We start from the raw sequence: 57,105 nt of genomic DNA, 5'->3' as shown, positions 1-57,105 counted from the left end.
GCGCGCTGTGCGCTTTTGGTGCACACTTGCGGCAATTAATGCGAAGAGCGCGCATAGAGGCGGACTTTAACGCATGGGTTGACGGTATCAGCCGGCATTTATGCACAAAGTTCTGTTTTAAAGCGCCTTAGATATCAATGGGATATCGCTGGCACCCGGTTTACAGCAGTTCAGTGCTGTGGCGATGGTGCGTTTTTTGCATCGAAACCGCATCATTTGCCCTGAGAAAACCCCATGGATAACATCGCAGAACCCTCCCGCGTCCCGCATTCGCGCATTGAAGATGCGCTGGCGATGGTGCTTGGCACCCTGATGGTCTCGTTCGGCGTCATTATGCTGAAACAGGCGGGGGCGCTGACCGGCAGCACCGCAGGCATCGCCTTTCTGATCAGCTACCTGTCGCCGCTTTCGTTCGGCAGCGCGTTTTTCCTGATCAACATCCCTTTTTACTGGCTGGCGGTAAAACGCATGGGCTGGGAATTTACGCTGAAAACCTTCTGCGCCGTCGGTCTGGTGTCGCTGTTCACCCAGCTGCACCCGCTATTCGTCCACTTTTCTGACCTTAACCCCTTCTATGCGACACTGTTCGGTAACGTCATCATGGGAATCGGGTTTATAGTGTTATTTCGTCATAAGGCGAGCCTGGGCGGCATCAATATTCTGGCGCTGTGGCTACAGGATCGCTTTGGGATCCGCGCGGGGAAGCTGCAAATGGTGGTCGATACCTGCGTCGTGCTGGCGTCACTGTTTGTGGTGAGCGGCCCCATCCTGCTCGCGTCGATTGCGGGTGCGGTGATCCTGAATCTGATTATTGCAATGAACCACCGTCCGGGACGCTATCGGGTTTAATCCGCATCTTCCCTCTGGACCAATCATGGAGACCTACACCGTGTTTCAAAACGTTGATGCCTATGCTGGCGATCCGATTCTGTCGTTGATGGAAGCCTTCAAACAAGATCCACGCGAACACAAAGTTAACCTGAGTATCGGCCTCTATTACGACGAAAAGGGCATCATCCCGCAGCTGAAGGCTGTAGCCGCTGCCGAAGAGCAGATCTATGCTGAGCCGCATCAGGCATCGCTCTATCTGCCAATGGAAGGACTGAACAGCTACCGTAGTGCGATTGCACCGCTGCTGTTTGGTGCCGATCATCCGGTGTTAAACGCGGGCCGTATCGCCTCTATTCAGACGCTGGGCGGTTCTGGCGCGCTGAAAGTGGGCGCCGATTTCCTTAAGCGCTACTTCCCGCAGTCTGCGGTCTGGGTCAGCGATCCGACCTGGGAAAACCACGTCGCGATTTTTAATGGTGCAGGTTTTGAGGTAAATACCTATCCCTGGTATGACGCAGAGACCCACGGCGTGCGGTTTGATGCCTTTATCAGCACCCTGAAAACCCTGCCAGCGCAAAGCGTCGTGCTGCTGCATCCCTGCTGTCATAACCCGACCGGTGCTGACCTGACCGATGCGCAGTGGGATCAGACCGTTGAGGTGCTGAAAGCACAGCAGCTGATTCCTTTCCTGGATATCGCCTATCAGGGCTTTGGTGCCGGCATGCAGCAGGATGCCTATGCGCTGCGTGCAGTCGCGGCGGCGGGCCTGCCAGCCCTGGTGAGCAACTCCTTCTCCAAAATTTTCTCGCTCTATGGCGAGCGCGTGGGCGGTCTCTCTATCGTCTGTGACAGCGCCGAAGAGTCAGCGCGTGTGCTGGGCCAGTTAAAAGCCACGGTTCGCCGCAACTACTCCAGCCCGCCGAATTTCGGTGCGCAGGTTGTCGCGCGCGTACTCAACGATGACGAGTTGAAAGCCAGCTGGCTGGCTGAAGTGGAAGCGATGCGCTTACGCATTCTGGACATGCGTCAGTCGCTGGTGGACGTGCTGAGCACTGCACTGCCAGGTAAAAACTTCGACTACCTGCTGAAGCAGCGTGGCATGTTCAGCTACACCGGCCTGAGTGCGCAGCAGGTCGATCGTCTGCGCAACGAATTTGGCATCTATCTGGTGGGCAGCGGCCGCATGTGTGTGGCCGGTCTGAACAGCAAAAATGTGCATCAGGTGGCTGAAGCGTTTGCCGCCGTGATGTAACTCTGCCGCCAGGCTGTAAAAAAAACCGTCAGGGTGCTCTCTGGCGGTTTTTTTATGGGTCAGGGTTTACCTTTCGGCGACATGCTGCACACTTAAACGGGGTAACCGTTTCAGGAATAAGCTATGTGGCATCAACAAACTATTACGCTGAGCGCGAAGCCGCGCGGGTTTCATCTGGTCACCGATGAGATCGTGAACTCGCTCTCCGGACTGCGTGATATCAAAACCGGTCTGCTACATCTGCTGTTGCAGCACACTTCGGCGTCGTTAACCTTAAATGAGAATTGCGACCCGACGGTGCGCAGCGACATGGAGCAGCATTTCATGCGGCACGTGCCGGAGAATGCGCCTTATCAGCACGACTACGAAGGGCGTGATGATATGCCGGCGCACATCAAATCGTCGATCTTAGGGGTTTCGTTGTTATTACCGGTTCAGCGGGGACGTCTGGTGCTGGGCACCTGGCAGGGTATCTGGCTGGGCGAGCATCGCATTGAGGGCGGTGCCAGGCGGATTGTCGCCACTTTACAAGGGGAATCGTAATGAATAACTCAGACTTACTGACCTATTGCATGAGTAAGCCGGGCGCGGAGCAGAGCGTCCACAGTGACTGGAAAGCCACGCAGATTAAAAGCAACGGCGTGCTGTTTGCGATGGTACATGAGGCGAAAGGGCGGCCAGCGGTCTCGCTGAAATCGACGCCTGCGCTGGCCGAATTACTGCGCGAAGAGCATAGCGATATTATTCCCAGCGAGCATCTGAACAAGTCACACTGGAGCACGCTGTTCCTGGACGGTTCGCTGAAAGATTCGCAGATCTACTATCTGGTCGATGCCTCATTCCAGCAGGTTGCAACGGCCCGCTAAACGGCAATAAAAAACCCTCTTACCTGAGCAAGAGGGTTTCAGAGGCAGCGGGTTACGCGGCAGGCTGTTCGCGCAGGGTATTGATGTCGATAACGAAGCGGTATTTCACATCGCTTTTCAGCATGCGCTCATAGGCTTCATTGATCTGGTCCATCGCGATCAGTTCAATGTCTGACGTAATGCCGTGCTCACCACAGAAATCGAGCATCTCCTGGGTCTCTGCGATGCCGCCAATCAGTGAACCGGCGATGCTGCGACGCTTGAAGATCAGGTTAAATACCTGCGGTGCCGGGTGATCGTGCTCTGGTGCACCCACCAGCGTCATGTTGCCATCCAGCTTCAGCAGGGTAATGAAGGGGTTGAGGTCGTGCTGAGCCGCAACAGTGTTCAGAATGAAGTCAAAGCTGTTGGCGTGCTGCGCCATCTGCTCCGCATCTTTGGAGATCACGACTTCATCGGCACCCAGACGTTTGCCATCTTCAATTTTGGAAGGCGAGGTGGTGAACAGCACCACATGTGCGCCCATGGCATGGGCAATTTTCACGCCCATATGGCCCAGGCCGCCTAAGCCTACGATACCCACTTTCTTGCCCGGGCCGACATTCCAGTGGCGCAGCGGCGAGTAAGTGGTAATACCGGCACACAGCAGCGGTGCCACGCCCGCCAGCTCCAGGTTCTCGGGAATGCGCAGCACAAAGCTCTCATCAACCACCATCGACGTTGAGTAACCGCCGTAGGTAATGGCGCCGGTTTCACGATCTTCACCGTTGTAGGTGCCAACAAAGCCGTTTTCACAATACTGCTCCAGACCCTGCTGACAGCTCGGACAGCTGCGGCACGAATCGACCATGCAGCCTACGCCGACCAGATCGCCGACTTTGTATTTCTGCGTCTGCGGGCCAACGGCCGTGACGCGACCGACAATTTCATGACCCGGAACCACGGGAAAAATGGTGTTTTTCCACTCATTACGGGCCTGATGCAGGTCTGAGTGGCAGACGCCACAGAACAGCACCTCAAGCTGAACGTCATGGGCGCGCAGCTCACGCGGCTTAAAATCGAACGGTGCCAGTTTGGATTTTGCATCCTGAGCAGCATACGCATGCGTAATATTCATGGTGTCTCCAGTTTCGATGTGTCGTGAGTGTTATTCGATGAAGTGCAGCAGCGTTGATGTGCTGCGAAAACAGGGCGACGCCAGGGGCGTGCCAAAGAGGAACCGCTTAAGGATAGTCAGCGTGGGGAAAAGCGTATATGCCTATACATGTCTGAATCTTGCCTGATTCTGCAATTTTCTGGCTGAATCGACAGGGGAGAGTAAAAGGCCCGCACGCGGCGGGCCTGACAGAATTACTTCTGTAACAGTGGCTTCAGGAAGCGCGCGGTATGTGATTTCTCACACTCCGCCACGGTTTCTGGCGTACCAGCCACCAGGATTTCACCGCCGCCGCTGCCGCCTTCCGGACCCAGGTCGACAATCCAGTCTGCAGTTTTAACCACATCCAGGTTGTGCTCAATCACCACGATGGTGTTGCCCTGATCGCGCAGCTTATGCAGCACTTCCAGCAGCTGCTGGATATCGGCAAAGTGCAAGCCGGTGGTCGGCTCATCCAGAATGTAGAGTGTCTGACCGGTGCCACGCTTCGACAGCTCACGCGCCAGCTTCACGCGCTGGGCTTCACCGCCGGAAAGAGTGGTCGCGGACTGACCGAGGCGGATGTAGGTGAGACCCACATCGATCAGCGTCTGCAACTTACGCGCCAGCGCCGGCACCGCATCGAAGAACTCACGTGCCTCTTCGATGGTCATCTCCAGCACTTCGTGAATGCTCTTGCCTTTGTACTTCACTTCCAGCGTTTCACGGTTATAGCGTTTGCCTTTGCACTGATCGCACGGCACATAAATGTCCGGCAGGAAGTGCATTTCGACTTTCAGCACGCCATCGCCCTGACAGGCTTCACAGCGTCCGCCACGCACGTTAAAGCTGAAGCGGCCCGGATTATAGCCGCGCGAACGCGCTTCCGGCACGCCCGCAAACAGTTCACGCACCGGGGTGAAGATGCCGGTGTAGGTGGCCGGGTTGGAGCGCGGTGTACGACCAATCGGGCTCTGGTCGATGTCGATTACTTTGTCGAAGTGCTCCAGTCCCGCCACGTCACGGTAAGGTGCCGGTTCGGCGATGGTCGCGCCGTTCAGCGCCCGCTGGGCAATCGGGAAGAGCGTATCGTTGATCAGGGTCGATTTACCCGAGCCGGAAACACCGGTAATACAGGTGAACAGTCCGACCGGCAGCGTCAGCGTGACATCCTTGAGGTTGTTGCCGCGTGCGCCAGTAATCTTCAGGACTTTGGCCGGGTCGCCTTTGACGCGCTCCTCTGGCACTGCAATGCCACGCTTGCCGCTCAGGAACTGGCCGGTCAGTGACGCTTCCTGCGCCATGATCTGATCAACCGTGCCTTCAGCCACCACCTGGCCGCCATGTACGCCCGCACCCGGACCGATATCGATCACATGGTCAGCGGCACGAATCGCATCTTCATCATGCTCAACCACGATCACCGTGTTACCGAGGTCGCGCAGATGAATCAGGGTGCCGAGCAGGCGTTCGTTGTCGCGCTGGTGCAGGCCGATTGAAGGCTCATCCAGCACATACATCACGCCGACCAGACCGGCACCGATCTGGCTGGCCAGACGGATACGCTGTGCTTCACCACCGGACAGGGTCTCGGCGGAACGCGACATCGAAAGATAGTTCAGGCCGACGTTGACCAGGAAGCTCAGGCGATCGCCAATCTCTTTCAAAATTTTCTCGGCGATCTGCGCACGCTGGCCGCTGAGTTTCATGTTTTCAAAGAAGGACATCGCATGGCCGATGCTCATCTCAGAGATGGTCGGCAGCGTGGTGTTCTCCACGAAGACATGACGCGCTTCACGACGCAGACGGGTTCCTTCACAGCTGGCACAGGCGCGGTTGCTGATAAATTTCGCCAGCTCTTCGCGTACCGCTGAGGACTCGGTCTCTTTGTAGCGGCGCTCCATGTTATTGAGCACCCCTTCAAATGGATGACGGCGCACCGAGGTGTCGCCGCGATCGTTGATGTACTTGAATTCGATGCTCTCTTTGCCTGATCCGTACAGAATCACTTTCTGTACGTTTTCTGGCAGGCTGCCGAACGACGCTTCGATATCAAAATCGAGGTGTTCCGCCAGCGAACGCAGCATCTGGAAGTAGTAGAAATTGCGGCGATCCCAGCCGCGGATTGCACCGCCCGCCAGCGAGAGTTCAGGATTCTGCACCACGCGGTCAGGGTCAAAATATTGCTGTACGCCAAGGCCGTCACAGGTCGGACAGGCGCCCGCCGGGTTGTTAAACGAGAACAGGCGCGGCTCCAGCTCGCTCATGCTGTAACCACAGATCGGGCAGGCGAAGTTAGCCGAGAAGAGCAGCTCTTCTGCGGCGCTGTCATCCATGTCCGCCACGATGGCCGTCCCGCCGGAGAGCTCCAGCGTGGTCTCAAACGATTCCGCCAGGCGGGTTGCGAGATCTTCACGTACTTTAAAGCGGTCAATCACCACTTCAATGGTGTGCTTCTTCTGCAGCTCGAGTTTTGGCGGATCGGAGAGGTCACACACTTCGCCATCAATACGCGCGCGGATATAGCCCTGGGTCGCCAGATTCTCCAGCGTTTTGGTGTGCTCACCCTTACGATCTTTCACCACCGGCGCCAGCAGCATCAGGCGACGGCCTTCCGGCTGGGAGAGCACCTGATCGACCATCTGGCTGACGGTCTGCGCCGCCAGCGGCACATCATGATCCGGGCAGCGCGGTTCGCCAACGCGGGCAAACAGCAGACGCAGGTAATCATGGATCTCGGTGATGGTTCCCACGGTCGAGCGTGGGTTGTGCGAGGTGGATTTCTGTTCAATGGAAATGGCGGGCGACAAACCTTCGATATGATCGACGTCCGGCTTCTCCATTAACGAAAGAAACTGGCGCGCATACGCAGAGAGCGACTCCACATAGCGGCGCTGACCTTCCGCATACAGCGTATCAAACGCCAGTGAGGATTTACCGGAACCTGACAGGCCGGTTACCACAATGAGTTTGTCGCGTGGGATGGTCAGGTTGATGTTTTTCAAATTATGGGTGCGGGCACCACGAACTTCGATCTTATCCATTCACCTTTCCCGGATTAGCAGCACTCACCGCGCCTTGCCGACACGGCCAGAATAAACGTGTCATTATGGCACAAAAAATAGACTGAATAAATATCCAGTACTCTTAGCCTCTGGCGCGCAGAGTATTAAAACTGGAACCCCGCTCGAAAGTGGGAAACAGACCGCAGGACGTGTTAGAATTGATAGATTAGACTGTATGCATTAACTCATCGGGAGACAGCAACATGGCCAGTCGTGGCGTTAACAAAGTGATTCTTGTCGGGAATCTGGGTCAGGATCCGGAAGTACGTTATATGCCAAATGGTGGCGCTGTTGCCAACATTACGCTGGCTACGTCGGAAAGCTGGCGCGACAAGCAGACCGGTGAAAACAAAGAGATCACTGAGTGGCACCGTGTGGTGCTGTTTGGCAAACTGGCTGAAGTCGCGGGTGAATACCTGAAAAAAGGATCGCAGGTCTATATCGAAGGCCAGCTGCGCACCCGTAAATGGCAGGATCAGGGTGGCCAGGAGCGTTACACCACCGAAGTCGTGGTTAACGTTGGTGGTACCATGCAGATGCTGGGTGGCCGTCAGCAGGGCGGTAATGCCGGTGCAGGCGCTCCAGCCGGTGGTGGCGCGCAGGGCGGTGGCAACAACAATGGCTGGGGTCAGCCGCAGCAGCCGCAGGGCAACAATAACCAGTTCAGTGGTGGCGCGCAGTCCCGTCCGCAGCCGCAGCCACAGAGCGCGCCGGCCAGCAACAACAACGAACCACCAATGGATTTCGACGACGATATTCCGTTCTGATTCCGTTGGCCAGAGAGTACAAAAAAAGCCCGCTTTGCGGGCTTTTTTTATGCGCGGCGTCTGGCGGCCAGCTACGACCATTCCGCCAGAATCGCCTCCGTGCTCAGCACACGTGGCACGTTGCCGGGGATCAGCAGTGAGGCCCACACATCATTGTGCTGGTTAATCAGTGCTTCGGCGCTGATCCAGCGGCGATCTGCCGTGGTGTGCGCATCGGCGGCAACGGTAATCGCATAGCCCGCACTGGCACCGACTTTTATCGTGGTATCCAGGCAGTAGTCAGTGGCACAACCGCACACCACAAATTCCTCTACCGCCAGCCTCTTTAACAGCGCGGCCAGGTCGGTGTGCCAGAAGCTGTCGCAGGCAGTTTTAGTCACATAGTGTGCGCCAGCAGGCTGAGCGATTTCCGGCAGCAGCCCGAAAGCCGCATTACCCTCGCACATCTCGCCTTCGCGGTGCTGGATAAATATTGTGATATCGGCGCGTTCGGTCAGCCGGTTAATCTGTGCAATCCTTCCCGCTGTGTCGAAGCGTGGCGTGCTGAAGACGCCATTCTGCATATCAATGACCACGACTACCCGCTGTGCCATGCTTAATCCCATCTGGTTTGAAAAAAGCAGTGTTACCTGAGGCATTGCGGAAAGCAATCTTTTGCATTTTCCCCCCTGTCACAGGCATGCTAAACCGACTGGTTAAATAAGGAGAGAGAAGTGGAAGGTGTTCCGGCGAGTTTTCCCTGTGAGAAAGACCGCGCCCGGTTTCAGCAACTCGCCGAGCTGCCCGGTGTGGAACTCTATCAGGCCCACATCTCCCGCTACGCATTTGAACCCCATACCCATGAAGCCTTTGGTATCGGCACCATTGAAGCGGGCGCGCAACGCTTTCGCTACCGCGGCACCGAATATACTGCGCCGGAGAACTCGCTGGTCATGATGAATCCGGATGAGCTGCATACCGGTGAGTCAGCGTGTGAAGAGGGCTGGCGCTACCAGATGATCTACATTCAGCCGCAGCTGATGGATGAACTGACCGGCGATCGCGGCTGGTGGTTCAACGAGGCGCTGTTGACCGATCCGCGCGTGGCGCGGCCGCTCTCCCGCACGCTGGCGACACTCTGGCAGGCGGAATCACCACTGGCGCGCCAGAGCCTGCTGGCTGAACTGCTGTTGCAGATTCGTCCGCTGGCACGCATGTCCTCACAGGGCAGACCGGATGCACGGCATCGTTTTGATCAGGTAAGAGACTTTCTGCGCGCAAACCTCGCAGAACCGGTGCGGCTGGATGAGCTGGCGGCGCTGGCCTCGCTTTCGCCGTGGCACTTCTTACGCGCCTTTCGTCAGCACTATCACGTTACGCCGCATCAGATGCTGATGGCTTTCCGGCTTTACGACGCCAAGCAAAGGCTGGCACAGGGTGAAGCGGCTGCCAGCGTTGCGGCGGCGGTGGGATTAACCGATCAGGCCCATCTGACCCGCGCCTTTGCAAACCGTTATGGCATCACGCCGGGCCGCTATCAAAAGCAGGTGCGCCAGCCCTGATACCACCGCAATCTGCTACAAGCATTCCCCGCCCGAACCCGCCACACTGAACGAAAAAGCTATATAAGGAAGAAATTATGTTTGCTGGTGTCATGTTTGCCGTCACCGCCGGACTGCTGTGGGGGCTGATCTTTGTCGGGCCGCTGCTGGTGCCTGACTATCCTGGCGCGCTGCAATCGGCGGGACGTTATGTGGCGTTTGGGCTGATTGCGCTGCCGCTGGCCTGGCACGGTCGTCATCGCCTGCGCAAGCTGGCCCGGACTGACTGGCGTGAGGCGGTAAAGCTCTCGCTGGTGGGAAACCTCTTCTACTATGCGTTTCTGGCGAACGCCATTCAGCGCACTGGCGGACCGGTCTCCACCATGATTATCGGCACGCTGCCGGTGGTGATCGCTGTGACGGCCAATCTCTGTTACGGCCATCTTGAAGGACGCCTGCCGTGGCGGCGGCTGTTTCCGGCACTGGTCATGATGGCGGCCGGATTACTCTGCGTGAATGCGGCGGAGCTACAGAGTCAGGGCCACACGCTTGATCTCAGCCGTTATCTGACCGGTATCGCGCTGGCGCTGCTGGCTGTGGTCTGCTGGACCTGGTATCCGCTGCGCAATGCCCGCTGGCTGCGTACACATCCCGAACTGCGGCCCTCGACCTGGGCAACAGCGCAGGGAGTTGTGACGCTGCCGATGGCGCTAATCATGTACGCGCTGGTCAGCGCGCAGCTCGCCTGGCAACAGCCGGCTTTTTCGCTGCCGTTTGGGCCGCGTCCTGCGGTGTTTATCTCCCTGATGCTGGCGATTGGTCTGCTCTGTTCCTGGCTGGGGACCTTATGCTGGAACGCTGCCAGCCAGCGTCTGCCCACCGTACTGATGGGGCCACTGATTGTTTTTGAGATCCTTTTCGGTCTGTTGTGGACTTTTCTCTGGTATCAAAGCTGGCCACCCCTGCTCACCGTGACGGGGATTACTTGTCTGATGGCTGGTGTCCTGTGGGCAATGCGCATTAAACCGCAGCCTCTCGTCGTCGCGGTTAAAGAGTAAACCGCGAAGATTGCCAAAAGACCTCTGCCGCGCGGATAACACGCCGCGCGGCTTTTTAAGATTAAACCCTACCCCGATTTGCTCGCTCTCCGGCAGATTTGTGCCGCGAAATCGATTTCATGCCTCTGCGTAATCGTGCCTTTACCCTCGAAAGCCTCTCTCATCCCCCTTTTGTCAGTGAAAAAACGGGACTGATGGTCTCCTGAACATAGCCATGTTCAGCGCTGGCAGCGGGTAACTGTTCAGATATCGGTCGTTAATCAGGAAAAATCGCGCAGCACTATGGACGTTATGCTTTTATCAGCGGCTTTTTATTGCGGTATGGTCCTGAGAAAGGGAGGCTGAAAACCACTATTAACTTCACTCAGTGATGAATGAGTAAGAAAACTCCGCCGCTGCGTTAATAATTAAAGATTAATCTCTGGCATCAATGATGCGCAATGAAGAGAGCGAAAAGATAGACACATAACGTTAGTGATAAGGAGCAATAAACTATTTATCCTGGATTAATCCTGGAGAAAGTATATGCCATTAACCCTTTCCCCGGAATTAAACGCAGCCGCAAAAATTTGAGTCAGGTCCAGCATTAACTCAAATATACGGTGATTATTTTTTGCGCGATGTTTAAATTGGCTTAATGATATTGAGACGATTTAGTTCCGACGATTAGCTGGGCTTACGTAAGAAAGGGAGGGCCCAATCCCGCGTAAACGAGATTGGGAAGGGAAGAGTAGCCGTAGAATGCGAGACGTTTGCTGTTGTGAATCAATTTTACCGCAAAAAAAGAAGCTTAGCCGTGAAGCCATTCATTAGTTATAAATGGAGCGGAAAAGGGTGCCGCAATTGTCCTGTTAAATGATCTTCATCTCTTCTGGTAAGAACAAATCTCAGCGTTAAGTCTAAAAAGCGCGGTAGCATTGGGTTTAGCGGTTCTCCGTGCCTGACGGATAATGGTATACGCTGCGACTGATATCTAATAAGCGGCAGCTGCGACGGGTGCCGATGTCAAAGGTGGCCTGCAGGAAATCCACAGCCTGACGTTTTTCATTAGTGGTAAAGAAGTGCTTCAGAACGCTCTGCAGCATCTCTTTGTCCGAGTTGAGCGTCTGCAGTTCACGCGTGATGTTCTGCAGTTTTTCTTCCAGCTCTTTGATTTTTCTGCCTTCTTCCGAAGACAACCCAGAAAACTTCTTCTTCCAGCTGTAGAACGTGGCTTCAGAGATGCCTAACTCTTCACAAATCTCTCTGACTTTCACGCCCGATTCAGAAGCTTTAATGGCATTTGTGATTTGATCTTCGCTGTATCGTGACTTTCTCATAAATGCTCTTACCTTTCTTATCGATTAATGGATGAGAATGACTTTAATAATTTCTGGCACTGTAAGATTCTATTAAGGCAGTATTAAAGTGCGCGAATTGAATTGCGAAGCCTAAATTAAGATATTTAGAATAAATATCATCATGGGATAAATCTTATTTTATTCTTATCCGGTGGGCGTGCCTTCCTGGAGGGGGATTTTTGTTATAAATTCATCGCATCCAAAATACGAAAAAATTCTACGTACATTGGATATTTAGCCTGACCGACTTGATTAATATGGCGGGAAGGGCTCTTAAAGGTTGTTTTATTTTCAGCCTGAAATCGTTTCCATCTGAAGTGATTCGCGCCATTTATAATAAGAATTATCCTGAATTAACACTCCGGATCATGATTTACATCTCAATTTTCGGACCAGCTTGGTCTGAAGTCTTACATTTTCGCCAGGCCCACTGAGCGCTTATTAATTCGTTACAGGGATGTTGTACCGAAGCGGTTGTAGTTGAGTAATACTAAGGAAGAGTCGATGAAATTGAGCGTAATGTCTAATGCCGCCTGGATGATGTCTGAGAAGATCATCTCCGTTTTTGGCGTCATTTTTGTGACGTCTTACGTGGCGAAATCCTTTGGCCCAACGGTGTTTGGCCAGATGGCGTTTTCTACTTCACTATTTGCGATGGTGCAAACCGTTGCAATCTTTGGCACCGAAACCATTCTGTTTAAACGCGTCAGCAAAAATGCGTCAAAAGGCCTGCGCCTGATGACCATCGCCCGTACGATGAGAATGGTGCTGTTGCTGGTCACTTCGGTGCCAGTCTTAATCTGGGTCTGGTACAACATGCAGGAAAATTTCCTGGCGTTTGCACTGGCCTCATTTGTTGCCTCGGTTTTTGTCACCCAGGACACCTTCAGCGTTTATAACAACGCGCGTCTTGCCTCGCGTCTTAACACCATCGCCAACGCCGTGGGCATGCTGCTGAGTTTCGGCATCAGCTTCACTGTCGCCTGGCTGCGTCTTAATCCGCTCTGGCTGACGCTGTCGATTGTCGCAGTGACTCTGGTGCCTTATCTGATTAAGCGTCACAACTTCTATCAGGACCATCAGGATCAGATGCCACCGCGCGAAAAGCGCACTGCCTATCTGCGTTATCTGATGTATGCCGGTCTGCCACTGGCGATCTCCAGCATCTTTATCTCTGTGCAGGTAAAAGCGGCGCAGATGTTCCTGGCAGGCACGGCACCCGCGCGCGACCTCGGGCTGTTTGCGGCGGCGAATACCATTTCCGCCTCATGGATTTTTATCCCGGTGGCGCTCATCACCTCCTGCTTCACTGAAATCTTCAGGGAGCGCGGCGAGGTCGCCATTAAGCTGGCTGCGCGGCTCAATGGCTATGTTATGGCTGTTTCATTGCTGATGCTGCTGATCATTTCGCTTTATGGCGAGCGGATCATCATTGCGTTGTACGGCCCGGAATTCACACAGTCAGGAAGTCTCATTACGTTGCTGTCGATAGCGACCAGCTTTTCGGCAATGGGGACCGTAGCGTATCGCTACATGGTCAAAGAGGGAGGATTTAACTACTTGCTGAGGAAAATCATCTGCCTGATGGTCATCAGTTTGCCGCTCTCCTGGTGGTTGATCCAGGGTCACGGCATCATGGGGGCCGCGTGGAGCGTTTTCCTTTCAGAACTTTTGTCCCTGACCGTAATGAATTACTTCTTTAAAAACGGCGTCATTCAAAAGATTCAGGTTTCCTCACTCAACTACAAAACATACAAATGAGGTCAGATATGCTCAAGTTGAAAGAAGAACTCAGAAGAAGTGTGCAGTATTTTATTAAGAAGATGCCCTGGGCTTATCAGGACCGCATCTACTACTTCCATAAGTTCAGAAAGCTGCCCAATCTGCGTCAGCCAAAAGTGTTCAACGAGAAGGTGTTGTATCGTAAGTTTATCTTCGGCGATTACCAGAGCTATGGTCGTCTGTCAGATAAGTACTCGGTGCGCGAATTCATTGCTGAAAAAATCGGTAATGAATACCTGATCCCGCTGGTACACGAAACCACTGACCCGACCACGCTGAACAGCTTACCCTGCTGGAAGGGGACGGTGATCAAGCCGAACCACGCCTCCAACATGGTAGAGATTCTGCTGGAGGAGCCGGACGCACTGCGCAAGCAGCAGATCATTCATGACTGCTATCGCTGGCTGAAGACCGACTTCGCCAACGAAGCGCGTGAGATTCACTATCGCTACATCAAGCCACGTATCCTGGTTGAGAAGTACATTGGTGATGGCAAAAGCGCGCCGATTGATTACAAGTTTCATATGTTCAACAAGCGTGATGGCAAGTTCGAATATGTGCTGCAGGTGATCTACAACCGCTGCCAGCCGCTGCTGTCGATGAATTTCTACGTGAATAACCTCAATGAGGCCTATCACAAGATTCGCGATACCGGTCTGGATGTCTCACCGATTATGCCGTCACTGGAACATGCGCTCGAACTGAGCAAGAAGCTGGCCAGTGATTTCGACTACGTGCGTGTGGACTGGTATATCCATGACGAGCGCATCTACTTTGGCGAACTGACCTTCACCCCAGGTGCAGGACTGGTCACCGGATTAGATCGTGGTTTAAATCAGATGATGGGAGATATGTGGATTCAGGACCGCCGCGGAACGCAGAGCCCGGGCGTTACAGTGCAGGATGTTAATATCCCTGCCATGTTGAAGAAAATTTAAGCACACACAGCAATATAAAAAACCCCGCTAAGCGGGGTTTTTTATGCGCAAAAATCAGGGCATCGGCCAGTCAGCAGGCGCCTGGCTCATCACATCGATAAAGGCATGCTTTGAGATTTCCAGAAAGTTATGCACGTTATCCATGCTTAGGGTAATGCCCATCAGACCGGTAACAAACCAGCAGGTCATGCCTAAACCAATCCCGCCACACATAAATGCCATCACGTGACGGCTATCCTGACGAAGTTTGGTTTTCAGGGTGCTGGCAAAAAACATCATGATTGCGCTCAGCAATTCCCAACGCATAACAAGTAAACTGGCGGTTAACGTAGCCATCGGCCGGACCTCAATATCAGTAAGTATTCCTGACAATCTGCGGACATCACCGGCGGCGGAAAAGTGTGTCAGGGGGTGCTTTTTCGCCGTCAACCCAGGTTCAAAGTGTGACTTGGGTCACATTATATCACCCGATTTTAAATTTTGAACAAAATTTGACTCTGGTATGGTAGCGGCGTGAGGGAATAGTGAGCAGTAGAAGAAGAATGGCGGGGAAATCAGTCAGATGCGCCCGGGCGGGCGCATCTGAGGGGTCAACGAACCGGACAGCACTCGCCGGTCGTGCGCTGGGTGAAGCTACTGATACCGTCATTGCAGCCAAAACTCAGCAGGCGAGGGCGCTGAATCGCCTGGCGGCGCATGGTATGGCGGTAAGCGGTAGGCGTCTGTGAAAACTGACGACGAAACACGCGGGAGAAGGTCTGCTGCGAGTCATAGCCATACTGCATCGCAATATCAAAAACCGGCCGCTGTGTCTGTGACAGCGCTTCCGCTGCCAGCGTCAGACGGCGCTCGCGAATATAGCCACCCAGCGTCTGTTTCGTTACCGAACGGAACATACGCTGCAGATGCCATTTCGAATAGCCCGATTTTGCGGCAACCTCATCGATCGACAGGCTCTTATCCAGGTTCTGGTCAATCCAGTGCGTCAGGGAATGAATGATCTCTTCTTGCATCATGGTCTCATCCTTCTGGTGCTTAATAAGCGGTAATGGGAGTTTAGTGGTTTTGATGGAGAGCGAGTATAATTCCTCAAGTTAACTTGAGGTAAAGAGCCTGATGAAAAAAGAACGCAACTATCCGAAACCGGTCTTAACACCGGGTGAAGTGGCGCGCCGCAGCGGTGTGGCGGTTTCGGCGCTGCACTTTTATGAGACAAAAGGACTTATTTTCAGCACCCGCAACAGCGGCAATCAGCGGCGATATAGCCGTGACGTGCTGCGACGCGTCGCGATTATCAAGATTGCGCAGCGTATCGGCATTCCGCTGGCAACGGTCAGTGACAGCCTGGATCACATTCCGCCTGACAAGCGCATGTCGACACCGGAGTGGGATGCGCTGACGCAGCACTGGCGCGAAGAGCTGGATAAGCGCATTGAAACCCTGACCCGCCTGCGTAATGACCTGGATGGCTGTATCGGCTGCGGCTGTTTGTCGATGCGCGACTGCCCGCTGCGCAATCCCGGCGACCGGCTGGGTCAGCAGGGCTCGGGTGCGGTGCTGCTTGACCCGGAACAGGATGATAAACATCCGGATGTGGAGTGACGTCTATACTTGGTGAAGGTCAAAACACAGGGAATCATGATGATCACCGTTCACCATCTTGAGAAATCGCGCTCGCATCGGGTGCTGTGGCTGCTGGAAGAGCTGGAAGTGCCGTACCAGATTAAACGCTATCAACGCGAACCGACCATGCTGGCCCCGGAGGCGCTGAAAAAAGTGCATCCACTGGGAAAATCACCGGTGATTACCGACGGGAACCAGGTAGTGGCAGAGTCAGGTGCCATTCTCGAATACCTTGAAGAGAAATATGATCACGAGTTCCGGCTCAAAGTGAGTGATGAGGCGTCGCGGCTGCAGTGCCGCTACTGGCTGCACTATGCCGAAGGCTCGCTGATGCCGCTGCTGGTGATGAAGCTGATCTTCGGTCAGATGGGTAAAGCACCGGTGCCGTGGCTGCTGCGCCCGGTCGGGGCGGCATTCGGTAAAGGCGTGCAGAAGGCGTTTCTGGATAAACAGCTTAAGCCACACATGCAGATGATCGAACAGCATCTGGCTGCAAATCCCTGGTTCGCCGGTCAGCGCTTCAGTATCGCTGATATCCAGATGAGCTTTCCGCTGCTGGCGCTTGCGCGACGTGCCGGACTGGAGCAGATGCCCGCCAGCCAGAAATGGCTGCAGACTGTGCAACAGCGTGCCGCCTGGCAGCGCGCGATCGATCAGGGCGGCGAGCTTTCGCTGCCAGGTTAATTCCCCTCTTCCACTGGCGGGTCGTGTCTCATCACGGCTGCGCCGGTGCGCATCCCCCTGAAAATCGCGTTAACTTCAGGGCGTCAGCGTTTGACGTCGGCTTGGGCCACGCGGCTGCTGGCGACTTAAGCCTGATCTTTATGCTGAAGAATCTCCCTCTGACAGTTGAAAATGTGCCGCTAAACGCCGGATAATCGCATGCCTTTTTATCTGGCCGCTTCTGGCGGCCAACTATCTGCGGCAAGGTAAACGTTTGCCTGCCGGGTAAAACCCGACAGTGACGCCGTCTACCCGCTTATTCCAGGGACAGCGATGGTCGCAGAGCGATCCACACAACAAAAATTTTTGAGGCTCAACTATGTCAACTGAATCACGCCCGGCCAGTGGAAAACTGGACGCCTGGTTCTCGATCTCGGCGCGCGGCAGCAGCGTGCGCCAGGAAATTCTGGCCGGACTTACCACCTTCCTGGCGATGGTCTACTCCGTTATCGTGGTGCCAGGAATGCTGGGCAAGGCCGGTTTTCCCCCTACTGCCGTGTTTGTCGCCACCTGCCTGGTTGCCAGCTTTGGTTCCATCATTATGGGACTGTGGGCCAATCTGCCGATGGCGATTGGCTGTGCAATCTCCTTAACCGCCTTTACCGCTTTCAGCCTTGTGCTGGGCCAGCACATCAGCGTGCCGGTAGCGCTGGGCGCGGTGTTCCTGATGGGTCTGCTGTTTACCCTGATCTCAGTGACCGGCATTCGAGCCTGGATCCTGCGTAACCTGCCGATGGGCGTGGCGCACGGCACTGGCGTCGGAATTGGCCTGTTTTTGCTGCTGATTGCGGCTGACGGTGTAGGCCTGGTAGTGAAAAACCCGGCACCGGGCCTGCCGGTGGCGCTGGGCCACTTCACCACCTTCCCGGTAATGATGACGCTGCTGGGACTGGCAGCGATTATTGGACTGGAGAAGCGCCGGATGCCCGGCGGTATACTCATGACAATTATCGCCATTTCGCTGCTGGGGCTGATTTTCGATCCGGCGGTGAGCTACAAAGGATTGTTTGCGCTGCCGAGCCTGCGTGATGCCAGCGGTGAGTCGCTGCTGTTCAGCCTCGACATTATGGGCGCGATGCAGCCGGTCGTGCTGCCAAGCGTGCTGGCACTGGTGATGACGGCGGTCTTTGACGCGACCGGCACCATTCGCGCGGTCGCGGGTCAGGCAAATCTGCTGGATAAACAGGGCCAGATTATCAATGGTGGCCGTGCGCTGACTAGCGACTCCGTCAGCAGCCTGTTCGCGGGTCTGGTGGGCGCGTCACCGGCTGCGGTTTATATCGAATCGGCGGCAGGAACGGCGGCGGGGGGTAAAACCGGTCTTACCGCGATTGTGGTCGGCCTGCTGTTCCTTGCCATTCTGTTTATGTCACCGCTGGCGTATCTGGTGCCGGCTTACGCCACCGCGCCTGCATTAATGTATGTGGGTCTGCTGATGCTCAGTAATGTGGCGAAAGTCGACTTTAATGATTTTGTCGATACGATGTCGGGCCTGTTAACGGCGGTGATTATCGTGCTCACCTGTAACATCGTCACCGGCATTATGATCGGCTTCGCCAGCCTGGTCGTGGGACGTCTCTTCGCGGGGGAATGGCGCAAGCTCAACGTCGGCACCGTCATTATTGCTATCGCGCTGGTGGCGTTTTACGCCGGTGGCTGGGCGATCTGACTGTACAACCGGGCGTGCGGCTGCACGTCCGGAATTTTTCACTATTTTCCCGCCCGGCGCACGCGTAGCTGACAATCTTCACCGCAGTTTGTTTTACACTTTAGCGCTTAACCAATGATTGAAAGAAACGACGCCTAAGGAAAGCATGGAAATCTTTTTTACAATTCTCATCATGACGCTGGTCGTGTCGCTCTCTGGCGTTGCGGCTCGTATCCTCCCTTTTCAGATCCCGTTGCCGCTGGTTCAGATCGCCGTGGGTGCGATGCTGGCCTGGCCAACTTTTGGTCTGCATGTCGACTTTGACCCGGAGCTGTTTCTGGTGCTCTTTATTCCGCCGCTGCTGTTCGCGGATGGCTGGAAGACGCCGATCAGTGAGTTCCTGCATCATGGTCGCGAGATAATTGGCTTAGCACTGGCGCTGGTCCTGATTACCGTGATCGGCATCGGCTATCTGATCTACTGGCTGGTACCAGGTATCCCGCTGATCCCTGCCTTTGCGCTGGCGGCGGTGCTGTCACCGACCGATGCCGTGGCGCTCTCAGGCATTGTCGGTGAAGGCCGTATTCCCAAGAAGATTATGTCGATTGTGCAGGGTGAAGCCCTGATGAATGACGCTTCGGGCCTGGTATCGCTGAAATTTGCCGTGGCAGTCGCCATGGGTACCATGGTGTTTACCTGGGGCGGTGCCAGCGTTGAGTTCCTGAAAGTGGCGGTGGGTGGTCTGATTGCGGGTGTCGCGATCTGCTGGCTCTACGGTAAGTCACTGCGCCTGCTCAGCCGCTGGAGCGGTGACGATCCGGCTACCCAGACCGTACTGCTGCTGCTGCTGCCGTTCGCCTCTTACCTGATTGCTGAACATCTGGGTGTCTCAGGCATCCTGGCGGCCGTGGCGGCCGGTATGACCATCACCCGTTCCGGTATTATTCGTCAGGCACCGCTGGCGATGCGCCTGCGTGCCAACAGCGTCTGGCAGATGCTGGAGTTCGTCTTTAACGGCATGGTCTTCCTGATGCTGGGCCTGCAGTTGCCGGATATTCTGCAGACCTCTGTCGATCAGGCGCAGGCCGATCCAAACGTCGAACTCTGGATGCTGTTTGCCGATATCGGGCTGGTCTATGCCGCGCTGATGATCGTGCGTTTTGGCTGGCTGTGGATTATGCAGCGCTTCAGCAAACGCCTGCTGAAGAAGAAGCCGCTGGAGTTCTCCAACTACTCGTTGCGTGAACTGCTGATCGCCTCCTTTGCGGGTGTGCGCGGCGCGATTACCCTGGCCGGTGTCCTGTCGATTCCGCTGTTCCTGACCAACGGCGAGCCTTTCCCGGCGCGTTATGAACTGGTCTTTATCGCCACCGGCGTGATTCTCTTCTCGCTATTGGTAGGGGTAGTGATTCTGCCGATTCTGCTGCGCGGCATTGATACTATTGATAAAGGCGCACACCGTCGCGAGTTGCAGAATGCGCGTGCGGTAATGGCAGGCGCAGCCATTGAGAGCCTGCACAAGATGGAAGAGCGGCTGGAGAATGAGTCGGAAGAGAACATCGATCCGGAGCTGCTTAAAGAGGTGAGTCTGCGGGTGATTGGCAACTTACGTCGTCGCGCTGAAGGGAAGAATGACCTTGAACACGCGCTGTTCGCCGAGAACCTGGAGCGTCGCTTCCGCCTGACCGGACTGCGTGCCGAACGTGCTGAGGTCTATCATCTGCGCGCCACCCAGCAAATCTCCAATGAGACGATGCAGAAGTTACTGCACGACCTGGATCTGCTGGAAGCGCTGCTGATCGAAAAAGAGGAGTAAGTCCTGACTGGCACGCCTGCGCGTTAATGCGGCGTGCCAGCCTTTCACACCGACAGGCGCGGCGGCTCATCCGGCCAATGCTCGCGACAACAGGCTATCCACGCCTGCGCACTGCGCGACAGATAACTCCCTTCCCGCCAGATCAATCCCAGACTCCACTTCAGCTCCGATTCCAGCGGCAGCCACAGCAGCGACTGCTTATCCAGCCGCTGACAGATCGGCTCCGGCAGAATCGCCAGCCCCATCTCCGCCTGCACCATCGCCGCCAGAAAATCCCACTGTCCGCTGCGAACCGCCACCGTTGGCGTCAGGTTGAGCCGCTGAAATGCCTGCATCAGCTGACGATTCAGCGAGAACTCCTCATTAAAAATCAGCAGTGGATGCTCTGCCAGTTCTGCCAGTCCAATCTGCTGGCGGCTGAGCCACTCCGGGCGACGCGGCAGCAGTACGCAGAGCGGATGATGCATCAGGGGCAGGGTGTTCAGCGGCAGCTCGGCATCGACCGGTAGCGCGGTCAGGGCGATATCCAGACTGCCCGCCAGCACCGCCTGTTGGACGGTCAGACCGCCGAACTCAGAGATTTTCAGCTTCACACCGGGATAGCGGCGGCGAAACGCGGAAATCGAACCGGCAATCTGCATACCGACCATCGGCGGAATACCCAGTCGCAGCTCACCGGTTTTGAGCTGGTTGATGTCACCAATCTCCGCTTCCAGCTGATGAAACTCCTGCAGGATCGCCAGGCCGCGCTGATAGACCGCCTGGCCGCTGTCGGTGAGGTGCAGACGACGACCATCGCGCAGGATCAGCGTGCAGCCCAGCTCCTCCTCCAGCTGGCGCAACATTTTGCTGATGGTCGGTTGCGTCACAAACAGCTTCTGCGCCGCACGGGTAAAGCTCTGCTGGCGTACGACTTCAGTAAAGTAACGCAGGGCGCGGACATCCATAACTATTCCTTTCAGGCATGATTTCGATAATTTTAATTCATTTTTTTCACCTTCTGTTGACGATTTATACTGGTGACATCAATTTAATCGGGGAGACAAGGTGATGGCGTTAGCGCTCACTTTACGCAGCAACCGCGCAGTGCAATTGCTCAGCCTGCCGCTCCAGCTGGGTTTCTATATCGGCCTGTTTATCGCCTGCGACCGGCTGGTGAGCTGGCTGCATCTGCCGCTGCCCGCCAATATCGTCGGGATGCTGCTGCTGCTGGCGTTAATCGTGACGCGGATTGTGCCGCTGAACTGGGTGAAAGCCGGGTCACGCTGGCTGCTGGCCGAGATGCTGCTGTTCTTTATTCCGGCGGTGGTGGCGGTGGTGAACTATGGCGATCTGCTGCGGGTTGATGGCTGGCGCATCTGTGTGGTGATTGGCGTCAGTACGCTGCTGGTGCTGGCCTCGACTGCCTGGGTGGTGGACCGGCTTTATCATTATGAAGTCGCGCGTGCCGCGCGTAAGCAGGATCCGCATGCGTGATTTTCTGCTCAGCCTGCTGTGTGTAGCCGTTACGCTGCTGGTTTATGCGCTGAATAAACGGCTTTATCGCCGCTGGCGGACGCTGCTGCTGATGCCACTGGTGATGACGCCGCTGGTGCTGGTGGCATTGCTGCTGCTGACGCATATCAGCTGGCAGGATTACATCGCCGAAAACCACTGGCTGCTCTGGCTGCTGGGGCCAGCGACGCTGGCGTTTGCGGTGCCGGTCTATGAGAACGTGGAAATTATTAAGCGCCACTGGCTGTCGCTGAGCGCGGGCGTAGTGACCGCGACGCTGGTCGCCGTCTGCAGTTCCGTCTGGCTGGCGCGGCTGTTAACCCTGCCGGAGTCGATTCAGCGCAGCCTGGCCGTGCGCTCTATCACCACGCCGTTTGCGCTGGCTGCGGCGGGTCCGATTGGCGGGCAGCCCGATCTGGTGGCGCTGTTCGTGGTGATTACAGGCGTGTTTGGCATGGCAATCGGCGACGTGCTGTTTCTGCGGCTCGCCATTAAGCAGGGCGTGGCGAAAGGCGCGGGATTCGGTGCGGCGTCACACGGTGCCGGCACGGCACGCGCCTATCAGATTGGCGAGCAGGAGGGCGTGGTCGCCAGCCTGGTGATGATGCTCTCTGGCGTGGTGACCGTGGTGCTGGCCCCGCTGATTGGGCACCTGATGTGGACAATATAGGCTACACTCCGTCGCACAGGGGCTGGTCTGCGCTGAGACACGTATTTTTACGTAAAGTTTTCCAGATTTTGTTGTCTCCCCATTTCAGGCTGTTAACCTTGCGGCCGAATTAATTGTCCTTTCACGGAGTGGAATCATGTTTAAGCAACTTGTTGCCGGGAGCGCCCTCGGGCTGGTTTTAATGAGCGGTGCCGCTCAGGCGATTGAAGGCAGTGTTGATGTCAGCGAACACAACACCAACCTGAATGTGGGTCTGGGCACCACAACACCCGGTCTGTTTCTGAAAGGTAACTGGCTGCGTAGCGACCATGACGGCAGTACCTACGGTGCCGGTCTGGGTTACAACGTTGATTTCGGGCCGCTGCGTCTGGCGCCGACCGCAAAAGCGATCTTCACCCATCCTGAAGATGGAAAAGATGGATTTGCGGTGGCGCTGGGTGGTGCAGCACACTACAGCTTCAACAGCATGTGGGGCCTGTATGGCGAATATTATTACGCGCCAGAGTCTTTCACCGATCAGCTCGACAGCTATCAGGAAGCCGGTGGCGGCCTGAGCTTCACGCCGGTTTCACTGCTTAACCTGCGTGTGGGTTATCAGTACATCGAACTGAACAACAAAGATGGACGCAAAGATAACGTGCTGGTCGATGGCCCGTACGTGGGTGCATCGCTGCGCTTCTGATTCTGCTGCGCAAAAGAAGAGGGCGACTACTTCGGTAGCCGCCCTTTTTTATTGCCTGCTCTTTATGAACGAAAAGCCACGATCAGTGCGCTTTGCCCTGTTCGATGCCGGTGCCGGTCTGCGAGCGGATAAACTGTGCACGGAAGCGTGAACGTTCTTCTGCGCCCTGCTGCGAATGGTCGGTAATCGAGAAGATCCAGATGCCCACGAAGGCCACCGCCATGGAGAACAGCGCCGGATACTCATAGGGGAAAATCGCCTTCGCGTTGCCCAGCACCTGTACCCACACCGTCGGGCCGAGGATCATCAGGATAACGGCGGTCAGCAGACCGAGCCAGCCGCCCACCATCGCGCCACGCGTCGTGAGTTTTGACCAGTACATCGACAGCAGGATGATCGGGAAGTTACAGCTGGCCGCAATCGAGAAGGCCAGCCCGACCATAAAGGCGATGTTCTGTTTCTCAAACAGAATACCCAGCGCAATCGCCACCACGCCCAGCGCCAGCACGGTAATTTTTGAAACCCGCAGTTCATCTTTCTCGCTCGCCTGACCTTTACGATACACGCTGGCATAGAGGTCGTGAGACACCGCCGATGCACCCGCCAGGGTTAAGCCTGCGACAACGGCCAGAATCGTGGCGAAGGCAACCGCAGAGATAAAGCCCAGGAAGGTGCTGCCGCCCACGGCGTTCGCCAGATGCACTGCCGCCATATTGGTGCCGCCAATCAGCGCGCCGCTGGCATCTTTAAAGGCCGGATTAGCGCCCACCAGCAGGATGGCACCGAAGCCGATAATAAAGGTCAGGAAGTAGAAGTAACCCATAAAGCCGGTGGCCCAGAAGACGCTTTTACGTGCCTCTTTAGCATCCGCTACGGTAAAGAAGCGCATCAGGATATGCGGCAATCCGGCCGTACCAAACATCAGCCCCAGCCCCAGCGACAGCGCGGAGATAGGATCTTTGACCAATCCGCCAGGCTGCATAATCGCGATGCCTTTTGGATGGACCGCCATCGCTTCAGTGAACAGCGTATTAAAACTGAAACCGGTCGCCTTCATTACCATGACCGCCATGAAGGTGGCACCAAATAGCAGCAGCACGGCTTTGATGATCTGCACCCAGGTGGTGGCCAGCATGCCGCCAAACAGCACATACATCACCATCAGAATGCCGACCAGGACTACCGCAACATGGTAGTTAAGGCCAAACAGCAACTGGATCAGTTTACCGGCCCCGACCATCTGCGCGATCAGGTAGAGCGCCACGACCACCAGTGAGCCGCAGGCTGACAGGGTGCGGATCGGCATCTGCTTCAGACGATATGAGGCGACATCGGCAAACGTATAGCGACCCAGGTTACGCAGTCGCTCAGCGATTAAAAACAGAATCATCGGCCAGCCGACCAGGAAGCCGAGCGAGTAGATCAGCCCGTCATAACCAGAGGTGTAAACCAGCGCCGAAATGCCCAGGAACGAGGCGGCCGACATGAAGTCACCCGCCATCGCCAGGCCATTCTGGAAGCCAGTGATATTGCCGCCCGCGGTGTAGTAGTCATTACGTGATCGGGTGCGCTTTGAGGCCCAGTAAGTAATTCCCAGCGTGGCCCCGACGAAAATCGTAAACATGATAATCGCCTGGTAGTTGGTCGCCTGGCGCTGCACGGCACCGGTTATCGCATCGGCAGCCAGTGCTGAAAACGGCAGCATTAAGGCCAGCAGCCATAAGGTGAGACGAGTCATGATTTCACCTCGCTGAGGATCGCTTTCGTTAAACGGTCAAACTCACCGTTGGCACGCCAGACATAGACGCCGGTCAGCACAAACGACATCACAATCAGCCCGACCCCAATCGGGATACCGCGCGTGACGTTGGTGCCGGCATGCAGCGGGGTACCGAGCCAGCCGGGTGCAAACGCGATCAGCAGGATAAAGCCGACATAGAGCACCAGCATGATCAGCGACAGCAGCGTCGCGAACGCCTGGCGCTTACGGACTAATTCATGAAAAAGGGGATTACGCTCAATCTGTTGATTGATGGCATCCTGATTCGAAAGGGCGTCATTCATCACATTTTCTCCAGAGGGCTTGCAGGCGAGAACCTCGCGACAGGGCGCGGATTCAGCTGGTTATAATATTTGTGACTACCGAAACAGACTGCGTAGGGCGGGTGTGGCGGGAAGCGATCTTCCCGCCGGACAGCGTGCGCTTAAGGCATTTTGATCGACTGTTTCTCCTCAAGCAGTTTTTCTACTACGCCAGGATCGGCGAGCGTAGAAGTATCACCAAGATTACTGGTATCCCCGGTGGCAATTTTGCGCAGAATACGCCGCATGATTTTGCCGGAGCGGGTTTTCGGCAGTGAGTCGGTCCAGTGCAGTACATCCGGTGTGGCTATCGGGCCAATCTCTTTACGGACCCACTGGCGCACTTCGGTGTACAACTCCGGCGACGGCTCTTCGCCATGATTCAGCGTGATATAGGCATAAATCGCCTGGCCTTTGATGCTGTGCGGAATCCCCACTACCGCCGCTTCGGCAATTTTAGGGTGCGAGACCAGCGCCGATTCTATTTCGGCGGTGCCGAGTCGGTGACCGGAAACATTGAGTACGTCATCGACGCGTCCGGTGATCCAGTAGTAGCCATCTTCATCACGACGGGCACCATCACCACTGAAGTAGACATTTTTAAAGGTAGAGAAGTAAGTCTGCTCGAAACGGTCGTGATCGCCATAGAGGGTACGTGCCTGACCCGGCCACGACTCGGTGATCACCAGATTGCCTTCACAGGCGCCTTCCTGTGGCTGACCTTCGTTATCCACCAGCGCGGGCTGCACGCCAAAGAACGGTCGGGTGGCGGAACCCGCTTTCAGCTCGGTCGCACCCGGCAGCGGCGTGATCATGAAGCCGCCGGTTTCGGTCTGCCACCAGGTATCAACAATCGGGCAGCGGCTGTTGCCGATTTTCTTGTAGTACCACTCCCAGGCTTCCGGGTTAATTGGCTCACCGACCGATCCCATAATGCGCAGGCTGCTGCGGTCGGTGCCGGCAATCGCCTTATCACCTTCCGCCATCAGCGCACGGATGGCAGTGGGCGCGGTGTAGAGCAGCGTGACTTTATGTTTATCGACCACTTCCGCCATACGGCTCGGCGTTGGCCAGTTTGGCACCCCTTCAAACATCAGTGTGGTGGCGCCACAGGCCAGCGGGCCATAAACCAGATAGCTGTGGCCCGTCACCCAGCCTACATCGGCGGTGCACCAGTAGATATCATCCTGATGGTAATCAAAGACGAACTTAAAGGTGGTCGCGGCATAGACCAGATACCCGCCGGTGGAGTGCAACACGCCTTTGGGTTTGCCGGTTGAACCGGAGGTATAAAGGATAAACAGCGGATCTTCTGCGCCGACTTCTGCGGCAGCGTGGTTGGTGCTCGCGTTCAGCATCAGGTCGTGCCACCACTGATCGCGGCCTTCAACCCAGCCCACATCTTTACCAGTGCGCTGGAACACCACCACGTTTTTCACGCTGGTGACATTGGGATTTTTTAACGCGTCATCGACATTTTTCTTCAGCGGAATGCTGCGACCGGCGCGGATCCCTTCATCGGCCGTGATTACCAGCGAGGCGCTGGAATCGACGATGCGGCCCGCGACCGCCTCCGGTGAGAAACCGCCAAAGATCACCGAGTGAACGGCACCGATACGCGCACAGGCCAGCATCGCTACTGCGGCTTCCGGCACCATCGGCATATAGATCGCCACCACGTCGCCTTTTTTCACTTCCAGCAGTTCCAGCACGTTGGCGAAGCGACAGACTTCGGCATGCAGCTGGCGGAAAGTCAGGGTTTTGCTTTCGCTGGCGTCGTCGCCTTCCCAGATAATCGCCGGGTGATCGCCGCGCGTGGCTAAATGACGGTCAAGGCAGTTTGCCGCCAGGTTGAGCGTGCCATCTTCGTACCAGCGAATGTTAATGTTACCTGGTGCAAACGAGCAGTTTTTCACTTTGCTGTAAGGCTTGATCCAGTCAAGGATTTTGCCCTGTTCGCCCCAGAAACTGTCTGGATCGTCGACAGATTGCTGATACATCGCCTGATACTGTTCTGCAGTAATCAGGGTGTTTGCTGCAATATTCTCTGGAACGGGATGTTTGTGTATTTGGCTCATGGCGGATCTCCTTGAAGATGTTAATGATATGTCAATCAATGGTTAATTAAAGCCCGCGCCAAAGCTTTGTTTCTTTTTTGCGCCACAGATCACGTGATACACATCCCCCAAGAAGCGTTAAGCCATTCTGATCTATCAGGTTAACGCTCTGGCGGCGCTGGAGAAGTCAGGCATCGCTTTTACGTTTTCATCCTGAATAAAAAGCGAGCAAACGCGCCGGATCAGTTTTTAAGCGTTTCTGCATAGCTATGCGTAAATTCATCGAAGTAATACTTTTCATAACAGCAGGTTAGGGTTTTTCAGCTCTGGCAGCACTTTATGCTGCTTAGATGGTGAACTTTTAATCGGATCCGCCAGGGGTTGCATTTACCACAGTGAAAATGGTACTTATCTCGCCCCTGTTCTGCAGGTATCAACTCAGACCGCGTCTGAAAATGGGTATGGGAATCATCAGATTTTCATACGAGGCGCTGTTTCAAGACACCCTCTAATTTACCGGGCTTTTTGCTCACTCCCTGTGTGTATTGTCTTCTGCACCTTCGCAGTAGAGAGAAACGGGTTTTGACTGAGGAAATTACACGTTATGAAAGGTTTTAAAATCAGCCTGGCCTGGCAGATTCTGACAGCCCTGGTGCTTGGCATCGTTGTGGGTGCTGTGTTGCATAATCAGCCAGACAATCGTGAATGGTTAGTCACCAACATTCTCAGCCCGGCAGGCGATATCTTTATTCATCTTATCAAGATGATTGTGGTACCGATTGTGATTTCATCCCTGATTGTCGGCATCGCTGGCGTGGGTGATGCAAAGAAGCTGGGACGCATCGGCGTCAAAACGATTCTCTACTTTGAAGTGATCACCACCATTGCCATTGTGGTCGGTATTACGCTGGCCAACGTATTTCAACCCGGCACCGGCATTGATATGTCAACGCTGGCAACGGTGGACATCTCTAAATATGAAGCGACAACGGCAGAGGTACAGGGCGGTCCGCACAGCCTGGTCACCACCATTCTGTCGCTGATCCCGCAGAATATTTTCGCCTCAATGGCGAAGGGCGACATGCTGCCGATTATCTTTTTCTCGGTGCTGTTTGGTTTAGGCCTGTCGTCACTGCCGTCAGAACAGCGCGATCCGCTGGTGAACCTGTTCCGTGGCATTTCTGAAGCGATGTTTAAAGTGACGCACATGATCATGCGCTATGCCCCGGTGGGTGTGTTTGCGCTGATTGCGGTGACGATTGCTAACTTCGGCTTTGCCTCGCTCTGGCCACTGGCTAAGCTGGTGCTGCTGGTTTATGCGGCGATTCTGTTCTTCGCCTTTGTGGTGCTGGGCGGAGTGGCGCGCTTCTGTAAGCTGCGGATTACCACGCTGATGCGTATCCTGAAGGATGAGCTGATTCTCTCTTACTCTACTTCCAGCTCGGAAACGGTGCTGCCGCGTATCATGGAGAAGATGGAAGCCTACGGCGCGCCGAAAGCGATCACCAGCTTCGTGGTGCCGACCGGTTATTCGTTTAATCTGGATGGTTCAACGCTTTATCAGAGTATTGCGGCGATCTTTATCGCGCAGCTGTATGGCATTGACCTGTCGCTGACCGACGAGATTGTGCTGGTAATAACGCTGATGGTGACCTCGAAAGGTATCGCTGGCGTGCCAGGCGTCTCCTTCGTGGTGCTGCTGGCCACACTGGGCAGCGTCGGCATTCCTCTGGAAGGTCTGGCGTTTATCGCCGGTGTTGACCGCATCATGGATATGGCGCGTACCGCGCTGAACGTGGTTGGTAATGCGCTGGCGGTGCTGGTGATTGCCCGCTGGGAAAACCAGTTCGACGTCGAAAAGGCGAAAGAGTATGAGCTGGAGCTGCGGACACAGACCGCAAGCTGAACACGGCATTAACGTAAGAATGGGCTCAACGAAAGTTGGGCCTTTTTTTATGAGATTTTTCATGTCAGATATACAGGTTGACCGAGAATTAAATAGTTATAATTTTATAACTAAAAACCATGTTTATACGACAGGGATATTGTGATTATGATTGATTATAGTTATATTCCGTTGCGGTGAGTTGACTGTGTTCTTTGACAACATGGAGTGTTGACGGATGCCAGAAATTAACTGGACGAAAAAGGCATTGAAACAGCTTTATGGGCTGCCTCAGAAAGAGGGTAACGCTATTGAAGATGCTGTAGAGGCGCTGGCTAAATGGCCGGATATTCCCCATCTGAAAGTCGAAAAACTGACTGATGATAAACAGAAGCGAATGAAGCTGGTAGTAGGTCACTACCGCGTACTCTGGAAGATAGAGAAAGGTCAGCCAGTAGTGATAGATATACTTGAAGTCGTAAGAAGAACATCGACCACGTACAAAAAGCGCTAGCAGTGTGGCAGGAGCAATGTGCGTCATCAATAAGTTCTGTGCAGCCGGGTTTAGCGTTCCGCTGCACAGGCAGACGATCAGACAGTGTTGCCTGCCGTACCAGTAAGGAGTGATTACCCATGAATGCTATACAGTTTCTGACGGACGAGCGCGGGAACCGCACTGGTGCTGTCATCCCTATAGAGCTGTTTAATAAGCTCATGGCTGAACGTCATTTAGATGATGTGTTTGAGTCTGTCCCTTATGAAGTGGGTCCAGACGATGATGAAACGATTCCTCACGATGTAATGAAAATCAGCCGACGGCAATCTGTTCCTTTGCATGTTGCCTGGCGTTTGCATCGTCACCTGTCACAGGAAGAGGTGGCGAATAAACTTGGCATCACGCAGGCTGGCGTGTCGAAGTTAGAGTCGAGAAAGAAACCTCAAAAACAAACGCTTGAGAAGCTGGCTGCTTTATATGGCTGCAGAACGTCACAACTTTATATTGATTAAATGGTTGCGCGTTTAACCTGCGATTGGTGGGTTTTAATTGTCTTTTGGATGAGTGACATAGGATGGGAGGCGAGGTCTTTGCAGGAAAAACAGTGCTCCGTTCAGTCGGATACCAGCAGTGACTGCGTAAAGTCGTCGAAAACCCATCCCTGGGGCCTCGGCCGCCGGTTCACTCACCTCATCCATGAGGCTCGCCCGCAAGCGGGCCAACGCTTTGCATTGTTCAAAAACGCTCCCGACGTTTTTGAACAATGCGGCGGACGCTTAACTCCGTCAATGCTGGTATCCGCCTTCTCATCCACCTCGGGTACAGATTGTCAGAAGGACAAAAACCAGGAAAGGACATCTTACTCCAGCAGGCCTTTTTCAACGTTTATGTCCGACTCAAGCCTCTTTTCAAGCAGCCATAAAAAAGCCTGAGGGAAGAAAAGGTTCACCTGAAGAGTAAAGCGTCCCACGGCAGGGACGGCGTGGGCTTAGCGTCAGTGTGCCTGAGGCCGCGTTCCATCATTCAAACAGCAATAAAAAAGCTTGAAGGAAGAAAAGGTTCACCTGAAGAGTAAAGCGTCCCACGGCAGGGACGGCGTGGGCTTAGCGTCAGTGTGCCTGAGGCCGCGTTCCATCATTCAAACAGCAATAAAAAAGCTTGAAGGAAGAAAAGGTTCACCTGAAGAGTAAAGCGTCCCACGCCAGGGACGGCGTGGGCCGAGCGTCATGGATGACGAATGCGTCTTTACGATCAGGTGAACCTTTTCTGACCGGCACCGGTCTCCCAGCGATTGCACTCACATGCACCGAACCCAGGTCGTAATGCTTATACTCATCACTCAGCCAATCTGATCCCCCGCAACATGACTCACCCCACATCCATCGAAAAAAGATCTCACCCAATGAATTAATCATTCGTTATGATAGTTATTAATTTGAATAATTTATTCCTTTGCGGAGCCCGCCATGAAACTCGACCTCAGCCAGATGATCACCGAAGGCCGCAACTCGGCCAGCCAGAATATTGACGAACTCTCCACCGAAGCGATGCTTCGCGTCATCAATGATGAAGATAAAAAGGTGGCGCTGGCGGTTGAGGCCATCGTGCCGCAGATTGCCGCCGCCGTTGACGCCATCTGCGCCGCGTTCCAGGCCGGTGGACGACTGATCTATTGCGGCGCAGGCACCTCCGGTCGGCTGGGCATACTGGATGCCAGCGAATGCCCACCTACCTTTGGCACACCCCGCGAGCAGGTTATCGGCCTGATTGCAGGAGGCCATACCGCCATACTCCAGGCGGTAGAAAACGCGGAAGACAACCGGGAGCAGGGCGCGCAGGATCTGAAAGATATCCACTTCAGCCGCCACGATGTGCTGGTTGGCATCGCCGCCAGCGGTCGCACACCCTACGTACTGGGCGCACTGGCTTACGCGAACGAACTTGGCGCGACTACTGTATCGCTCACCTGTAATCCAGGCAGCGCCATGTCGCAGGTTGCCGCGATTGCGCTCACGCCAGTGGTCGGCCCCGAAGTGGTCACCGGGTCTTCCCGTATGAAAGCGGGCACGGCACAAAAACTGGTGCTCAACATGCTCACTACCGGGTCGATGATCCGCAGCGGAAAAGTGTACGGCAACCTGATGGTCGACGTGGAAGCCACCAATCAGAAACTGGTACAGCGTCAGGTTAACATCGTCATGCAGGCCACTGACTGTGATGAGGCGACGGCCAGCGTCGCGCTCACCGCCTGTGGCGGACACTGCAAAACCGCCATCCTGATGGTACTGGCTGACCTGGCTGCCGATGAGGCGAAAGCGCTGCTCAGTCAGCATCAGGGCTTTATCCGTCAGGCTTTACAGGCAGCGGGAGCACGCTAATGGCCAGAATCACCGAGGCTCTGTTGCGCGACATCCTGCAGGCGGTCGGTGGCGCGCAAAATATCGCGGCCTGTGGTCACTGCATGACGCGGCTCCGCCTGACGCTCAATCAGCCGGGAGAGAGTGATCTGGCACGGTTAAAAAGCCTGCCGGGTGTCTTAGGCGTTATCGACAGCGAGGCACAGTTGCAGATTGTGCTGGGACCTGGCAAGGCGCAAACCGCCGCCGAAGGGATGCAGAACCTGCTGGCTCAGGGTGATACCGCGCTGGCACCGCAGGGCGAAACAGCGGAACTAAGCCTGCTGGCACAGCAGCAGAAGCAGCAGCTAAAGGCGAAACAGACCAGCGGCGTGCATCAGTTCCTGTCGCGCTTCGCCACCATCTTCACTCCGCTGATTCCGGGCTTTATCGGCGCGGGGCTGCTGCTGGGATTTGCCACGCTGATTGAACAGAGTCTCCACCTCAATGCACCCGGTGACCACGCGCCCTGGCTGCTGCATACCGTGGCGTACATGAAAGTCTTCGGTAAAGGGTTGTTCACCTTTCTCAGCATCCTGATTGGCTACAACGCGCAGAAAGCGTTTGGCGGCAGCGGCGTCAATGGCGCAATCATCGCCTCGCTGTTTGTGCTCGGCTATGTGCCCACGGCCACCACCGGCTACTACAGCGGCATGGAAAACTTCTTTGGCTTGGCGATCGACCCGCGCGGCAACATTATTGGCGTGCTGATGGCGGCGATTATCGGGGCGTGGATTGAAAAACAGCTGCGCAAAATCATTCCCGACAATCTCGATATGATCCTCACCTCGCTGTTTACGCTGTTGATCACCGGCGCCATCACCTATCTGTTGATCATGCCGATGGGCGGCGAACTGTTTAAAGGGATGTCGTGGCTGTTTATCCATCTCAATAACAATCCCTTTGGCTGTGCGCTGCTGGCCGGGCTGTTCCTGATCGCGGTGATGTTCGGCATCCATCAGGGCTTTATTCCGGTCTACTTTGCGCTGATGGAAACCCAAGGGTTTAACTCGCTCTTCCCGATTCTGGCGATGGCGGGAGCAGGCCAGGTCGGCGCATCACTGGCGTTGTGGTGCAAAGCAGAAAAAGGGGCGCTGCTGCGGGCGCAGATCAAAGGCGCTATCGTGCCGGGGCTGCTTGGCGTCGGTGAACCGCTGATCTACGGCGTCACTTTGCCGCGCCTCAAGCCCTTTATCACCGCCTGCGGCGGTGGTGCGCTGGGCGGGTTCTTTATCGGGCTGGTGGCGTGGCTGGGTTTGCCGGTCGGGATGAACACGGTATTCGGACCCTCCGGCCTGGTCACGCTGCCACTGATGACCTCCAGCCAGGGGATCTTCGCTGGCATGGCGGTCTATCTGGCCGGGCTGATGGTGGCCTGGATCGGCGGATTCCTGCTCACCTGGTGGTTTGGCACCCGTAATGTCGACCTCAGCTGACCCGCTGCCGGAATTCTCCAGTCCGGCTAACGGATGGATAATCAACCAAAAATGTGAAAGCCGCTACAAAGCGGCTTTATTATTGCCACTAATTTAACTTAAACGCTAAAGAGTAGGCAGAAGCATGCCGAAAACATAAAAAAAGGTAATCGTTATCTCTCAGCCCACAGTTTTCATGCCGACACTCAGACCGTCGCGTGCAGGACGTCGGGTCTCCAAGGACTTTTGATGCGTAACAACCAGCCTGTCTCTCAGCGTGAATATCTGTTCGACGATAATGCGACACTGATGTCGACCACCGATCTTAACAGCCACATCACCTACGCTAACGACGCGTTTATTGAGGCGAGCGGCTTCACCGCCGACGAGATCAACGGCCAGCCGCATAACATGGTACGTCACCCCGATATGCCATCAGAAGCGTTTGCCGACATGTGGGCGACGCTGAAACAGGGTGAACCCTGGACGGCACTGGTCAAGAACCGCCGTAAAAATGGCGATCACTACTGGGTGCGGGCCAACGCCATTCCGGTAGTCCGCGACGGTAAAGTGCAGGGCTACATGTCGGTACGCACCAAACCCACGGCAGAGGAAGTGCGTCAGACTGAGGTGCTCTATCAGGATTTTCGTGAAGGCCGCGCCAGAGGGCGACGTTTTCACAAAGGCCTGCTGGTTCGCAGCGGCTGGCGTCGTCCCGCCTCAATCCTTAAGACGCTGCCCCTTCGCTGGCGGATCCGCACAACGCTGCTGACGTTACTGCCCCTCTCGGTGGCGGGTGTCTGGGCGCTGGGCATGACGCCCGCGGCACTGGCAGGCTTTACCGCGGGAATGGCTGCGCTGCTTCTGCTCTGCAGCCTGTGGCTGGAGCAGCAGATTTCACGCCCTATTGAGCGGATGTGCAAACAGGCGCTGAGCGTGGCAACCGGTGCCAGCCATAAAGTGGAGCAGATGGACCGCGTTGATGAGGTGGGTGTGACGCTGCGCGCCATCGGTCAGCTCGGATTGATGTTCCGCTGGCTGGTGGATGATGTCAGCGGCCAGGCAATCAATGTGCTGAGCGCCAGCGACGCCATCGCCCGCAGCAACAACGAACTCAGCCGCCGTACCGAACAGGCGGCTGCCAACGTGCAGCAGACTGCGGCCACCATGAACGAAATGACCGCCACGGTGAAGAGCAACACTGAAACCGCGCATGAGGCGAATACCCTCTCAGCCGGCACCAGCCAGGCTGCCAGCAAAGGCGGCGAGGTGATGACCGAAATGATGGGCATGATGGGCGAAATTGCTGACAGTTCAAAGCGGATTGCCAATATTACCAGCGTCATCGACGGGATTGCGTTTCAGACCAATATCCTGGCACTGAACGCCGCCGTGGAAGCGGCGCGGGCCGGTGAGCAGGGCAAAGGCTTTGCGGTGGTCGCCGGAGAAGTGCGCAGCCTGGCGCAGCGCAGCGCCAAAGCCGCGAGCGAAATCAAAATGCTGGTTGAAACCAGCGCCAGCCGGGTCAACTCGGGCAATGAGCACGCCAGCGCGGCAGGCCGCACGATGCAGGATATCGTGTCGCAGGTGCAGAATGTCACCGCACTGATCGCCCAGATCAGCGCCGCCACGGCCGAACAGGCGACCGCGCTCAGCGAAGTCAGTTCAGCGGTGGAAGATCTTGATGATATCACTCACCAGAACGCCGCCCGCGTGACAGAAAGCGCCGAGGCTTCAGGTCGCATGACCCATCAGGCTAACCGTCTGGTCGAAGCGATCAGCGTCTTTCGTTAAGAGAAGAGATTCAGCAGCCCGGTTAAGAGGCCAGCGCTTGCGTGCCGTCGCGTCCGGCACGCAATGCGCCTGGTGACTGACCGACAATCCGTTTAAAGGCGCGACTGAATGCCGCAATCGAGCCGTAGCCGAGATGATAAGCCACGACTTCCACCGCTTCACCGTTGTTCACAATCCGCTGCACCGCCAGCCGCATCCGCAACTCCGTCAGATAGCGCAGCGGTGTCATGCCGGTGGCATTGAGAAACCGTCCGGCAAACACTGAGCGCGAACAGCCTGCCACGCTGGCCAGCCGCGCCACCGTCCAGTTTTCTCCTGGCTCCCGATGCATCGCAGCAATCGCCTGACTCAGACGTGGATCGCGCATCGCCTGCACCAGCCCACTGCGCTCGCCGCAGCCGTTCTCTACCCAGCCGCGCACAATCAGCGCGGCAACCACGTCTGCCAGACGCGACAGAATACCGGCGAATCCCGCCTGGCGGGTGAGCGACTCCCGCTCCATCGCCGCCAGAATCGGCTGAATCTCCGGGTATTGCGACAGCAGAGTACTCACCAGCATCACATCGGGCATGGTATTGATCAGCGGCTGCATGCCGCCGAGCTCAAACGCCATGCAGGCGCTGAACAACAGCACACTGTGCTCGTCATCACAGGCATCTTCCGGTGCTGCAATGGCGCAGACGCTGTCGCAGAGCGGCTTGCTCGCCATGTTCTTAATACACTGGCAGCTCGCCTCCTCACTGGAGATCAGGCTGTGGGGTTTGCCGTGCGGCACCAGCAGCGCATCGCCGCTGTTGAGCTGAAACACCTCGCCGGAGGCGCTGCGCACCATCAGTGAGCCGCGTCCGACAAAGTGGAACTGCGCCCGGCCCGGCGCGTGATCATAACGCAGCCCAAACGGCGCGCTCACTGCGATACGCTGATAGTTCACGCCATAGAGGCGCATCCCCATCAGCAGCTCACTGGTCAGATCTCCATAGTGGCTCATGTGATTCCAGACGAATTATCAAAAATGAAGGTGTAAGCATCATAGATCGTCCTGACGCGTCGCTCTATGCTCACACTCACTTTTTTTATCTTCCGGAGAAGCAGCATGAGTCTGACAACCGAAGTGGCTGATGAGGTTTCCTCGCCGACCCGTCCCGCGTGGGGCGCGGTATTTGCTATGGCATTTGGGGTGTTCAGCCTCATCACCGCCGAATTTTTACCCGTGAGTCTGCTGACGCCGATGGCCCACAGCCTGGGCGTATCAGAAGGGCAGGCGGGACAGACCGTCACCATCACCGCGCTGGTGGCGCTGTTTACCAGTCTGGTCACCGGCAGCGTCACGCGGCGCATCGACCGCCGCATCGTCATGCTGGTGTTTTCGCTGTTGCTGATCGCTTCGGCACTGATGGTGGCGTTTGCGGCTGACCTGACGGTGATCCTGCTGGCGCGGGTGCTGCTGGGTATGGCCATTGGCGGCTTCTGGACACTCTCAACCGCCATCACCATGCGCCTGGTTCCCACCGATCAGGTGCCGCGTGCGCTCTCTATCGTCTTCAGCGGTATCTCGCTGGCGACGATTATCGCTACGCCACTGGGCAGCTATCTCGGCGGACTGGTGGGCTGGCGCAACATCTTTATGCTGACTGCCGGACTGGGTGCGGTGGCGCTGCTGTGGCAGTTCTTTACCCTGCCCGCCATGCCGGCAGAGAACAAAGCCCGCAACGGCGGGGTGCTGGCGCTGCTGCGTATTGGTGTGATGCGCTGGGGAATGCTGGCGGTAATCATGATGTTTACCGGTCACTTTGCCTTCTTTACCTATCTGCGTCCATTTCTGGAAAGCGTTGCGCAGCTCAACCTCAATCAGCTGTCGCTGGTGCTGCTGGCCTTTGGTGTGGCGAACTTCTTTGGCACCTCGCTGGCCGGTTTCCTGGTCACCCGCAGCGTATCACTGACCCTGAGTGGCATGGCGCTGTTGATGAGTGTCACCGCGCTGCTGCTGGTAAGCTTTGGCGATGTCAGCTGGATGGTAGGTGCAGGCGTGGCGATCTGGGGTATGGCGTTTGGTTCGATGCCAACCGGCTGGTCAACCTGGATTTCGCGCGCGGTGCCGGATGATGCGGAGTCAGGCGGCGGTTTACTGGTTGCCACCATCCAGCTGGCGATTACTGTCGGCGCGGCGGCGGGCGGCTGGATGTTTGACCTGCGCGGCGCAGGCGGTGTGTTCGTTGCCAGCGGAGTGCTGATGCTGCTGGCCGCGCTGACCATCTTCACCCGGGTACGACATCACGGTTAAATCCTCAAGGGCAGCAATATATGCTGCCTTTTTTTATGGGGGTAGATTATTAACCTTTTGAGTGATAACTGTGCGAAATGTGCTTTTTATCATCAATTTTACTGAACGAGTTAAGCAAAACCCTCCGCTTTTTACTGATCAACTTCCGGACTAATATATCTATCAACAAGGCAGCACGCCTTACCTGATAAAAATTAACCGAGGAATTGACCATGAAATCTATCAAAACTTTTGCAGCTGTTATCGCGCTTTCTGTTCTGCCATTTGCCAGCTTCGCACAATCTGTGACCGCCATCGACTCTACGCTGGATGGTGCTGAAGCGAAAATCGCTGCGCAGGCTCAGGAAGCTGGTGCTTCATATAAGATCACTGAAGCTTACACCAACAACGGCGTTCACATGACCGCTGAGCTGCTGAAATAAGTTAAGTTTTACCCTCTTGTGCTGACAGGACGCCTTTGGGCGTCCTGGCGGCGTTTATCCGCTAATAATCCTGTCCCTTTCCCCCCGAAATAATTATTATTCTCAAAAACAATTCTGCATCTGACTGCTGGTCAGCTGTTTCTGGTTGCAATGTCGGGCTTTCTTTTCACTGCGTCTGCAGTGGATTAACTATGGAGAAGTTATGAAAGCGATTACCAATACGTGCCGGACCCTGCGTCCGCTGTTACTGGCTACGGCCCTGTTCTCTGCCTCAGGATGGCTGGCGGTGCAGGCTGAAGATCTTAATCAGGCCGTGGGTAAAGGCGTCTATGAACTGGCAGTCAGCCCGAAAGATAACGCGCTGTTCGTGGCGACAGCGCGGAACAGCAGCGGTGACGGCGGCACCGTTTTCCGTCTCGACCCGGCTACGCTGGCGGTACAGCAGTCGATCAACACGGCGCTGAAATCGTTCGGCGCGGCGATCAACCCGCAAACCAACGTGCTCTACATCGGCAACACCGTAAACGGCTCGGTTACGGCCATTGACGCCAGCAGCGGCAAAGTGCTCAACACGCTGGTGCTGGATAGCCGTAAGCGCAGTGAGACCGTGCGCCCATTGCAGCCGCGTCAGGTGGCGGTTGATGCTAAAACTAACCGGGTTTATATCACCGGCCTGGGACCGCAAAGCGTGGTCTGGGTGGTGGATGGCAGCACGCTGAAGCTTGTCAGTACCATCCCGAATACCGGTAAAATGGGCACCGGCCTGGCGGTAGATTCAGACGCGCAAAAGGTCTACGTCACCAACGGTGATGGTGAACTGGTGACGATCAATGCGCGCACCAATGCCATTGAGAAAAAGCAGAAGATTGACGGCGATAAAGAGCACTTCTTCCTGAACATCGCGCTGGATACGCGCGGTCAGCGCGCCTTCCTGACGGATTCAAAGCAGGCGCAGGTACTGGTGGTTGATCTGCGTAATCAGCAGGTGATTCAGCGGATTGATGTGCCGGAATCGCTGGCGGTGCTGTTTAATGGTGATCGCGATGAGCTTTATGTTACTCATCGCAAAGCGGGTGAAGTCAGCATCATCGACGCCAGCAGCTATAAGGTGAAGCGCACGGTGAAAACCCCGGCGCTGCCTAACAGTCTGGCACTCTCGGCAGACGGCAAGGTGCTTTATGTCAGCGTGAAACAGCCTGGCTCGCGTAAGGCGCCGCCAAAAAATCCTGACAGCGTGATGCGTATTGCACTGTAAGGCGTGAAGTCCCGGACACTGCTGTATTGAAGCTGTTTTACATCCGGTCTTTGTAAACGAGAAAGCCACTCTGACGAGTGGCTTTTTTATTTAAACAGAATCGCTTTCGCCGTTTTGAGGGTTCAGATGCGAAAGGCCACTCTTTTTCCGGTCGGAAGTTCCACATCAAGACTGAGTTTTCCGCCCATTGCTTCGACATAGCGTTTCAGCGTGGCAACCTTAATCTCATTTCCGCGTTGCTCAATCTGAGCAACGGCAGGCTGACGCACGCCCATGGCCTCGGCGAGCGTCTTTTGTGATAACTGAAGCTCTTCGCGAATCATCTGAAGCCCGACTTCCAGAATCATTTCATCAGACATTTTTTTGATTCGCGCCTGACTCTCAGGGGAGAAGTCGGCGATAACATCATCCAGGGTTCTCATTAATTATTTCCCTTCTCCTGTTCAGCCAGCCAGGCTGAAAATTCATCGTCAGCGATGCGTATCATTCGGATATAAAAACGTTTGTCATGACTCTTATCTCCGGCACATAACACAATAGCCTGGCGGACAGGGTCAAATGCATAAAATGCCCGAATTGGCTTTCCTGAAAACTGTACGCGGAGTTCTTTCATATTCCTGTACTGCGAGCCCTTGAGAGTATCAGCATAAGGGCGAGGCAAATCAGGGCCGTATACTTTTAACTTTCCCAGATCCGCTAACATTTTTTCCTGCAGGGCTTCTTCCTGCTCACTTAGCCAGCTTTCAAAGCGCGGGCTCAGGAGTACGGTCCACATGACATACTTCCTTGTATATATTCCGTCATACAGGGTACAGATTATAAGCTACAGCTTATAAATTCAAGCCAGAGAACACGCATGACGGCTGATTTAAGCATTAAAAAAGCCCGCTTTCGCGGGCCAGGAGCAGCACATCTCTGCTGTTACAGGAGTCCTGCAGGTTCTTTGCGGGATGATCCGTGGCTGAGGAGAGTGGGGTGGCAATCGACCCGTGCCGCCATCCTTAAGTAGTTACACCTCTTCCGACGCTTCGCGCATCATCTCATCGTGCGGAACATCATCCAGAATCTGCTCAAAGCTGCGCAGACGCTTATAGATCGACATCAGTTCGATCAGCGTCGACCAGGAGGCGATCAGATACTGGAACGAGCCGCGCACCTGATCAAACACGTTGGTGATCTGGTTGAGTAAGCCCAGCGTGATGGTGCCCGCCACAATGGATGGAAACAGCAGGAACAGACCAAACACGTTATCAACCTGCAGATAGAGAATGCGGGTGATGTTGAAGTAGAGATAGTGAAAGTAGAGACGGAAGTAGTTGACCCGCACCCGACTGAACAACTCCTGAACCGTCTGCGGTGTGGCGCGATCGGCATTGTCTTCGCCGTAGACCAGTTCTTTACGGTAGGCGGCTTCAACCCGCTGATTGCGGAACTCCAGCCCCGGCAGCTTGATCCCTACCAGCGCCAGCAAGCCAGTACCAAACACTGACCAGAGCACAGCGGCAATCACCAGTGCGTAAGGAATATTGCCGAGGATGGGAATATCTTTCACGTGATGAGAGAGCGCGACCAGCACCGGTAAAAACGCCACCAGCGTCATAATCGCCTGAATAAAACTGACACCCCAGTTTTCCAGCGTGGTCGCAAACCGCATGGTGTCTTCCTGCACACGCTGTGCGGCACCTTCGACATGACGCAGACGCTGCCAGTTGTGCATGTAGTAGTTATTCATGGCGCTACGCCAGCGGAAAACCCAGTGGCTGATAAAGAAGGAGTTAAGTACGCCAATCACCACTGCGATTAATGCGATGCCGAGAAAAGAGAAAACCTCATGGTAAAACTCCGCAATCTGCACCGATCCCGCTTTGGTTAACGCTTTCTGAATCAGATCATAAAACGGTCCATACCAGGCGTTAATGGCCACTCCGACCTGCACGCCAAACCAGGTCACAAAGATGATCAGCGCGGAGCCCCAGACTGACCAGCGTTGCCATGGATGCGCATCAATCAACCGCCAGGCCCCGGCAAAAATGGCTACCATGATCCAGTAATAGAGGTAGAACCAGAGCTGACTCACGGCGATAAAACGCGCTGCCGTCGTCGGCAGGGGCTGTTTCATTGCTGTTTCAAAGGTGGGCCAGATGCCGGGCAGATGCGCGGCAAAGCCGAACCAGGCAAAAATCGCTACTAAGCTCCAGACAGCCGCAGAGCTGAAAAACAGCGCTGGCCGCGGAAAAAAAGACTTAAACATAGGCACTCCGCTGTTGTGTGTTGCCTGTTATAACGTTTTTGACGGGTCGCTGTCTGTAGTCTGTTGTTTCTGCTAATGACAGGAGGGGGATAGATGTTAATGAAATTGTGCGGTTTTGTTTCCTGGAACTAAATCTTTGTGAATGGCAGTGTTACAATAGGTTGTTTGTTACCGGTAACAAACAGGCTCCTGGCCTGTATCTGCTGATAAAAACCATTACAACGCAACCACCTATTTTTTTCATACCGCCGGTCAGCGCGGGAATGAGGCAATGTCATGTCAGAACAAAAAAAGGGTCATTCACGCAGGGATTTTTTGCTGAAGACAATCACCCTGGCGCCTGCAATGGCGGTAGGTTCCACAGCGATGGGTGCACTCTCCCTGCCGCTGGCCACACAGGCGGCTGAAACCCCGGCCACGCCACAGCAGGCGCGCGACTACCAGCCGAACTGGTTCACCGCCGAAGAGTTTGCTTTTATTACCGCCGCCGTGGCACGGCTTATCCCCAGCGATGAACGCGGGCCTGGTGCGCTGGAAGCGGGCGTGCCTGAGTTTATCGATCGTCAGATGAATACGCCGTATGCCACGGGGTCGAACTGGTATATGCAGGGGCCGTTTAACCCCGACCTGCCGAAAGAGCTGGGCTATCAGCTGCCGCTGGTGCCACAGCAGATCTACCGCCTCGGTCTGGCCGATGCCGATAATTACAGCAAAAAGCAGCACGGCAAGGTGTTCGCCCAGCTCAGTGGCGAGCAGCAGGATGCCTTACTGCAGGCGATGGAAAGTGGCAGTGCTGAATTCAGCCAGCTGCCGGCAAAAGTCTTCTTTAGCTTCCTGTTGCAGAATACCCGTGAAGGCTTCTTCAGCGATCCTATACACGGCGGGAATCAGGGCATGGTCGGCTGGAAGCTGATTAACTTCCCTGGCGCACGCGCCGACTTTATGGACTGGGTAGAGCGCGGCGAACGTTATCCGTTACCGTCAGTGTCGATTCGCGGGGAGAGAAGCTAAGCATGGCAAACGAAATGAAAAAAGTGGATGCGGTGATTGTCGGCTTCGGCTGGGCGGGTGCCATTATGGCGAAAGAGCTGACCGAAGCAGGCCTGAACGTACTGGCGCTGGAGCGCGGACCGCATCGCGATACCTATCCCGATGGCTCCTATCCGCAGTCCATTGATGAGCTGACCTATAACGTCCGCAAAAAGCTTTTCCAGGATCTCTCCAAAAGCACCGTGACCATTCGTCATGATGCGTCGCAGACCGCAGTGCCCTATCGTCAGCTGGCGGCGTTTCTGCCCGGCACCGGCACCGGTGGCGCGGGTCTTCACTGGTCCGGCGTCCATTTCCGTGTCGATCCGGTTGAGTTGCGGATGCGCAGCCATTACGAAGAGCGCTACGGCAAGAACTTCATTCCGGAAGGCATGACGATTCAGGATTTTGGCGTCAGCTATGATGAGCTGGAGCCGTTCTTCGACAAAGCGGAAAAGGTTTTTGGCACCTCAGGCAGCGCCTGGAGTATCAAAGGCAAAGTGGTCGGCAAAGATACAGGCGGCAACCCGTTTGCGCCCGATCGCTCAGATAACTTCCCACTGCCCGCGCAGAAGCGCACCTACTCGGCGCAGCTGTTTGCTCAGGCGGCAGAGTCGGTCGGCTATCACCCTTACGATCTGCCGTCCGCCAATACCTCGGGTCCGTATACCAACACCTACGGCGCACAGATGGGGCCGTGCAACTTCTGCGGTTACTGCAGCGGCTACGCCTGCTACATGTATTCCAAGGCGTCGCCTAACGTCAATATCCTGCCTGCGCTGCGTCAGGAGCCTAAGTTTGAGCTGCGCAATAACTCTTATGTGCTGCGGGTCAATCTCAGCGATGACAAAACGCGTGCGACCGGTGTGACCTATGTGGATGGGCAGGGCCGCGAGCAGATTCAGCCCGCTGACCTGGTGATCCTCTCCGCCTTCCAGTTCCACAATGTTCACCTGATGCTGCTGTCGGGCATCGGCAAACCCTACAACCCGATTACCAACGAAGGGACCGTAGGCCGCAACTTCGCCTATCAGAACCTCTCTACGCTGAAGGCGCTGTTTGATAAGAACACCACCACTAATCCGTTTATCGGTGCGGGTGGCGCAGGCGTTGCGGTTGATGATTTCAACGCGGATAACTTCGACCATGGGCCGCTGGGCTTTGTTGGTGGTTCGCCATTCTGGGTTAACCAGGCGGGCACCAAACCGATCTCCGGCCTGCCGGTGCCGGCGGGTACGCCCAACTGGGGCAGCAAATGGAAAGCGGCGGTGGCGGATACCTACACCCATCATCTGTCGATGGATGCGCACGGCGCCCACCAGTCTTATCGCGCCAACTACCTTGATCTCGATCCCAACTACAAAGATGCCTATGGACAGCCGCTGCTGCGCATGACCTTTGACTGGCAGGAGAACGACATCAAAATGGCGCAGTTCATGGTCGGCAAGATGCGCAATATCGCGGAAGCGATGAATCCGAAGATGATCATCGGCGGCGCGAAAAAGCCTGGCACCCATTTCGACTCCACGGTTTATCAGACTACCCACATCAGTGGCGGTGCGATCATGGGCGACGATCCAAAAACCAGTGCGGTTAACCGTTATCTGCAAAGCTGGGACGTACCGAATGTGTTTGTACCGGGCGCATCGGCTTTCCCGCAGGGACTGGGCTACAACCCGACCGGCATGGTGGCGGCGCTGACCTACTGGTCAGCTAAAGCGATTCGCGAACACTACCTGAAAAACCCAGGCCCACTGGTGCAGGCATAAGGACATGGCGATGAAAAATGGCATTCTGGCTCTGATTCTTGGCTCCCTGACGTTCGCCGCCCTGGCGGAGAGCAGCCAGGACGATCTGGTTAAACGGGGTGAGTATCTGGCGCGAGCCGGTGACTGTGTGGCCTGCCACACCAGCAAAGGCGGCGCGGCCTTTGCCGGTGGGCTGCCGATGGCAACACCGATTGGCACCATCTACTCCACCAACATTACGCCCGATCCCGCTACTGGCATTGGCGAATACAGCTACGACGACTTCCAGAAAGCGGTGCGTCAGGGCGTGGCGAAAAATGGCGATACGCTCTATCCGGCGATGCCATATCCCTCTTATGCAGTGGTCAGCGATGAAGACATGAAGGCGCTTTACGCCTACTTCATGCATGGCGTCGCGCCGGTCGGGCAGCCAAACCGGGAGAGCGACATTCCCTGGCCGCTGTCGATGCGCTGGCCGCTGGCGATCTGGCGCGGAATTTTTGCGCCCGACGTGAAAGCGTTCCAGCCTGCAGTCCAGGAAGATCCGGTGCTGGCACGTGGTCGCTATCTGGTAGAAGGACTGGGTCACTGCGGGGCCTGTCACACGCCGCGCAGCATCACGATGCAGGAGAAGGCGCTGACCAACAATGAGGGCAGCGACTATCTGGCGGGCAGCAGCGCACCGATTGATGGCTGGACCGCCAGCAATCTGCGTGGCGACAACCGTGATGGACTGGGTCGCTGGAGCGAAGAGGACCTGCGTCAGTTCCTGCGTTATGGCCGCAACGATCAGACCGCAGCTTTTGGTGGCATGACCGACGTGGTGGAACACAGCCTGCAGCACCTGAGCGAGTCCGATATCACGGCGATTGCGCGCTATCTGAAGTCGCTGGGCGCGAAAGATCCGCATCAGGCAGCCTTCAGCGTCGATGACGCCACCGCCAAAGCATTGTGGAAAGGTGACGACAGTGCGACGGGGGCAGCCACCTACGTCGACAGCTGTGCGGCGTGCCATAAAACCGATGGCAGCGGCTATAAACGTTTCTATCCGGCGCTGCGCGGTAATCCGGTGGTGCTGGCGGACGATCCGACCTCACTGATCCATATCGTGCTGGTGGGCGGACAGTTGCCTGGCGTAAATGGCGCGCCGTCGACCATTACTATGCCAGCATTTGGCTGGCGTCTTGACGATCAGCAGGTGGCGGACGTGGTAAACTTCGTGCGTAACAGCTGGGGCAACAAGGCGTCGGAGCCAGTCAGCGCGAAACAGGTCGCTGAGCTGCGTAAAGATGAGAAAGATCGGCTGGGCAGTGCAGATATCCGGGTACTGGAAGGCAAATAATCGGCAGTAAAAAAGGCCGTCATCATCAGGATGACGGCCTTTTCTTTTAGATATTCTCCAGATCGATACCGCGCGTTTTCGGCCCATAAATCCCTACCGACAGCATCACCATCACCATGCTCAGCACGATAAAGGTAATCACGCCTGGCGTACCGGCATACTGCAGGATCACCCCAATCAAAATACTGCTGAATACCGTAGAGAGACGGCTGAAGGAGTAGCAGAAGCCGACCGCCCGCGCACGAATATGGGTCGGGAAAATCTCGGTCTGATAGGCGTGGAAGCTGAAGGTCAGCCAGGCGTTGGACCAGGTGATCAGGAAGCCGCAGAGAATCAGCAATACCGGCTGCGTCTGGAAGGCGAACAGCGTGCCGAACACCACCGTCATCAGCGACGACAGGACAATCTGCCACTTATTCTCCAGCTTATCGGCGTAGCGGCTACAGATCAGCGATCCCAGCGGATAGGCCAGCGTGATGAAGAAGGCATAAAGCAAACTGTGCGTCACCGTGGCACCGCGGCCTGACAGCAGCGCAGGCAGCCAGTTACCAAAGCCGAAAAAGCCGATCGCCTGGAAAAAATTCATCACCACCAGCATCAGGGTGCGCTTGCGGTAAGCGGGTGACCAGATCTCGCTGAAGCGCCCCCGTTTTGGCAGCTGCACCGCGGCGTCATCGGCTGAAAAAGCGGGTCCTGCCGGGATGCCGCAGCGTTGCTCCATCGTGGACAGCACCTGATGCGCCTCCTGATGACGACCCTGCTGCGCCAGCCAGCGCGCCGACTCCGGCAGGTTCCTGCGCACCAGCCAGATCACCAGCGAACAGACCGCGCCCGCAATGACCACCCAGCGCCAGCCTTCAAGGCTGAACAGCGTTTGCGGAATCAGCCACCACGACATCAGCGCCACGGCCGGCACCGATAAAAACTGCACGAAAAAGGAGAAGGCAAAGGCGCGGCTGCGCAGATGGGTCGGCACCCATTCCGACAGATAGGTGTCGATGGTCACCAGCTCGACGCCCAGCCCGATCCCTACCAGAAAGCGGAACAGAATAATCATCTCTGCGCTCTGCTGGAACGCCATCAGCAGCGAAAACAGCCCGTACCACAGCAGCGCACACATAAAGGTGAGACGGCGACCAAAGCGGTCAGCGTAGGGTGCCAGCAGGCTGGCACCAAAAAACAGACCGAGAAAAGTGGCTGAGGCGAATGCCGCCTGATCGGAGAAGCCCAGCACGCCTGCCGCACCCGTGTGAAATACGCCCGCCGACAGCAGGCCGGTACTGATATAGCCGGTTTCAAACAGGTCATAAAGCTCAAAAAAGCCGCCCAGCGCCAGCAGCGTAATAAAGCGCCACAATCCGGCGGAGGAGGGCAGCGCATCAACCCGAGCGGCTAAGCTGTTACGGGCCGCCGATGAAGCGTGCATCGGCGGCAGGCTGGTGGAGGAGGTGGTCATGTCAGCGTGAACCTCAGGCAGTGTGGAGACGACTCGCAGCCGGTCGGAGGCTTATTAAAATAGTTAACCGTTAGCAAGCGAAGAAATAGCAGAATAGTCAATTCATCCGCCGTTGCCGAGAAGGTCGTTGCTGACTATTTAGCAACGTACGTTGCAGGTTTTGCCATCCGTGGCACTGTGCTTTACGGCAGTTTCGGCCAGACGCCTGGCCCGATCGGCAGACCCAGCAGATACCACACCAGCAGCAGCGCTATCCAGCTGATAAAGAACACCAGCGGATAGGGGAAGATCAGCACGTAATAGGTGCCGAGCTGCGCATCTTTCTGGTAACGCTGCAAAAAGGCGAGAAACAGCGGCAGAAACGGCGACATCGGTGCCAGTGGCAGCACGGCGGAGTCGGCGATGCGGAAAATCATCTGGGCAAAGGCGGGATGGAAGCCGAGCAGCATAAACATCGGCACAAAGACCGGCGCCAGAATCGACCAGATGGCTGAGCCGCTGGCGATAAACATGCAGAGAAACGCCGACAGGAACATCAGGCCGAGAAAAGCGGGCGCGCCGCTGACGCCTGCGCTCTCCAGCACATCAGTCAGCCCGATCGCCATGAATTTGCCCATGTTGCTCCAGTTGAAGAACGCCACGAACTGCGACAGCGGAAACACCATCACGATAAAACCCGCCATGCCCTTCATCGGATCGACCAGCAGCTGCGGGATATCATCCGGACGGCGGATCTGTCGGGTGACCACGCCATAAGCAATCGCCACCACAAAGAAAAACAGAATGATGATTGGCACAATGCCCTGAATAAAAGGCGAGGGAATAATGGCGCCGGTGGCGGGATTGCGCAGCGGTGCATTTTCCGGCACCACCAGCAGCGCCATCAGGGCGATAAACAGCAGCGCGGCGATCCCGGCAGCCCGCAGACCGCGGTTTTCAAGCGGCGTCAGCGCCGCCAGCTTCTCGCCGTTGCCCTGCCACTTTGGCAGTCGCGGCTCGACAAATTTATCGGTCAGCAGCGCGCCCACAATCGTCAGCACAATCACCGACGTGGCCATAAAGAACCAGTTATCGATCACGCTGACATGCACCGTGTCGCTGACCGCTTTAGCCGCTTCAGTGCTGATGCCCGAGAGCAGCACATCGGTGGTGACAATCAGCAGGTTGGCGGTAAAGCCGGAGGCCACACCGGCAATGGCGGCCAGCAGGCCCGCCACCGGATGACGGCCCACCGCCAGAAAGATAAGTGCGCCCAGCGGCGGCATCACTACCAGCGCGGCATCCGAGGAGATATGGCTGAAAAAGGCGATAAACAGCACCATGTAGCTGGCATAACGGCGGCTGACGCGTGACGCCATCTTCACCATCAGCGACTGCAGCAGGCCGACCTTTTCCGCCAGTCCAGCACCAATCACCAGCGCCAGAATCGATCCCAGCGGGGTAAAGCTGCTGAAGTTTTTGATGATATTTGGCAGGATCCACTGAATGCCTGCGACGCTCAGCAGGTTATTCACCCGCACGATTTCGCCGTTGCTCGGGTTCTTCACCGCCAGATCCAGCGCGCTGATAATGGCGGTCGCCACCATCAGCACCACGATCAGATAGACAAACAGTAAAAACGGGTTGGGGACTTTATTCCCCACGCGCTCGATCCAGCTGAAGAGCCGGCCAGGACTGCGGTTCTCGGATGTTGCTTCCATGGTATTGGTTCTCGTCTTGTGTCCCTTTTATCGGCGGTAGCAAGGCCTGACGCCGGTCGCGTTGTGCGACAGGCGGTGAGTTCAGTTCCGGCACCGCTGAATCGGGGAAGTGTTTGCAATATTTTTTTATAGTGGTCCGTGTCAGAGACACGGCCGTTGGCTCATTCGGCCAGTTTTGTTGGTGTAATTCCCTTCGGAATCGGGCAGTGATAGGGCTGCGCGGCGCGTACCCGATCAAACTCGGCCCTGCAGCCAGCCAGCGCCTGCCGATCCGTTAACAGCGTTAACACTGTGGCCGCCATCACTTTGCCCGCCAGAAACATCCCCTTATGCCCGATACTGGTGCGTCCCTGCGCCACCAGTTGCCAGGTGTGCAGCGGCGTGCCGAAGGTAAAGCAGGGCGCAAAACACTGTGCAGTCGGCGTCACCCAGCTGACATCGCCGACGTCGGTGGAGCCATAAAGCAGCTCTCGCGTGACCGCATAGGGCGCGACCTCATCCATAAACAGCTTGTCGCCCAGTTGTTCAGCCCAGGCATGACCGGCTTCCCCACCGGTTCGGGCGGCATTGAGCCGGGCATTGCGCAGATCGTCATCAGTGAGCGTGGCACGCAGTTCCGCCGCAAACGCGCGCTCTTCGTCGCTATAGTCGGGCAAACCAAACTGATGCAAATAACGCTCCATGACCGCTTCCAGCGCGCGATTCGGCACGTAATCCGAGCAGGCTTTATCAAAACGTACGGTCAGCGTGGTGTCGGTCATCAGCGCTGCACCCCTGGCGATATTGATCACCCGTTCATAGATCGCCTGCGCCTGTGGCAGTTCCGGGGCGCGGATAAGGTAGAGCACCTCCGCATCGGCCTGCACCACGTTTGGCGATACACCGCCGCTGTTGGTGATGGCGTAGTGCAGACGTGCCTCCTGAACAATATGCTCGCGCAGAAAATTGGCCCCGGTATTCATCAGCGTGACGGCATCCAGGGCGCTTCGGCCCAGATGGGGAGAATTGGCCGCGTGCGCCGCAACCCCTTTGAAACTGAACGCCGCCTGAATATTGGCGAGGGTGCGCAGATTGAACATGCCGCTGAACCCCTCCGGATGCCAGGTCACGGCGGCATCAACGTCGTCAAACAGCCCTTCGCGCACCATAAAAGTCTTGCCCGAACCGCCTTCTTCGCCAGGGCAGCCGTAAAAGCGAACCGTGCCGCCCGTGTGATGCTGTTCCATCCAGGCTTTCACGGCGCAGGCCGCCGCAACACCTGCCGTGCCGAGCAGGTTGTGACCGCAGCCGTGTCCGTTGCCGTTGGCTTCCAGAGGTTGTGGCCGGGCGCAGCCCGCCTGCTGACTCAGGCCCGCCAGCGCATCGAACTCGCCAAGGATGGCAATCACCGGCTTGCCGCTGCCCGCACTGGCGATAAACGCTGTATCGATGCCACCCACGCCGCGTTCCACTCTGAATCCCTCTTCTGCCAGCGCATCAGAAAGCAGGGCTGACGAGCGGGTTTCAGCAAAGCGGGTCTCCGGTGTGTCCCAGATGGCGTCACTGAGCGTGCTGAAACGAAGCTGATGACGAGCGATATAGTCGACAATAAAGTCTTCCATCATCGTGAGCCCCCATGCTGCGCCTGGTTCAGCGCCAGCGTCGCCAGCAGCGTGATGGCGTCCGGCATCACCCGCTCATCAAAGTCGAATTTCGCATTGTGGTGACCCGCCGCCAGCTCACAGCCAAAAATGACGTAAGAGGCCTGACCGCCGCGCTGCTTTACCCGTTCCATCATGTAGGTCGCATCTTCCGAACCCGCCGCCTGCGCTTTACGATCGACCACGGAGTTGAAGATACCGAGCGCGTCCGCCTGCTGATGGATGAAATCAACCCATGGCTGCGTCGGGGTACAGCTGCGCGCGGCCCCCATCAGCGAGACCTGCTGCTCAACGCCATACATCGCCGCCGCACCGGCAATCACCCGCAGCGCCTGCTGATAGATGTCGTCGTTGACCTGATTGGTCACGCCACGGGTTTCGACTTTCAGCAGGGCGCAGTCGGCTACCACGTTGCGGCCGGTTCCCGCCTGCAGCACGCCCACGTTGACCCGTGCCACGCCGCCGCTGTGCTGGGTTAAACCATGCAGCGCCAGCGTTGCCTGTGCGGCGGCCAGCAGGGCATTGCGCCCCTCTTCAGGACGACCGCCCGCATGGGCACCGACGCCGGTAAAGTGAACATCCAGCTTGGTAGTGGCGAGGAAGCTGTCGCTGCCGCACACCACTTCGCCTGCCGGCACGCCGGTGCCGATATGAATGGCGGTGAAGCGATCAACGTCATCGACCACGCCCGCCGCCACCATCGCTTTTGCGCCACGCACACCCTCTTCGGCGGGCTGGAAGATCAGTTTAATCGTGCCGCTGAGCTGATCTTTCATCGCCATCAGCACCGAGGCGAGACCCAGCCCGATGGTGGTGTGGCCGTCATGTCCGCAGGCGTGCATCATGCCTGCGTTGCAGGAGGCGAACCCTTCACGCTGCGGCAGATGATCGTCAGCCTGGCTCTCGTTGAGATCCAGGGCATCCATATCGACGCGGAAGCCCATCACCGGGCCAGGACGGCCGGTCTCAAGCGTTGCCACGATGCCGCAGAATCCGCCGGAGAAGTGGCTGATCCACTGCGGCAGCGCGCCCTGTTGCAGCGCGCGCGCTTCCTGCTGCTTCAGCACCGCCTCGTCGGGCAAGCCCATCCGCGCGTCGGCGTCGATGACCTCACGGCCCAGCTTCAGTTGATAACCGAGCTTATGCAGCTCTTCAGCGACGAAGGTGGCGGTGCGGAACTCCAGCCAGCCCGATTCGGCATAGTGATGGAAGTCGCGACGCCACTGTTGCAGCTGTGGCAGCCGGGCGCTGACGTGGTCTGAAAGGGGTTTCATCGGCTCTCTCCTCGTTGTTGATTTTTTATGCACTGTTCCGAATCTACACAATGGTATTGACCGGCATAAGATGCGAATATCTTGTGACTGATAAACAACGGTTATCGCAAAATTATGTCTGCCAATCTCAAGCTCCATCAGCTGCGCGCCTTCGTTGACGTGGCGCGACAGGGCAGTATCCGGGCGGCAAGCCGTCTTTCCTGGCTGTCACAACCGGCGTTAACCAAAGCGATTCAGGAACTGGAGCGCGAGCTGGGGGCAAAGCTGTTTATCCGCCGTCAGCAGGGCGTGGTGTTAACCGATATCGGTGATAACTTTTTTCGGCATGCCAGCCTGGTGCTGGCAGAGCTGCGGGTCGCCGAAGAGGATATTCAGCAGCGGCTGGGACTGGGTGGCGGTCAGGTGAATATCGGCGTCGGTGGCAGCGTGGCGCGCACCATTATGCCGCAGGTGATTAATCAGTTTCATCGCGAATACCCGCTGGTAAAGGTGCGCATCGTCGAAGGCCAGCTGGTGTCGATGGTGCATGAACTGCGCCAGGGCGCGCTCGATTTCACCATTAATACCTACGATCAGAGCCATCTCGATCAGGAGCTGATGTATGAGCGGATGATGGAGCGCGAGTACAAGGTGGTGGTGCGCAAAGGCCATCCGCTGGAAAAGGCGCGTTCTCTGGCGGAGTTACAGCAGGCGGACTGGACGATGCCAACGCCTAAAGGCAGTTACTACCGCTTGTTGCACGATCTGTTTGGCGAGCGCGGCATGGCCCCGAAAATTGTGGTGACCTGTGAAACCTTTATGGCCTGCACCAGCCTGGTCGCGCAAAGCGATTTCATCAGTATTCTGTCGGTCGACGTCATTGACGACCCGATTCTGGGTCGGTCGCTGGTGGCGCTGACGCTCGACGAACCCCTGCCGAAAGCGATCTTCTATCTGATCCAGCGCAAAGACACGACGCTGACCCCTATGAGCAGTTATATGGCACAACTCTTTCGCCGTTATTGCCAGTAAAATCAGCGAGTAAAGTCGATCGTCTACACTGTTAAGATACTGAAAAAAATCCACCCGACAAATATAGAGGTTACGATGCAAGTCAGTCCTTATCTGTTTCTCTATGGCCGTTGCGAAGAGGCTATCGACTTTTACCTGCAGGCGACCGGGGGAGAGTTGCTCTCTAAAATGAAATTCGGTGATATGCCGGATCAGGGTGAGCAGGTCGGCGATCAGTCTGCCGCGCCGCAGCCGCCAGAAAAGATCATGCATGCCCAGCTGCGTATTGGTGACGGTGAGCTGATGCTGAGCGATGGCAACACCGATCAGCCGCCAGCGTCTGAGCATGCCGGTTACGCGGTCAGTCTCTCAACTAACGATGTCGAAAAGGGTAAAGCCTGGTTTGAGAAACTGTCGGCAGGCGGCAAGGTGACAACTGAGTGGCAGGAGACGTTCTGGTCGAATGGATTCGCGATGTTCATTGATAAGTTCAACATTCCGTGGCGCATCAATGTCGAGAAGCCGCAGGAATAATCGGGCCAGCCGGCGTCGCAATTTGCGGCGCCGTATTAATTAATGGCAACTGCCCGGATTAATGCGCGGCGGCGCTATTCAGGCCGCCGCACGTAATCAGAAGTTATAACCCGCCACCAGGTAGTAACCCCAGCCAGTCGATTTCACTTCAAACGGCCCGTTGCCAAAATTCTGTTCCTGTCCATCCGCCCACTGTCCGCCGTTGTGGAAGTAACGCGCCACCGCAGAGAAGTGCCAGTGATCGTAACCCAGTGACAGAATATGGCTGGAGGCGATGGAGTTGCTGGTGCGTGATGAACCGCCTTTATCGCGGAGATCGGAACCCCAGTCGAAGTTGGTGAAGCCCACATAGCCCAGGTTACCGCCCCACAGTGTGGTGATTGGCACAAAGTATTTCACCTTGAAGCGATAGCCATCCCAGCTGTTTTCATTCGCCGCACCGTAGTTTTCCCACTGATATTTGGCGTAGACGTTCAGCGACAGACCGACATCGCTGTGCGTATCGATATCGGTGCCCAGACCCATGTACCAGGTGTTCTGGCGGCTATCGCTGTTGCGGCCCATATCGTAGATGTAGTTGTTAGCGAAATACCACTCTTTGAACGGACCAAAGGCCAGGCTGGTGCCGGTCAGTTTGTCGATAGAGAAGCGCGGCTCAATCTCCATAAACATCGGTGAACCGTGATCAAAAATGCCGTTGGCGTTGCTGTTGCCTGCGCCGAAGAAGTTGGTCAGGTCGAGGTAGCCATAAAAATCGAACCAGTCCTTCTTCGCAAACGCTTCATATTCCAGATAAACGTCGTTGTTAAACTGCGGTCCGAAACGGGTGTGGTAGCTGCCTACCACGTTAACGCTCTGATGCCACCAGTCGGAGACATACTGCGGATCGCTTTCAGCGGCCTGCGCAGCGCCACTCAATGAACATGCCAGCACGGCACCTGCTATCAACGTTTTAAATTTCATTATTATCAGCCACATGCTTTTGACCGCCGCACAGCAGACGCAGTCAGAGAGAAATCGGTCCCTTGATGGGAATGAGGGTTTCACAGCAAATAACAGCCAGTTCTTCAGCCCGCGTAGCGTGCCTGTAACAGATCGATAGAAAATAGATTTTGCTCACGTTTGTCAAAAAGTGTTGCATTACAATTCAGCTAAAATGTGATGCGCTTCACAATAATGACCAGGATCGAATGGAACCAGGCAACCGTTTACGTTGTCTGGTTCGTGATCAAACGGGCGGGATCAGGGAAGGGTGACGCGAACCTGCAAACCACAAATGGCACCCTGTGGCGTCAGGCAATTGGAAAGGGCGACGTGAATCTGATGCTTCTGTGCGACGTTGCGCACAATGGATAACCCCAGTCCGCTGCCCTGGGCTTTAACGTCAGGCGAACGGGTAAAACGGTCAAACGCGCGTTCGATAAAGGATTCCGGCATGCCTGGCCCGTTATCGACAATATCGACCACTGTTTTACCTGCGACCCGATGCAGCAGCACATCGACCAGGCTGCCCTCCGGCGTGTGCAACATGGCGTTACCAATCAGGTTGTCGAACAGGCTGCGCAGCTCGGAACGGCTGGCCTGCAAACGATACTGCGTGGAGCCATTAAAGCCGATATCGATGCCGCGTTTATCTGCCACCACCATCAGCTGTTCAATGCTCTCTTTCAGCAGATCGTCCAGTTCGATATGCTCGACGCTGGCGACCACGCTCTGGTCATCCTGACGCGAGACATTGAGTAACTGCGTGACCAGATGACGGGTGCGTGTGACGCCCGCTTCCAGCTGGCTGAACTGCCGGCTCGCTTCGCCCGGCTGGATATGCTGACGCAGATTTTCCAGCTGCAAGGTCACCGCCGTTACCGGCGTTCGCAGTTCATGCGCCGCATCTTCCAGGAACTGACGCTGCGACGACCAGGCCTCACGCAGCTTACTCAGCAGCGAGTTGTAGGCGGCCACCAGCGGCAGGATCTCATCCGGCAAGCCTTCGGGTGAGACATTGTGCGGATGATGCGTCTCCTGCGCGGCAATCTGACGCGAAGCGACCTGCAGATCCCGGGTGATCTTGCGCACCACCAGCCAGATCACCAGCAGTGAAAGCGGCATCATCAGGATCAACGGAATGATCGCTGACAGCGCCCGTTTGACCATCAATGCCTTCATGTAGCTGAGGTTGTGCATCACCTGGATGGTTTTGATCTCGCTGCCAGGTAAGCCGGGCCGGGTATAGATGCGCCATTCGCAGTCGTCGCACTGACCCACATGCACGTCGCGATAGCCCCGTTGATTTTGCAGCGGAGCCTGCAGCTCCGGCCATGAGCTGGCCCGTAACTGACCCCGATCGTCCCACAGCTGCACCACAAAGGCGCTCTTCGCCTTGTCAGGCGCAATAAGCATCGGCATCAGGGCGGGCATCTGTTTATTAGTGGACCAGGCATCAGCGATTTTTGCCAGCTGATCGTCCTTCATGGTGCCAACCATATCGCCATAGCAGTTGAAGAAATACCAGGTGACGCCACCGATCATCAGCAGATGAATAATCAGCAGCGTAGAGAGTAATTTGTTGCGTAATGAACGCATAAAGGTGAAGGGTTTCATATTGCCGGTACCCGCCAGCCCAGCCCGCGCACATTGCGGATCACGTCGTTATCCAGTTTGCGGCGCATCCCGTGGATCAGGACATCCACCGCGTTGCTGCTGACTTCATCGCCCCAGCCATAGATGCGATTTTCCAGCTGCTCGCGCGACAGAATAGCGCCTGGCCGCTCCAGCAGGGCGTAGAGCAGGGCATATTCGCGCGCCGTAAGCTGCTCGCGCTGTCCTTTGTAGAGCACTTCGCGGGTCATCATATCCAGCTGCACATCGCCGCTGCCCAGCACCGAGTCTGCTGCGCCGTGGCTGCGTCGGGTAATCGCGCGCATCCGGGCCATGACTTCCTGCAAATCGAACGGTTTAAGCAGGTAGTCGTCAGCGCCGCTGTCGAGTCCCTGAATCCGCTGCGCCACCGTGTCGCGTGCGGTAAGAATCAGTACCGGCGTGGCGTCGCCGCGCCCGCGCGCCCGGCGCAGTACCTGCAGGCCATCATCGCGCGGTAAGCCGAGATCGAGCAGCACGCAGCTGTAGCCGCCTTCGCTCCAGGCATTCTGGGCATAGATGCCATCACGCACCCAGTCCACCGACCAGCCCGCGCCCTCCAGTGCCTGCTGCAGGTTCGCGCCGATCATTTCATCATCTTCAACCAGTAACACGCGCATGGCTGATCTCCTTCAGAAAGATGAGGGGAGTTTACTCACCAATTGTTAGGCCAGAATTATCCGCCGTCATACTTCGCACTGTGGCGGTGTTGGCTGCTTTTGCTCACCCCAGTCACTGACTTATGTCAGCTCCTGGGGACTCGCGCAGTTGCCGCCTTGCCACAGCACGGATTATTTTGGCGGACTTCTGCCGTCATACTTCGCACTGTGGCGGCGTTGGCTGCTTTTGCTCACCCCAGTCACTGACTTATGTCAGCTCCTGGGGACTCGCGCATTTGCCGCCTTGCCACAGCATGAATTATTTCGCGGACCGCCGTCACCGGTATTTTATGGAGGAGTCAGGTGGCCTGATGTCCCCATCCATATCCATTGAGATGCCAGCGATTGCAAGCGTAAATGGGGTGACGTATATTTGAGCAACAGATTAATGCCAGACATTTCAGCGGTGAATAGTATGTCAGCCCAGGAAGCAAAAATCAGACATCAGCGCGAGTATCAGGAGCGTGTTGAAGCCGTCCGAAATGGTCAGGCTCCAGGCCGCGTGCTTGAAAAACGTCCTCAGGGTATTGTGCCTGCAAAAAGTGGACGCAGCCT

At 56.1% G+C, this 57,105-nt stretch carries 51 protein-coding genes; 30 read left to right on the top strand and 21 right to left on the bottom strand.

What is annotated here, in order from left to right; genetic code table 11:
* Positions 1-234: 234 nt before the first annotated feature.
* The 4 genes from ACK13D_RS07470 (at position 235) to ACK13D_RS07455 (ending at position 2,949) form a co-directional block, all read left to right on the top strand.
* Positions 235-849, top strand: coding sequence for a YitT family protein (locus ACK13D_RS07470; RefSeq protein ID WP_010672216.1), 615 nt, complete (start codon positions 235-237; stop codon positions 847-849).
* A 40-nt stretch (positions 850-889) separates the two neighbouring features.
* Entirely contained in the window at positions 890-2,083 is a 1,194-nt protein-coding gene (locus tag ACK13D_RS07465) for an amino acid aminotransferase (protein WP_010252191.1), read from the top strand.
* Positions 2,084-2,206: 123 nt separating this feature from the next.
* The gene (locus tag ACK13D_RS07460; protein ID WP_010252188.1) at positions 2,207-2,626 is read left to right on the top strand and encodes a secondary thiamine-phosphate synthase enzyme YjbQ; all 420 of its coding nucleotides are present in this window, start codon (positions 2,207-2,209) and stop codon (positions 2,624-2,626) included.
* A complete protein-coding gene (locus ACK13D_RS07455) occupies positions 2,626-2,949 on the top strand; it encodes an MmcQ/YjbR family DNA-binding protein (RefSeq protein WP_010252186.1) in 324 nt (107 codons plus the stop codon). Before ACK13D_RS07460 ends, ACK13D_RS07455 begins: the two co-directional genes overlap by 1 nt.
* Positions 2,950-3,001: 52 nt before the next feature.
* Here ACK13D_RS07455 and ACK13D_RS07450 read toward each other — a convergent pair whose 3' ends face one another.
* Entirely contained in the window at positions 3,002-4,066 is a 1,065-nt protein-coding gene (locus ACK13D_RS07450; protein ID WP_010252184.1) for an NAD(P)-dependent alcohol dehydrogenase, read from the bottom strand.
* Between the two features lie 233 nt (positions 4,067-4,299).
* Positions 4,300-7,128: an excinuclease ABC subunit UvrA gene (gene uvrA / locus ACK13D_RS07445; RefSeq protein WP_010252182.1), complete on the bottom strand. Its 2,829-nt coding sequence runs from the start codon at positions 7,126-7,128 to the stop codon at positions 4,300-4,302.
* Positions 7,129-7,352: 224 nt separating this feature from the next.
* On the opposite strand from uvrA, the gene ssb1 reads away from it, so the two are divergent.
* On the top strand, positions 7,353-7,916 hold the full coding sequence (gene ssb1, locus ACK13D_RS07440; protein WP_010252180.1) for a single-stranded DNA-binding protein SSB1: 564 nt from the start codon (positions 7,353-7,355) through the stop codon (positions 7,914-7,916).
* A 71-nt stretch (positions 7,917-7,987) separates the two neighbouring features.
* Here ssb1 and ACK13D_RS07435 read toward each other — a convergent pair whose 3' ends face one another.
* Entirely contained in the window at positions 7,988-8,509 is a 522-nt protein-coding gene (locus tag ACK13D_RS07435; protein ID WP_187506867.1) for an isochorismatase family protein, read from the bottom strand.
* A gap of 120 nt (positions 8,510-8,629) precedes the next feature.
* Between ACK13D_RS07435 and ACK13D_RS07430 the strand changes: the two genes are divergently transcribed.
* Both ACK13D_RS07430 and ACK13D_RS07425 read left to right on the top strand, forming a co-directional pair.
* Complete coding sequence (locus ACK13D_RS07430; RefSeq protein WP_010252176.1) at positions 8,630-9,457, top strand: AraC family transcriptional regulator; 828 nt, start codon at positions 8,630-8,632, stop codon at positions 9,455-9,457.
* A gap of 77 nt (positions 9,458-9,534) precedes the next feature.
* Positions 9,535-10,494, top strand: coding sequence for a DMT family transporter (locus ACK13D_RS07425; RefSeq protein WP_060681527.1), 960 nt, complete (start codon positions 9,535-9,537; stop codon positions 10,492-10,494).
* Between the two features lie 923 nt (positions 10,495-11,417).
* Here ACK13D_RS07425 and ACK13D_RS07420 read toward each other — a convergent pair.
* Positions 11,418-11,813: a transposase gene (locus ACK13D_RS07420; protein ID WP_003855733.1), complete on the bottom strand. Its 396-nt coding sequence runs from the start codon at positions 11,811-11,813 to the stop codon at positions 11,418-11,420.
* Positions 11,814-12,338: 525 nt separating this feature from the next.
* Here ACK13D_RS07420 and ACK13D_RS07415 point away from each other — a divergent pair.
* Complete coding sequence (locus ACK13D_RS07415; protein WP_010252170.1) at positions 12,339-13,595, top strand: oligosaccharide flippase family protein; 1,257 nt, start codon at positions 12,339-12,341, stop codon at positions 13,593-13,595.
* Positions 13,596-13,603: 8 nt separating this feature from the next.
* Positions 13,604-14,554: an ATP-grasp fold amidoligase family protein gene (locus tag ACK13D_RS07410; RefSeq protein ID WP_010252168.1), complete on the top strand. Its 951-nt coding sequence runs from the start codon at positions 13,604-13,606 to the stop codon at positions 14,552-14,554.
* Between the two features lie 54 nt (positions 14,555-14,608).
* Here ACK13D_RS07410 and ACK13D_RS07405 read toward each other — a convergent pair whose 3' ends face one another.
* On the bottom strand, positions 14,609-14,890 hold the full coding sequence (locus ACK13D_RS07405; protein ID WP_010252166.1) for a YjcB family protein: 282 nt from the start codon (positions 14,888-14,890) through the stop codon (positions 14,609-14,611).
* 254 nt (positions 14,891-15,144) lie between these two features.
* The gene (gene soxS, locus ACK13D_RS07400) at positions 15,145-15,570 is read right to left on the bottom strand and encodes a superoxide response transcriptional regulator SoxS (RefSeq protein WP_010252163.1); all 426 of its coding nucleotides are present in this window, start codon (positions 15,568-15,570) and stop codon (positions 15,145-15,147) included.
* Positions 15,571-15,670: 100 nt separating this feature from the next.
* Between soxS and soxR the strand changes: the two genes are divergently transcribed.
* The 4 genes from soxR to ACK13D_RS07380 all read left to right on the top strand — a co-directional run bounded on the left by soxR (position 15,671) and on the right by ACK13D_RS07380 (position 20,364).
* Complete coding sequence (gene soxR / locus ACK13D_RS07395) at positions 15,671-16,156, top strand: redox-sensitive transcriptional activator SoxR (protein ID WP_010252161.1); 486 nt, start codon at positions 15,671-15,673, stop codon at positions 16,154-16,156.
* Positions 16,157-16,195: 39 nt separating this feature from the next.
* On the top strand, positions 16,196-16,861 hold the full coding sequence (locus ACK13D_RS07390) for a glutathione S-transferase family protein (protein WP_010252159.1): 666 nt from the start codon (positions 16,196-16,198) through the stop codon (positions 16,859-16,861).
* A 358-nt stretch (positions 16,862-17,219) separates the two neighbouring features.
* Complete coding sequence (locus ACK13D_RS07385; RefSeq protein ID WP_418796047.1) at positions 17,220-18,569, top strand: NCS2 family permease; 1,350 nt, start codon at positions 17,220-17,222, stop codon at positions 18,567-18,569.
* A gap of 145 nt (positions 18,570-18,714) precedes the next feature.
* Positions 18,715-20,364, top strand: coding sequence for a Na+/H+ antiporter (locus ACK13D_RS07380; protein WP_010252155.1), 1,650 nt, complete (start codon positions 18,715-18,717; stop codon positions 20,362-20,364).
* A 44-nt stretch (positions 20,365-20,408) separates the two neighbouring features.
* On the opposite strand, the gene ACK13D_RS07375 is transcribed toward ACK13D_RS07380, so the two are convergent.
* Positions 20,409-21,311, bottom strand: coding sequence for a LysR family transcriptional regulator (locus ACK13D_RS07375; RefSeq protein ID WP_010252153.1), 903 nt, complete (start codon positions 21,309-21,311; stop codon positions 20,409-20,411).
* 103 nt (positions 21,312-21,414) lie between these two features.
* Here ACK13D_RS07375 and ACK13D_RS07370 point away from each other — a divergent pair, with 103 nt between their 5' ends.
* From ACK13D_RS07370 to ACK13D_RS07360, 3 genes are all read left to right on the top strand, one after another.
* On the top strand, positions 21,415-21,840 hold the full coding sequence (locus ACK13D_RS07370) for a CidA/LrgA family protein (RefSeq protein ID WP_050679828.1): 426 nt from the start codon (positions 21,415-21,417) through the stop codon (positions 21,838-21,840).
* Positions 21,833-22,528 carry an LrgB family protein gene (locus ACK13D_RS07365; RefSeq protein WP_010252149.1) on the top strand — a complete coding sequence of 232 codons (696 nt, stop codon included), beginning with the start codon at positions 21,833-21,835 and terminating at the stop codon, positions 22,526-22,528. The genes ACK13D_RS07370 and ACK13D_RS07365 overlap by 8 nt, the downstream gene beginning before the upstream one ends.
* Positions 22,529-22,664: 136 nt before the next feature.
* Entirely contained in the window at positions 22,665-23,210 is a 546-nt protein-coding gene (locus tag ACK13D_RS07360) for a YfaZ family outer membrane protein (protein WP_010252147.1), read from the top strand.
* An 82-nt stretch (positions 23,211-23,292) separates the two neighbouring features.
* Here the strand turns inward: ACK13D_RS07360 and ACK13D_RS07355 are convergent, their stop codons facing one another.
* The 3 genes from ACK13D_RS07355 to acs form a co-directional block, all read right to left on the bottom strand.
* Entirely contained in the window at positions 23,293-24,948 is a 1,656-nt protein-coding gene (locus ACK13D_RS07355; RefSeq protein ID WP_010252145.1) for a cation acetate symporter, read from the bottom strand.
* A complete protein-coding gene (locus ACK13D_RS07350) occupies positions 24,945-25,274 on the bottom strand; it encodes a DUF485 domain-containing protein (protein ID WP_010252143.1) in 330 nt (109 codons plus the stop codon). The genes ACK13D_RS07355 and ACK13D_RS07350 overlap by 4 nt, the downstream gene beginning before the upstream one ends.
* Positions 25,275-25,414: 140 nt before the next feature.
* Positions 25,415-27,370 (bottom strand): acetate--CoA ligase, encoded by a 1,956-nt coding sequence (acs, locus tag ACK13D_RS07345; protein ID WP_010252142.1) that lies wholly within the window; start codon positions 27,368-27,370, stop codon positions 25,415-25,417.
* Between the two features lie 583 nt (positions 27,371-27,953).
* Between acs and gltP the strand changes: the two genes are divergently transcribed.
* The 6 genes from gltP (at position 27,954) to ACK13D_RS07315 (ending at position 35,335) form a co-directional block, all read left to right on the top strand.
* Positions 27,954-29,255, top strand: a complete 1,302-nt coding sequence (gene gltP, locus ACK13D_RS07340; RefSeq protein WP_010252141.1) for a glutamate/aspartate:proton symporter GltP — start codon at positions 27,954-27,956, stop codon at positions 29,253-29,255.
* 217 nt (positions 29,256-29,472) lie between these two features.
* Positions 29,473-29,748 carry a type II toxin-antitoxin system RelE family toxin gene (locus tag ACK13D_RS07335; protein WP_010252139.1) on the top strand — a complete coding sequence of 92 codons (276 nt, stop codon included), beginning with the start codon at positions 29,473-29,475 and terminating at the stop codon, positions 29,746-29,748.
* 119 nt (positions 29,749-29,867) lie between these two features.
* Complete coding sequence (locus tag ACK13D_RS07330) at positions 29,868-30,242, top strand: helix-turn-helix domain-containing protein (protein ID WP_033780420.1); 375 nt, start codon at positions 29,868-29,870, stop codon at positions 30,240-30,242.
* A 954-nt stretch (positions 30,243-31,196) separates the two neighbouring features.
* Positions 31,197-32,108, top strand: a complete 912-nt coding sequence (gene murQ, locus ACK13D_RS07325) for an N-acetylmuramic acid 6-phosphate etherase (protein WP_418796044.1) — start codon at positions 31,197-31,199, stop codon at positions 32,106-32,108.
* Entirely contained in the window at positions 32,108-33,562 is a 1,455-nt protein-coding gene (murP, locus tag ACK13D_RS07320; RefSeq protein ID WP_341576144.1) for a PTS N-acetylmuramic acid transporter subunit IIBC, read from the top strand. The genes murQ and murP overlap by 1 nt, the downstream gene beginning before the upstream one ends.
* Before the next feature lie 228 nt (positions 33,563-33,790).
* A complete protein-coding gene (locus tag ACK13D_RS07315; protein ID WP_163763165.1) occupies positions 33,791-35,335 on the top strand; it encodes a methyl-accepting chemotaxis protein in 1,545 nt (514 codons plus the stop codon).
* 22 nt (positions 35,336-35,357) lie between these two features.
* Here the strand turns inward: ACK13D_RS07315 and ACK13D_RS07310 are convergent, their stop codons facing one another.
* Entirely contained in the window at positions 35,358-36,323 is a 966-nt protein-coding gene (locus ACK13D_RS07310; RefSeq protein WP_418796041.1) for an AraC family transcriptional regulator, read from the bottom strand.
* Between the two features lie 105 nt (positions 36,324-36,428).
* Here ACK13D_RS07310 and ACK13D_RS07305 point away from each other — a divergent pair, with 105 nt between their 5' ends.
* The 3 genes from ACK13D_RS07305 to yncE all read left to right on the top strand — a co-directional run bounded on the left by ACK13D_RS07305 (position 36,429) and on the right by yncE (position 39,293).
* Positions 36,429-37,616, top strand: coding sequence for an MFS transporter (locus tag ACK13D_RS07305; RefSeq protein ID WP_010252123.1), 1,188 nt, complete (start codon positions 36,429-36,431; stop codon positions 37,614-37,616).
* 212 nt (positions 37,617-37,828) lie between these two features.
* A complete protein-coding gene (locus ACK13D_RS07300) occupies positions 37,829-38,038 on the top strand; it encodes a YdgH/BhsA/McbA family protein (protein WP_009092571.1) in 210 nt (69 codons plus the stop codon).
* Positions 38,039-38,240: 202 nt separating this feature from the next.
* Positions 38,241-39,293, top strand: a complete 1,053-nt coding sequence (yncE, locus tag ACK13D_RS07295) for a 7-bladed beta-propeller protein YncE (RefSeq protein WP_341576138.1) — start codon at positions 38,241-38,243, stop codon at positions 39,291-39,293.
* A 122-nt stretch (positions 39,294-39,415) separates the two neighbouring features.
* On the opposite strand, the gene ACK13D_RS07290 is transcribed toward yncE, so the two are convergent.
* The 3 genes from ACK13D_RS07290 to sbmA form a co-directional block, all read right to left on the bottom strand.
* The gene (locus ACK13D_RS07290; protein WP_010252120.1) at positions 39,416-39,715 is read right to left on the bottom strand and encodes a helix-turn-helix domain-containing protein; all 300 of its coding nucleotides are present in this window, start codon (positions 39,713-39,715) and stop codon (positions 39,416-39,418) included.
* Entirely contained in the window at positions 39,715-40,068 is a 354-nt protein-coding gene (locus ACK13D_RS07285) for a type II toxin-antitoxin system RelE/ParE family toxin (protein ID WP_010672045.1), read from the bottom strand. The genes ACK13D_RS07290 and ACK13D_RS07285 overlap by 1 nt, the downstream gene beginning before the upstream one ends.
* A gap of 234 nt (positions 40,069-40,302) precedes the next feature.
* Positions 40,303-41,544, bottom strand: coding sequence for a peptide antibiotic transporter SbmA (sbmA, locus tag ACK13D_RS07280; protein ID WP_010672044.1), 1,242 nt, complete (start codon positions 41,542-41,544; stop codon positions 40,303-40,305).
* A gap of 276 nt (positions 41,545-41,820) precedes the next feature.
* Between sbmA and ACK13D_RS07275 the strand changes: the two genes are divergently transcribed.
* Genes ACK13D_RS07275 through ACK13D_RS07265 form a run of 3 tightly spaced genes read left to right on the top strand, consistent with a single transcriptional unit; the run spans position 41,821 to position 45,663 of the window.
* Positions 41,821-42,555 (top strand): gluconate 2-dehydrogenase subunit 3 family protein, encoded by a 735-nt coding sequence (locus ACK13D_RS07275; protein ID WP_341576136.1) that lies wholly within the window; start codon positions 41,821-41,823, stop codon positions 42,553-42,555.
* 2 nt (positions 42,556-42,557) lie between these two features.
* Positions 42,558-44,342, top strand: coding sequence for a GMC family oxidoreductase (locus tag ACK13D_RS07270; RefSeq protein ID WP_010252112.1), 1,785 nt, complete (start codon positions 42,558-42,560; stop codon positions 44,340-44,342).
* A 10-nt stretch (positions 44,343-44,352) separates the two neighbouring features.
* The gene (locus tag ACK13D_RS07265) at positions 44,353-45,663 is read left to right on the top strand and encodes a c-type cytochrome (RefSeq protein WP_418796065.1); all 1,311 of its coding nucleotides are present in this window, start codon (positions 44,353-44,355) and stop codon (positions 45,661-45,663) included.
* A gap of 46 nt (positions 45,664-45,709) precedes the next feature.
* Here ACK13D_RS07265 and ACK13D_RS07260 read toward each other — a convergent pair whose 3' ends face one another.
* The 4 genes from ACK13D_RS07260 to ACK13D_RS07245 all read right to left on the bottom strand — a co-directional run bounded on the left by ACK13D_RS07260 (position 45,710) and on the right by ACK13D_RS07245 (position 51,733).
* Positions 45,710-47,119 carry an MFS transporter gene (locus tag ACK13D_RS07260; RefSeq protein ID WP_418796037.1) on the bottom strand — a complete coding sequence of 470 codons (1,410 nt, stop codon included), beginning with the start codon at positions 47,117-47,119 and terminating at the stop codon, positions 45,710-45,712.
* A gap of 182 nt (positions 47,120-47,301) precedes the next feature.
* On the bottom strand, positions 47,302-48,819 hold the full coding sequence (gene abgT, locus ACK13D_RS07255; protein WP_010252101.1) for a p-aminobenzoyl-glutamate transporter: 1,518 nt from the start codon (positions 48,817-48,819) through the stop codon (positions 47,302-47,304).
* Positions 48,820-48,980: 161 nt separating this feature from the next.
* Positions 48,981-50,423: a M20 family metallopeptidase gene (locus ACK13D_RS07250; RefSeq protein ID WP_418796035.1), complete on the bottom strand. Its 1,443-nt coding sequence runs from the start codon at positions 50,421-50,423 to the stop codon at positions 48,981-48,983.
* Positions 50,420-51,733, bottom strand: a complete 1,314-nt coding sequence (locus ACK13D_RS07245) for a M20 family metallo-hydrolase (RefSeq protein ID WP_418796033.1) — start codon at positions 51,731-51,733, stop codon at positions 50,420-50,422. Before ACK13D_RS07245 ends, ACK13D_RS07250 begins: the two co-directional genes overlap by 4 nt.
* Positions 51,734-51,847: 114 nt before the next feature.
* Here ACK13D_RS07245 and ACK13D_RS07240 point away from each other — a divergent pair, with 114 nt between their 5' ends.
* A complete protein-coding gene (locus ACK13D_RS07240; RefSeq protein ID WP_418796031.1) occupies positions 51,848-52,744 on the top strand; it encodes a LysR family transcriptional regulator in 897 nt (298 codons plus the stop codon).
* A 75-nt stretch (positions 52,745-52,819) separates the two neighbouring features.
* Complete coding sequence (gene yjdN / locus ACK13D_RS07235; RefSeq protein WP_022625240.1) at positions 52,820-53,257, top strand: VOC family metalloprotein YjdN; 438 nt, start codon at positions 52,820-52,822, stop codon at positions 53,255-53,257.
* A 96-nt stretch (positions 53,258-53,353) separates the two neighbouring features.
* On the opposite strand, the gene ACK13D_RS07230 is transcribed toward yjdN, so the two are convergent.
* The 3 genes from ACK13D_RS07230 to ACK13D_RS07220 all read right to left on the bottom strand — a co-directional run bounded on the left by ACK13D_RS07230 (position 53,354) and on the right by ACK13D_RS07220 (position 56,511).
* On the bottom strand, positions 53,354-54,220 hold the full coding sequence (locus ACK13D_RS07230) for a nucleoside-specific channel-forming protein Tsx (RefSeq protein WP_052271192.1): 867 nt from the start codon (positions 54,218-54,220) through the stop codon (positions 53,354-53,356).
* A 279-nt stretch (positions 54,221-54,499) separates the two neighbouring features.
* The gene (locus ACK13D_RS07225) at positions 54,500-55,855 is read right to left on the bottom strand and encodes a sensor histidine kinase (RefSeq protein ID WP_418796029.1); all 1,356 of its coding nucleotides are present in this window, start codon (positions 55,853-55,855) and stop codon (positions 54,500-54,502) included.
* Positions 55,852-56,511: a response regulator gene (locus tag ACK13D_RS07220; protein ID WP_010252086.1), complete on the bottom strand. Its 660-nt coding sequence runs from the start codon at positions 56,509-56,511 to the stop codon at positions 55,852-55,854. Before ACK13D_RS07220 ends, ACK13D_RS07225 begins: the two co-directional genes overlap by 4 nt.
* Between the last annotated feature and the right edge of the window lie 594 nt (positions 56,512-57,105).

The organism is Pantoea sp. K16, from assembly GCF_048452805.1.
Lineage (GTDB): Bacteria > Pseudomonadota > Gammaproteobacteria > Enterobacterales > Enterobacteriaceae > Pantoea > Pantoea agglomerans.
Note: the sequence above shows the minus strand (reverse complement) of the source record. Positions and strands in the feature narration are given on the sequence as shown.

Coding starts and splice junctions, on each gene's coding strand:
- ACK13D_RS07470 (WP_010672216.1), top strand. CDS start 235: ATGGATAACATCGCAGAACCCTCCCGCGTCCCGCATTCGCGCATTGAA.
- ACK13D_RS07460 (WP_010252188.1), top strand. CDS start 2,207: ATGTGGCATCAACAAACTATTACGCTGAGCGCGAAGCCGCGCGGGTTT.
- ACK13D_RS07455 (WP_010252186.1), top strand. CDS start 2,626: ATGAATAACTCAGACTTACTGACCTATTGCATGAGTAAGCCGGGCGCG.
- ACK13D_RS07450 (WP_010252184.1), bottom strand. CDS start 4,066: ATGAATATTACGCATGCGTATGCTGCTCAGGATGCAAAATCCAAACTG.
- uvrA (WP_010252182.1), bottom strand. CDS start 7,128: ATGGATAAGATCGAAGTTCGTGGTGCCCGCACCCATAATTTGAAAAAC.
- ssb1 (WP_010252180.1), top strand. CDS start 7,353: ATGGCCAGTCGTGGCGTTAACAAAGTGATTCTTGTCGGGAATCTGGGT.
- ACK13D_RS07435 (WP_187506867.1), bottom strand. CDS start 8,509: ATGGCACAGCGGGTAGTCGTGGTCATTGATATGCAGAATGGCGTCTTC.
- ACK13D_RS07425 (WP_060681527.1), top strand. CDS start 9,535: ATGTTTGCTGGTGTCATGTTTGCCGTCACCGCCGGACTGCTGTGGGGG.
- ACK13D_RS07420 (WP_003855733.1), bottom strand. CDS start 11,813: ATGAGAAAGTCACGATACAGCGAAGATCAAATCACAAATGCCATTAAA.
- ACK13D_RS07415 (WP_010252170.1), top strand. CDS start 12,339: ATGAAATTGAGCGTAATGTCTAATGCCGCCTGGATGATGTCTGAGAAG.
- ACK13D_RS07410 (WP_010252168.1), top strand. CDS start 13,604: ATGCTCAAGTTGAAAGAAGAACTCAGAAGAAGTGTGCAGTATTTTATT.
- ACK13D_RS07405 (WP_010252166.1), bottom strand. CDS start 14,890: ATGGCTACGTTAACCGCCAGTTTACTTGTTATGCGTTGGGAATTGCTG.
- soxS (WP_010252163.1), bottom strand. CDS start 15,570: ATGATGCAAGAAGAGATCATTCATTCCCTGACGCACTGGATTGACCAG.
- soxR (WP_010252161.1), top strand. CDS start 15,671: ATGAAAAAAGAACGCAACTATCCGAAACCGGTCTTAACACCGGGTGAA.
- ACK13D_RS07390 (WP_010252159.1), top strand. CDS start 16,196: ATGATCACCGTTCACCATCTTGAGAAATCGCGCTCGCATCGGGTGCTG.
- ACK13D_RS07385 (WP_418796047.1), top strand. CDS start 17,220: ATGTCAACTGAATCACGCCCGGCCAGTGGAAAACTGGACGCCTGGTTC.
- ACK13D_RS07380 (WP_010252155.1), top strand. CDS start 18,715: ATGGAAATCTTTTTTACAATTCTCATCATGACGCTGGTCGTGTCGCTC.
- ACK13D_RS07375 (WP_010252153.1), bottom strand. CDS start 21,311: ATGGATGTCCGCGCCCTGCGTTACTTTACTGAAGTCGTACGCCAGCAG.
- ACK13D_RS07370 (WP_050679828.1), top strand. CDS start 21,415: ATGGCGTTAGCGCTCACTTTACGCAGCAACCGCGCAGTGCAATTGCTC.
- ACK13D_RS07365 (WP_010252149.1), top strand. CDS start 21,833: ATGCGTGATTTTCTGCTCAGCCTGCTGTGTGTAGCCGTTACGCTGCTG.
- ACK13D_RS07360 (WP_010252147.1), top strand. CDS start 22,665: ATGTTTAAGCAACTTGTTGCCGGGAGCGCCCTCGGGCTGGTTTTAATG.
- ACK13D_RS07355 (WP_010252145.1), bottom strand. CDS start 24,948: ATGACTCGTCTCACCTTATGGCTGCTGGCCTTAATGCTGCCGTTTTCA.
- ACK13D_RS07350 (WP_010252143.1), bottom strand. CDS start 25,274: ATGAATGACGCCCTTTCGAATCAGGATGCCATCAATCAACAGATTGAG.
- acs (WP_010252142.1), bottom strand. CDS start 27,370: ATGAGCCAAATACACAAACATCCCGTTCCAGAGAATATTGCAGCAAAC.
- gltP (WP_010252141.1), top strand. CDS start 27,954: ATGAAAGGTTTTAAAATCAGCCTGGCCTGGCAGATTCTGACAGCCCTG.
- ACK13D_RS07335 (WP_010252139.1), top strand. CDS start 29,473: ATGCCAGAAATTAACTGGACGAAAAAGGCATTGAAACAGCTTTATGGG.
- ACK13D_RS07330 (WP_033780420.1), top strand. CDS start 29,868: ATGAATGCTATACAGTTTCTGACGGACGAGCGCGGGAACCGCACTGGT.
- murQ (WP_418796044.1), top strand. CDS start 31,197: ATGAAACTCGACCTCAGCCAGATGATCACCGAAGGCCGCAACTCGGCC.
- murP (WP_341576144.1), top strand. CDS start 32,108: ATGGCCAGAATCACCGAGGCTCTGTTGCGCGACATCCTGCAGGCGGTC.
- ACK13D_RS07315 (WP_163763165.1), top strand. CDS start 33,791: ATGCGTAACAACCAGCCTGTCTCTCAGCGTGAATATCTGTTCGACGAT.
- ACK13D_RS07310 (WP_418796041.1), bottom strand. CDS start 36,323: ATGAGCCACTATGGAGATCTGACCAGTGAGCTGCTGATGGGGATGCGC.
- ACK13D_RS07305 (WP_010252123.1), top strand. CDS start 36,429: ATGAGTCTGACAACCGAAGTGGCTGATGAGGTTTCCTCGCCGACCCGT.
- ACK13D_RS07300 (WP_009092571.1), top strand. CDS start 37,829: ATGAAATCTATCAAAACTTTTGCAGCTGTTATCGCGCTTTCTGTTCTG.
- yncE (WP_341576138.1), top strand. CDS start 38,241: ATGAAAGCGATTACCAATACGTGCCGGACCCTGCGTCCGCTGTTACTG.
- ACK13D_RS07290 (WP_010252120.1), bottom strand. CDS start 39,715: ATGAGAACCCTGGATGATGTTATCGCCGACTTCTCCCCTGAGAGTCAG.
- ACK13D_RS07285 (WP_010672045.1), bottom strand. CDS start 40,068: ATGTGGACCGTACTCCTGAGCCCGCGCTTTGAAAGCTGGCTAAGTGAG.
- sbmA (WP_010672044.1), bottom strand. CDS start 41,544: ATGTTTAAGTCTTTTTTTCCGCGGCCAGCGCTGTTTTTCAGCTCTGCG.
- ACK13D_RS07275 (WP_341576136.1), top strand. CDS start 41,821: ATGTCAGAACAAAAAAAGGGTCATTCACGCAGGGATTTTTTGCTGAAG.
- ACK13D_RS07270 (WP_010252112.1), top strand. CDS start 42,558: ATGGCAAACGAAATGAAAAAAGTGGATGCGGTGATTGTCGGCTTCGGC.
- ACK13D_RS07265 (WP_418796065.1), top strand. CDS start 44,353: ATGAAAAATGGCATTCTGGCTCTGATTCTTGGCTCCCTGACGTTCGCC.
- ACK13D_RS07260 (WP_418796037.1), bottom strand. CDS start 47,119: ATGACCACCTCCTCCACCAGCCTGCCGCCGATGCACGCTTCATCGGCG.
- abgT (WP_010252101.1), bottom strand. CDS start 48,819: ATGGAAGCAACATCCGAGAACCGCAGTCCTGGCCGGCTCTTCAGCTGG.
- ACK13D_RS07250 (WP_418796035.1), bottom strand. CDS start 50,423: ATGATGGAAGACTTTATTGTCGACTATATCGCTCGTCATCAGCTTCGT.
- ACK13D_RS07245 (WP_418796033.1), bottom strand. CDS start 51,733: ATGAAACCCCTTTCAGACCACGTCAGCGCCCGGCTGCCACAGCTGCAA.
- ACK13D_RS07240 (WP_418796031.1), top strand. CDS start 51,848: ATGTCTGCCAATCTCAAGCTCCATCAGCTGCGCGCCTTCGTTGACGTG.
- yjdN (WP_022625240.1), top strand. CDS start 52,820: ATGCAAGTCAGTCCTTATCTGTTTCTCTATGGCCGTTGCGAAGAGGCT.
- ACK13D_RS07230 (WP_052271192.1), bottom strand. CDS start 54,220: ATGAAATTTAAAACGTTGATAGCAGGTGCCGTGCTGGCATGTTCATTG.
- ACK13D_RS07225 (WP_418796029.1), bottom strand. CDS start 55,855: ATGAAACCCTTCACCTTTATGCGTTCATTACGCAACAAATTACTCTCT.
- ACK13D_RS07220 (WP_010252086.1), bottom strand. CDS start 56,511: ATGCGCGTGTTACTGGTTGAAGATGATGAAATGATCGGCGCGAACCTG.